The sequence below is a fragment of the bacterium genome (genome assembly GCA_029210545.1).
Lineage (GTDB): Bacteria > BMS3Abin14 > BMS3Abin14 > BMS3Abin14 > BMS3Abin14 > JARGFV01.
Map to the genome: position 1 here is coordinate 1 of JARGFV010000007.1, position 45,467 is coordinate 45,467.

Annotated in this window: 41 protein-coding genes, 1 tRNA gene and 2 pseudogenes; 10 read left to right on the forward strand and 34 right to left on the reverse strand. The window is 58.1% G+C overall.

What is annotated here, in order from left to right:
* Positions 1 to 133: 133 nt before the first annotated feature.
* The 5 genes from P1S46_01475 to rsxA form a co-directional block, all read right to left on the reverse strand.
* Positions 134 to 277, reverse strand: a complete 144-nt coding sequence (locus P1S46_01475) for a hypothetical protein (protein ID MDF1535157.1) — start codon at positions 275 to 277, stop codon at positions 134 to 136.
* Between the two features lie 20 nt (positions 278 to 297).
* Positions 298 to 1,569 (reverse strand): glutamyl-tRNA reductase, encoded by a 1,272-nt coding sequence (gene hemA / locus P1S46_01480; protein MDF1535158.1) that lies wholly within the window; start codon positions 1,567 to 1,569, stop codon positions 298 to 300.
* A 10-nt stretch (positions 1,570 to 1,579) separates the two neighbouring features.
* Positions 1,580 to 2,398 carry a c-type cytochrome biogenesis protein CcsB gene (gene ccsB, locus P1S46_01485; GenBank protein ID MDF1535159.1) on the reverse strand — a complete coding sequence of 273 codons (819 nt, stop codon included), beginning with the start codon at positions 2,396 to 2,398 and terminating at the stop codon, positions 1,580 to 1,582.
* A gap of 185 nt (positions 2,399 to 2,583) precedes the next feature.
* A complete protein-coding gene (locus tag P1S46_01490) occupies positions 2,584 to 3,594 on the reverse strand; it encodes an RnfABCDGE type electron transport complex subunit B (GenBank protein MDF1535160.1) in 1,011 nt (336 codons plus the stop codon).
* Positions 3,595 to 3,598: 4 nt separating this feature from the next.
* The gene (gene rsxA, locus P1S46_01495; GenBank protein ID MDF1535161.1) at positions 3,599 to 4,177 is read right to left on the reverse strand and encodes an electron transport complex subunit RsxA; all 579 of its coding nucleotides are present in this window, start codon (positions 4,175 to 4,177) and stop codon (positions 3,599 to 3,601) included.
* A gap of 235 nt (positions 4,178 to 4,412) precedes the next feature.
* On the opposite strand from rsxA, the gene ffh reads away from it, so the two are divergent.
* From ffh to P1S46_01530, 7 genes and pseudogenes are all read left to right on the forward strand, one after another.
* Entirely contained in the window at positions 4,413 to 5,732 is a 1,320-nt protein-coding gene (gene ffh / locus P1S46_01500) for a signal recognition particle protein (protein MDF1535162.1), read from the forward strand.
* 318 nt (positions 5,733 to 6,050) lie between these two features.
* Positions 6,051 to 6,299: pseudogene (gene rpsP / locus P1S46_01505) on the forward strand (30S ribosomal protein S16).
* 150 nt (positions 6,300 to 6,449) lie between these two features.
* Positions 6,450 to 6,959 carry a ribosome maturation factor RimM gene (rimM, locus tag P1S46_01510; GenBank protein ID MDF1535163.1) on the forward strand — a complete coding sequence of 170 codons (510 nt, stop codon included), beginning with the start codon at positions 6,450 to 6,452 and terminating at the stop codon, positions 6,957 to 6,959.
* 375 nt (positions 6,960 to 7,334) lie between these two features.
* Complete coding sequence (gene trmD, locus P1S46_01515) at positions 7,335 to 8,087, forward strand: tRNA (guanosine(37)-N1)-methyltransferase TrmD (protein ID MDF1535164.1); 753 nt, start codon at positions 7,335 to 7,337, stop codon at positions 8,085 to 8,087.
* Between the two features lie 160 nt (positions 8,088 to 8,247).
* Positions 8,248 to 8,595 (forward strand): 50S ribosomal protein L19, encoded by a 348-nt coding sequence (gene rplS / locus P1S46_01520; protein ID MDF1535165.1) that lies wholly within the window; start codon positions 8,248 to 8,250, stop codon positions 8,593 to 8,595.
* A 174-nt stretch (positions 8,596 to 8,769) separates the two neighbouring features.
* Entirely contained in the window at positions 8,770 to 9,387 is a 618-nt protein-coding gene (locus P1S46_01525; GenBank protein MDF1535166.1) for a ribonuclease HII, read from the forward strand.
* 140 nt (positions 9,388 to 9,527) lie between these two features.
* Complete coding sequence (locus P1S46_01530) at positions 9,528 to 9,989, forward strand: YraN family protein (GenBank protein ID MDF1535167.1); 462 nt, start codon at positions 9,528 to 9,530, stop codon at positions 9,987 to 9,989.
* Positions 9,990 to 10,024: 35 nt separating this feature from the next.
* On the opposite strand, the gene P1S46_01535 is transcribed toward P1S46_01530, so the two are convergent.
* Positions 10,025 to 10,210 (reverse strand): hypothetical protein, encoded by a 186-nt coding sequence (locus P1S46_01535; GenBank protein ID MDF1535168.1) that lies wholly within the window; start codon positions 10,208 to 10,210, stop codon positions 10,025 to 10,027.
* 226 nt (positions 10,211 to 10,436) lie between these two features.
* Here P1S46_01535 and P1S46_01540 point away from each other — a divergent pair, with 226 nt between their 5' ends.
* Positions 10,437 to 11,855, forward strand: a complete 1,419-nt coding sequence (locus tag P1S46_01540) for a sigma-54 dependent transcriptional regulator (GenBank protein ID MDF1535169.1) — start codon at positions 10,437 to 10,439, stop codon at positions 11,853 to 11,855.
* A gap of 104 nt (positions 11,856 to 11,959) precedes the next feature.
* Here the strand turns inward: P1S46_01540 and P1S46_01545 are convergent, their stop codons facing one another.
* The 10 genes from P1S46_01545 to P1S46_01590 all read right to left on the reverse strand — a co-directional run bounded on the left by P1S46_01545 (position 11,960) and on the right by P1S46_01590 (position 19,462).
* Positions 11,960 to 13,510 carry an ATP-binding protein gene (locus tag P1S46_01545; GenBank protein MDF1535170.1) on the reverse strand — a complete coding sequence of 517 codons (1,551 nt, stop codon included), beginning with the start codon at positions 13,508 to 13,510 and terminating at the stop codon, positions 11,960 to 11,962.
* Positions 13,511 to 13,607: 97 nt separating this feature from the next.
* Positions 13,608 to 14,138 (reverse strand): hypothetical protein, encoded by a 531-nt coding sequence (locus P1S46_01550; protein MDF1535171.1) that lies wholly within the window; start codon positions 14,136 to 14,138, stop codon positions 13,608 to 13,610.
* Positions 14,139 to 14,187: 49 nt separating this feature from the next.
* Positions 14,188 to 15,045 carry a HAMP domain-containing protein gene (locus P1S46_01555; protein MDF1535172.1) on the reverse strand — a complete coding sequence of 286 codons (858 nt, stop codon included), beginning with the start codon at positions 15,043 to 15,045 and terminating at the stop codon, positions 14,188 to 14,190.
* Between the two features lie 82 nt (positions 15,046 to 15,127).
* On the reverse strand, positions 15,128 to 16,465 hold the full coding sequence (locus P1S46_01560; protein ID MDF1535173.1) for a polysulfide reductase: 1,338 nt from the start codon (positions 16,463 to 16,465) through the stop codon (positions 15,128 to 15,130).
* A gap of 2 nt (positions 16,466 to 16,467) precedes the next feature.
* A complete protein-coding gene (locus P1S46_01565; protein ID MDF1535174.1) occupies positions 16,468 to 17,409 on the reverse strand; it encodes a 4Fe-4S dicluster domain-containing protein in 942 nt (313 codons plus the stop codon).
* 69 nt (positions 17,410 to 17,478) lie between these two features.
* Positions 17,479 to 18,084 (reverse strand): cytochrome c3 family protein, encoded by a 606-nt coding sequence (locus P1S46_01570; GenBank protein MDF1535175.1) that lies wholly within the window; start codon positions 18,082 to 18,084, stop codon positions 17,479 to 17,481.
* A complete protein-coding gene (locus P1S46_01575; GenBank protein ID MDF1535176.1) occupies positions 18,077 to 18,280 on the reverse strand; it encodes a hypothetical protein in 204 nt (67 codons plus the stop codon). Before P1S46_01575 ends, P1S46_01570 begins: the two co-directional genes overlap by 8 nt.
* 130 nt (positions 18,281 to 18,410) lie before the next feature.
* A complete protein-coding gene (locus P1S46_01580) occupies positions 18,411 to 18,671 on the reverse strand; it encodes a hypothetical protein (protein ID MDF1535177.1) in 261 nt (86 codons plus the stop codon).
* Positions 18,672 to 18,698: 27 nt separating this feature from the next.
* On the reverse strand, positions 18,699 to 19,115 hold the full coding sequence (locus P1S46_01585; GenBank protein MDF1535178.1) for a response regulator: 417 nt from the start codon (positions 19,113 to 19,115) through the stop codon (positions 18,699 to 18,701).
* 71 nt (positions 19,116 to 19,186) lie between these two features.
* Entirely contained in the window at positions 19,187 to 19,462 is a 276-nt protein-coding gene (locus P1S46_01590; protein ID MDF1535179.1) for a hypothetical protein, read from the reverse strand.
* 491 nt (positions 19,463 to 19,953) lie between these two features.
* Between P1S46_01590 and P1S46_01595 the strand changes: the two genes are divergently transcribed.
* Positions 19,954 to 21,477 (forward strand): YifB family Mg chelatase-like AAA ATPase, encoded by a 1,524-nt coding sequence (locus tag P1S46_01595; GenBank protein MDF1535180.1) that lies wholly within the window; start codon positions 19,954 to 19,956, stop codon positions 21,475 to 21,477.
* A 296-nt stretch (positions 21,478 to 21,773) separates the two neighbouring features.
* Here the strand turns inward: P1S46_01595 and P1S46_01600 are convergent, their stop codons facing one another.
* The 17 genes and pseudogenes from P1S46_01600 to P1S46_01680 form a co-directional block, all read right to left on the reverse strand.
* Positions 21,774 to 22,997 (reverse strand): ABC transporter substrate-binding protein, encoded by a 1,224-nt coding sequence (locus P1S46_01600; protein ID MDF1535181.1) that lies wholly within the window; start codon positions 22,995 to 22,997, stop codon positions 21,774 to 21,776.
* Complete coding sequence (locus tag P1S46_01605; GenBank protein ID MDF1535182.1) at positions 22,994 to 25,165, reverse strand: methyl-accepting chemotaxis protein; 2,172 nt, start codon at positions 25,163 to 25,165, stop codon at positions 22,994 to 22,996. Before P1S46_01605 ends, P1S46_01600 begins: the two co-directional genes overlap by 4 nt.
* 128 nt (positions 25,166 to 25,293) lie before the next feature.
* Entirely contained in the window at positions 25,294 to 26,421 is a 1,128-nt protein-coding gene (dnaJ, locus tag P1S46_01610) for a molecular chaperone DnaJ (protein ID MDF1535183.1), read from the reverse strand.
* 4 nt (positions 26,422 to 26,425) lie between these two features.
* Positions 26,426 to 27,037 carry a nucleotide exchange factor GrpE gene (grpE, locus tag P1S46_01615; GenBank protein ID MDF1535184.1) on the reverse strand — a complete coding sequence of 204 codons (612 nt, stop codon included), beginning with the start codon at positions 27,035 to 27,037 and terminating at the stop codon, positions 26,426 to 26,428.
* Positions 27,034 to 28,200: a hypothetical protein gene (locus P1S46_01620; protein ID MDF1535185.1), complete on the reverse strand. Its 1,167-nt coding sequence runs from the start codon at positions 28,198 to 28,200 to the stop codon at positions 27,034 to 27,036. The genes grpE and P1S46_01620 overlap by 4 nt, the downstream gene beginning before the upstream one ends.
* Before the next feature lie 265 nt (positions 28,201 to 28,465).
* Positions 28,466 to 29,623 (reverse strand): coproporphyrinogen-III oxidase family protein, encoded by a 1,158-nt coding sequence (locus P1S46_01625; protein ID MDF1535186.1) that lies wholly within the window; start codon positions 29,621 to 29,623, stop codon positions 28,466 to 28,468.
* Between the two features lie 97 nt (positions 29,624 to 29,720).
* Entirely contained in the window at positions 29,721 to 30,692 is a 972-nt protein-coding gene (locus P1S46_01630) for an ATP-binding cassette domain-containing protein (protein ID MDF1535187.1), read from the reverse strand.
* Positions 30,693 to 30,771: 79 nt separating this feature from the next.
* Entirely contained in the window at positions 30,772 to 31,752 is a 981-nt protein-coding gene (locus tag P1S46_01635; GenBank protein MDF1535188.1) for an ABC transporter ATP-binding protein, read from the reverse strand.
* A gap of 500 nt (positions 31,753 to 32,252) precedes the next feature.
* Positions 32,253 to 32,672, reverse strand: coding sequence for a response regulator (locus tag P1S46_01640; GenBank protein MDF1535189.1), 420 nt, complete (start codon positions 32,670 to 32,672; stop codon positions 32,253 to 32,255).
* A gap of 275 nt (positions 32,673 to 32,947) precedes the next feature.
* Positions 32,948 to 33,580 (reverse strand): annotated as a pseudogene (rplC, locus tag P1S46_01645) (50S ribosomal protein L3).
* A gap of 297 nt (positions 33,581 to 33,877) precedes the next feature.
* Positions 33,878 to 36,403 carry a VWA domain-containing protein gene (locus tag P1S46_01650; protein ID MDF1535190.1) on the reverse strand — a complete coding sequence of 842 codons (2,526 nt, stop codon included), beginning with the start codon at positions 36,401 to 36,403 and terminating at the stop codon, positions 33,878 to 33,880.
* Complete coding sequence (locus P1S46_01655) at positions 36,400 to 38,097, reverse strand: hypothetical protein (protein MDF1535191.1); 1,698 nt, start codon at positions 38,095 to 38,097, stop codon at positions 36,400 to 36,402. Before P1S46_01655 ends, P1S46_01650 begins: the two co-directional genes overlap by 4 nt.
* Positions 38,094 to 38,981, reverse strand: a complete 888-nt coding sequence (locus P1S46_01660) for a DUF58 domain-containing protein (protein ID MDF1535192.1) — start codon at positions 38,979 to 38,981, stop codon at positions 38,094 to 38,096. Before P1S46_01660 ends, P1S46_01655 begins: the two co-directional genes overlap by 4 nt.
* 3 nt (positions 38,982 to 38,984) lie before the next feature.
* The gene (locus P1S46_01665) at positions 38,985 to 39,995 is read right to left on the reverse strand and encodes an AAA family ATPase (protein ID MDF1535193.1); all 1,011 of its coding nucleotides are present in this window, start codon (positions 39,993 to 39,995) and stop codon (positions 38,985 to 38,987) included.
* Complete coding sequence (locus tag P1S46_01670) at positions 39,977 to 41,062, reverse strand: hypothetical protein (protein MDF1535194.1); 1,086 nt, start codon at positions 41,060 to 41,062, stop codon at positions 39,977 to 39,979. Before P1S46_01670 ends, P1S46_01665 begins: the two co-directional genes overlap by 19 nt.
* A gap of 11 nt (positions 41,063 to 41,073) precedes the next feature.
* A complete protein-coding gene (locus P1S46_01675; protein MDF1535195.1) occupies positions 41,074 to 41,535 on the reverse strand; it encodes a hypothetical protein in 462 nt (153 codons plus the stop codon).
* Between the two features lie 192 nt (positions 41,536 to 41,727).
* Positions 41,728 to 41,825: transfer RNA gene (locus P1S46_01680), tRNA-Sec, on the reverse strand.
* 365 nt (positions 41,826 to 42,190) lie between these two features.
* Between P1S46_01680 and P1S46_01685 the strand changes: the two genes are divergently transcribed.
* A complete protein-coding gene (locus P1S46_01685; protein MDF1535196.1) occupies positions 42,191 to 42,313 on the forward strand; it encodes a hypothetical protein in 123 nt (40 codons plus the stop codon).
* 147 nt (positions 42,314 to 42,460) lie between these two features.
* On the opposite strand, the gene uvrA is transcribed toward P1S46_01685, so the two are convergent.
* Positions 42,461 to 45,361: an excinuclease ABC subunit UvrA gene (gene uvrA / locus P1S46_01690; GenBank protein ID MDF1535197.1), complete on the reverse strand. Its 2,901-nt coding sequence runs from the start codon at positions 45,359 to 45,361 to the stop codon at positions 42,461 to 42,463.
* Between the last annotated feature and the right edge of the window lie 106 nt (positions 45,362 to 45,467).

Sequence of the window (45,467 nt, forward strand, 5' to 3'; positions counted from 1 at the left end):
AATAACTCCGGTGAATTACCAAATGTGCCATATATTTGTTTTTTTCGGTCTAAATGCTACTTCCGAAAAACTATATCCAGGAGCCTGCATGGGGTTCTCCGACAGGCTCCTAGTAGGCCACACGTACCGCCAGTCATGCAAAATAAATCTTAAATACCTTTGAAAACATGTCACGTACCCCCGGCAACGCCGGGGTGTTTACCAAAGTTCTAATTACGACTCCAACTTCGCGAAACTTTGCGTCCTTTGCGGTTAATTGGCTCTTGATCTTCTTCATTATTCCCTATTCCACATTCCTTATTCCTCTAAATCAAAAATTTTTCTTACGATACTCACGATCTCCCCTTCGTCCCCGTCGTGGGCGGCCCGCTTCATACTGCTGACGGGCTTGTGCAGGATTTTGTTTAAGATGGCCTCGGTCATGGCCTCGATCTTCTTGGTGTCGGCCTCGCTTAAGCCCTCGATCCTTTTCAGGGTCTTTTCAAGCTCTCCCCTGCGCACCTCCTCGGCCCACTCCCTCAAGGCCACGATGGTGGGAAACGACTCCCTCGACCTCATCCAATCGTTGAACTGCCGGACTTCCCCATTAACAATTTCTTCAGCCTTGGCCGCTTCCTTGGAACGGGTCTTGATGTTGGTTTCCACCACGCCCTGGAGGTCGTCGATGTCGTAGGCGTAGACGTTCTCCACCTGGTTGACGGCGGGGTCGATGTCCCTGGGGACAGCGATGTCGATAAAGAACATGGGCCGGTTGCGGCGCCGCTTGATGAGGCGCTGGACCATCTTTTTGTCGATGATGATGTTGGGCGCCCCGGTGGAGCTGATGACGATGTCGGCCAGTTCCATCTGCTGTGCCAGTTCGTCGAAGGGCACTGCCGAGCCGCCGAACTCCTCGGCCAGGGTCACGGCTCTCTCGTAGGTCCGGTTGGCCACGATAATGTGCTCGAGGCCGTTACCCAGGAGGTGCCGGGCAGCCAGTTCGGCCATCTCCCCGGCGCCGACGAGCATGACCGTCTTGCCGTCCAGCTCGCCGAAGATCTTCTTCGCCAGCTCAACGGCGGCAAAGGAGATGGAAACGGCGGAGGTGGCGATCCTGGTCTCGGACCGAACCCGCTTGGCTACCGAGAACGCCTTGTGGAGCAGGCGGTTGAGGATGTTCCCCGTGGCCTGGACGTTGGCGGCGCACCCGAACGCCTCTTTCACCTGCCCAAGGATCTGGGGCTCGCCCACCACCATGGAGTCCAGGCTGGACGCCACCCGGAAGATGTGCTGGACGCACTCTTCCCCCGAGAGGACGTAAAGGTGGGGGTCCAGCTTTTCCCTGGGCACCTGGTGGTGTTCGGACAGGAACTGGGCGATCTCTTCCCGCGCCTTGTCCAGGCTGCGCTTCGGGACGGCCGTGTAAAGTTCCACCCTGTTGCAGGTGGAGACGATGAGCCCTTCGGAAACGTTGGGGCAGGCGATCAGCGCCTTGATCCCTACGGACAGGTCAGCCTCGGCGAAGGAGACCTTTTCCCGGATCTCCAGAGGCGCTGTTTTATGACTCAGTCCGACAATGAGGATTTCCATGGTACCTGTGTCAGTTGTATGAGTGCAGGCCGCTCAAAAAGAGATTGACGCCCAGAAAAGTGAAAAGAACGGCCACAAAACCCACGATGGAAAACCAGGCCGCCTTCCGGCCCCGCCAGCCAACCGTGAACCTGGCGTGGAGGACGGCCGCGTAGATGAGCCACGTGATGAGGGACCAGGTCTCCTTGGGGTCCCACTGCCAGTAGGAACCCCAGGCGTACTGCGCCCAGATCGACCCGGTGATGATCCCCAGGGTCAGCAGGGGAAAACCGATGGTCAGCGCCCTGTAGTTGATGGAGTCGAGGACCTCCAGGCTGGGCAGGCTGTAGTAGAACGATCCCGGCCGCTTGCGCTTGAGCTGCTTTTCCTGGATGAGGTACATGATCCCCGAACCGAAGGCCAGACCGAACAGGGCGTCACCCATGAAGCTCAGGGGCACGTGGATGAAAAGCCAGATGCTGCTCAAGGCCGGCGGGATGGAAGTGACGCCCTTGTCGGGCATCAGAGCCGCCGCGGCCATGAGGATGAAGGTGACGGGCATGACGAAAGCCCCCACCACCGGCACCTTGAACCTGATGGTGACCAAAAGATAGGCCCCCACGAGGCAGGCCGAGAAGAACACCAGCGACTCGTACATGTTGGTCCCGAAAGGCACCCCGCCCATCATGAACCTGCTGATGAAAAAGCCCAGCTGCGCCGCGAAGGTCAGATAGAGGCTGTACCGGGCCACCCTTGGCACCACGGGGTTCCTGAACACGAGGAACAGGAGGTAGTGCAGGGTCCCGATAAACAGGAAGAAAAGCGCGGCTGAGAAAAAGACGATATCCATAGGTGTTAGTCCTGAAAGGTGGAAAGTGAAGGAAGGGAGGAGGGAGGATCCGCCGTCGCCAAGGCTATGGCGGACAGGGGGAGGAGGACGGAGGAAAAACCCTTCCGGTGATCATTACCGCTCAAGCTTGAGTTCCCCTTCCTCATTACTTATCCCTTATCTCTGAAATTTCCACTTGTTACTTTCTACCTGGCCACAGCGGCCGGGAACCTGGTACCCGCGACACTGATGGCCTCCGGTTTGCACCTTTCCACACACAGCAGGCACCCGACGCACGTATCCGGGTCCACCACGTGCAGCAGCCTGGCCTCGCCCACGATGGCGTCCACCGGGCACACCTTCGCGCAGATGGTGCAGCCGTTGCAGGCGTCGGAGATCATCACGGGCCGCCGGGGGGCCATCCGGTCGCCGATGGAGTCGGTGGGACAATTGGCGGCGCAAAGCCCGCACTCGATACACTTGACCGGATCGATGGACGCGAGGAAGTTATCCACGGTGATGGCGTCCACGGGGCACACCTTGCCGCAGATGCCGCAGCCGTTACACCCCACCGAGCACACCTTCCTGACCCGGCCGCCCTTGTCTTTCGAACTGCACCAGACCCGGACCTGGTGGTCCACCGGCTCGAGCGCCAGGACATCCCTGGGGCAGGCCACCACGCACTTGTTGCACGCTGTGCATTTGTCGTTGTCAACTATTGGAAGCCCTTCCTGGGGGGACCCTGGCGGGGCCATGACGATGGCGTCAAAGGGGCACACCACCTCGCATGTCCCGTACCCCACGCACGAGTAACGGCACGCCTTGCCGCCGCCTCCCACGAGGATAGCCGCGCGGCAGTCCCGGACACCCAGGTACTCGGCCTCCATGACCGCCTTGCCGTGTCCGCCACCGCAGCGCAACACGGCAACCTGGCGGACCATGTCGCCCACCTCCAGGCCAAGGAACTGGGCGAGGCCTTTGGCGACGGTCTCACCACCCGGGGCGCAGCCTGTGACTTCGGCCTCCCCCGCGAGGAGTCCTTCGGCAAAACCGGTGCACCCGGCGTATCCGCACGCCCCGCAGTTGAGGCTGGGGAGGATTCCCTCCACCACCTCCTGGCGGGGGTCCACCTCCACGTGGAACTTTCTGGAGGCGACACCCAGACCGAGAGCTGCGATAAAACCAAGCCCTGTAAGGCTGATGACAGCTGCAACCATGCTTTTATTTCACCATTCCTGAAAAGCCCATGAAGGCCAGGGACATGATGCCTGCCGTGATGAACGCAACGGCGGTTCCCCTGAACGGCTTGGGGATGTCGGACATCTCCAGGCGCTCCCGGATACCGGCCATGAGGACAAGGGCCAGTGTGAAACCGATGGAGGACCCGAAGGCAAAGGTTATGGTGGCGATGAAGCTCAAGCCGGTCTGGACCGTCAGGATGGCCACCCCGAGGACGGCGCAGTTGGTCGTGATGAGAGGCAGGAAAATACCCAGGGACTGGTACAGCGCGGGGCTCGCCTTTCGCACGAACATCTCCACGAACTGGACAAGGGAGGCGATGACCAGGATGAACATGATCGTCTGGAGGTACTCCAGCCTGAACGGGACAAGGAGGAAAGACTGGATGTTCCAGGTCACCGCGGAGGCCACCGTCATGACGAATATCACAGCCATCCCCATGCCGGTGGCGGTCTCGATCTTCCTGGACACCCCCATGAAGGGGCACAGGCCGAGGAACCGCGCCAGCACGAAATTGTTGACGAATACCGTACTGATGATTATGAGGATAAGCGCCTTCATCGGTTCATCCCCTCAAAAAATTCAAGAGAAATCGGTTCTCTCTCCCGCACCCGTTTCCTTTTATTGGTTCCCCTTACGGGGAACTTATCGGTGAACTCCGAAGGAGGTTATCGTCCTTGACAAACGCGTCAGCATTCCATAGTTTTTATTTTTTCTCAAGAGACGGATAGCCCCTGAAACGTCACAGGCGAACGGTTTGGATGCAAGAATCTGATGAAGCACGGAGACGACAGATATGTTTCAGAACCTTGCTGACAAGTTCGACGCAGTATTCAGGAAGCTGAAGGGCCGTGGGAAGCTGTCCGAAGCGGACATCGACGCGACCCTGCGAGAGGTCAAGCTAGCCCTTCTGGAAGCCGATGTCAACTTCAAGGTCGTCAGGGATTTCACGGCCCATATCCGCGAAAAAACCATGGGCAAGGAAGTCCTTGAGAGCCTTACACCGGCCCAACAGGTGATCAAGATCGTCCATGGTGAGCTGGCCGCCATCCTGGGGGGTTCCAGGGCCACCCTGAACAGGGCCTCCATACCCCCCACGCGCATCCTCATGGTGGGCCTCCAGGGTTCGGGCAAGACCACCACCTGCGCCAAGCTGGCGCTTCACCTCAAGGAACAGGGCTACAGGCCCTACCTCGTGCCCGCGGACCTCAGCCGCCCGGCCGCCGTTGACCAGCTCATCAGCGTGGCCGGCAAGGTGGGAGTCCCGGTGTATCGTTCGGATACCTCCATGACCCCTGTACAGGTGTTCAAAGCGGCCGCGGTGGAGGCCGGCAGGGCCGGATGCGACACCGTCATCGTTGACACGGCGGGGCGCCTCCACGTGGACGAGAAGCTCATGGAGGAGGTAACGGCCCTCGCCGGGACCGTGGGACCCCACGAAACACTCCTGGTCGCCGACGCCATGACCGGCCAGGACGCGGTGCGGATAGCCGAATCGTTCCACGGGAAGCTGACCCTCACCGGTATCATCCTCAGCAAGCTCGACGGCGACGCCCGGGGAGGCGCGGCCCTTTCCATGCGCAGAGTCACCGGGGTACCGGTGAAGTTCGCAGGCGTGGGCGAGGGTATGGACGGGCTCGAACCGTTCCACCCCGACCGCGTTGCCAGCCGGATCCTCGGCATGGGGGACATGCTCACCCTCATCGACAAGGCCGAGAAGGCGTTTAACGAGAAGGAAGCGGCCAAACTCGTCAAGAAGACCCGCAAGGGGGAGTTCGACCTGACCGATTTCCGGGACCAGCTCAGGAAGATGGGGGAGATGGGCTCTATGCAGGAGATCCTTTCCATGCTGCCCCTGCCCGGGAAGATGAAAAAAGCCCTGCCCTCCGGGATGGACGACCGTGAAATCGTAAGGATCACCGCCATCATCGACTCCATGACCGCCAGGGAGCGCCGCAACCCGAAGATCCTTAACGGCAGCCGCAGAAAGCGCATCTCAGCCGGCTCCGGAACCACAGTGACCGACGTGAACCGGCTATTGAAGCAGTTCGACCAGGCGAAGAAGATGATGAAAAAGATCGGAAAGGGTGGAAAAGGGATGGGGTTGCCCTTCTAGAAATCAGTAATCAGTAATCGGTAATCAGATTAAAGGCAAAAGGCTTCAAACACTAAGGAGCAGCCTTCACCAAGGCTATGGCTGACAAGCCCGGCTTGTCCACCATTTTATCCGCCATAGCTTGGAAAAAGCGACGGTGGAAGCTTAAGCGACGGTGGAAGGAACGTGGAGAAGATCCTAACCTTGGATTTTGGATTTTGGACCTTGGATTCAAAAACGTTTGACGAACCCTCTAAATAAGGTTAAAAGGTAAGGCTTTCAATGAGCTAATTGTGCACTGGTGCACCTGTGCACTGTACTTATTCAGGAGGAAGAAAATTGGCAGTTCGTATCAGACTCAAGAGAATGGGAAAGAAAAAGAGCCCCTTTTACAGGGTGGTTGTTGCCGAGAACAGGTCGCCCCGTGACGGCCGGTTCATCGAGAACCTCGGGACCTACGATCCCAGGGAGAAACCCGCCCGGATCCTCATCGAGGAGGAGAAGGCCCTGTACTGGCTGAGCCAGGGAGCCACTCCCACCGACACGGTACGCAGCCTGCTCTCGAAGATCGGCGTCATGAAGAGGTTCGATGCCGCCACTGCGGGAACGGCGGCACAAGCCGGACCGACCCCGGAAGCCCTGGCAGCTGTATCAGACGCGGTTTCGCCCGAGGCGGCTGCAGAGGCGCCCTCGGACAACTGATCCAAGGGGCCGCCCGACCGGGCGGCCTTTTTTCCCATGCCCGATCTCTACATTATAGCCCGGATCCTCCATCCCCACGGTCGGCGCGGCGATGTCGTGGTCCGTTCCCTCACCGATCACATCGAGACCCTCATGGGCGCTGCCAGCGTTTACCTGGGCCTGGATTCGGACACGCCGGTCACCGTCCAGAAGATCCGCTTGCACAAGGGCAGCCCCCTCCTTAAACTGGAAGGCATCGAAGATATCAACGGCGCCCTCGAACTTAAGGGGGTCGATATCTGTCTCCCCAGGGAGGAACTCGCCCCCCTCGAGGAAGGAGAGTATTTCCTCCACGACCTTGTGGGCTTTACAGTGCTCGACAGCAGCGGGGCCGAGGTTGGTCCGGTTGACGGGTTCGTGGAGACGGGTGGTCCGCCCCTCCTCGGAGGAAAAAGGGGATCGGGCAAACAGTTCCTCATCCCCTTCGCTCCCGGTACCATCGACGACGTGGACCTGGAGGCAGGAACGATCCGCCTGGCGGATTTATCTGGGCTGATCGATGAATAGTATTGAGAGGTCGATGTCGAAAACCGCTCGACACGGAGACACGGAGACACGGAGAAAGGTCTTTTCTCCCCGCGTCCCCGCGTCTCCGCGTCTCCGCGTCACCGCGTCCTGGATATATTTGGCCAATCACCATTCACCTTTTGATAGAGTCGCAAAAAGTCCAATCCGGGACTTTTCGCTCCACGGAAAGGGAAAAGCGTGGTTTTCCCTTCCCTCACGGATCGCTGACATATTTACCGGTCATCGATCCGGGCGCCCTTCCCAGGCGCGGCTAGTCATTTGTGAGTCATTGATTTTGTCGCCCCACGCGGGGCGCGTTGATGGACTTTTTGCGAGTCCATCACCTTTCATCGTTCACGATTCACGGAATTTCACATGAAATTCAACGTACTCACCATCTTCCCCGAGATCATCACCTCGGCCGTCTCCGCCAGCATCCTGGGCAAGGCGCTGGAGAGGGGCCATATCGCCATCAGCACCACGGACATCCGCGATCACGCCACCGACAAGCACAGCATGGTGGACGACTACCCTTACGGCGGGGGACCAGGCATGGTCATGAAGCCGGAGCCGATCTACGGGGCGGTCCAGTCCTTGTCCATGCCCGCCGGCGCGCCTCTTATCCTCCTGACTCCCCAGGGGGAACGGTTCACCCACGCCATGGCGAAGGAGTTCGCCTCCTTCGGGGAGATCGCCCTTCTTTGCGGTCGTTACGAGGGGTTCGACGAAAGAGTGCGCGAGCTTTTTCCGGTAAAGGAAGTCAGCCTGGGCGATTTCGTTCTTACCGGTGGCGAATTCGCGGCCCTGGCCATCATCGACGCTGTATCCCGTTTCATCCCGGGAGTCCTCGGCGACGAGGATTCGCCCACCGAGGAGAGCTTCGCCGCCAGCCTCCTGGAGTACCCCCAGTACACCCGCCCCGCCGAGTTCATGGGGAGCAAAGTGCCGGAGATCCTCCTGTCCGGGGACCACGGCAAGGTTGACCGGTGGCGCCGGGAACAGTCCCTTCTGCGCACCCTCGAGAGGCGCCCAGACCTCCTGGAGACTGCCGAGCTCACCGAGGAGGACCGGAAATTCCTTGAAAAAGCCAAAATCTGTCAATTTTCGGACAATGAAAGCGAAAAATAGCATATTTCCAGCTTGCCTTATTCGAAATTTGCCCTACAATTCATTTTTCCATGGGATTTCGGAACGGAGAACGAAGGACGCCGCACGAAGAAACAAGGATCAAATACTGTTTACTGAATACTGATTACTGACTACTGACTACTGCTCGAAGGAGCCCCCCATGAACACAATCGAAATGTACGAAAAGGAACACATGAAGCGGGACGTTCCCGACACCCCCATCGGATCCAACGTCAAGGTCCACTACAAGATCATCGAGGGCGAGAAGGAGAGGATCCAGATCTTCGAGGGCGTGGTCATCGCACGTAAACGCTCGGGCCTGAGGTCCACCATCACGGTCCGGAAGGTCACCGCCGGCATCGGCGTGGAGAGGGTGTTCCCCATCCACTCCCCCAAGATGGACAAGATCGAGGTCACCCGCCTCGGCCGCGTGCGCCGCAGCAAGCTGTACTACCTGAGGGCGCTGCGGGGCAAGAAGGCCAGGATCAGGGAGAAGGGACAGTACTGAGATTCCGACAGCTTGTCGGAATCTCAATCTCAAATCTCATATCTAAAATCTCAAGGATGGACATTGACAGGGTCGCGAAAAGTCCAATCCGGGACTTTTCGCGAAGTCATCAACATTTCGTGGTCATCTTTCGAGAAAACCAAGCAGTGGTCCTTCTGAGATCTGAGATCGGCTATGGATCTTTCCAGAGACAAATTCCATTTGGACAACGAACTCCGCGAAGCGGGCTACACCCTCATCGCCGGTGTGGACGAGGCAGGTCGCGGGCCCCTTGCGGGGCCGGTTTTTGCTGCCGCTGTCATCCTGTCCCCGGGAAACGGCCTCCCTCAGGCTCTTGACAGCAAGAAGATCTCCCCCACCCGGCGGGAGAAGCTGTGCCGGCAGATCCAGGAGGAGGCCCTGGCGTGGCAAGTGGCCCGGATCGAGCACAGCGTCATCGACGAGATCAACATCCTCCGGGCGACCTTGAAGGCCATGGTCGAGGCGGTGAAGAACCTTTCCCGTACCCCCGAAATGATCCTGGTGGACGGCGCGCAGACGCCCTTCGTGAATTCCCACTCGAAGGCCATTCGAAAGGGCGATTCGATCTCCCAATCCATCGGCGCCGCCTCCATCCTGGCCAAGGTCCATCGCGACCGGGTCATGGCCGCCTACCACGAGGAGTATCCCCTCTACGGATTCGACCGCCACAAGGGATACGGCACACAGGAACACATGGAGGCCATCGCCCTCCTCGGCCCGAGCCCCATACATCGCAGATCATTTGCTGGTGTCAAAGAACACTGCAAATAACCTGCGTATGTGCGTGGATGAGTACGTGCGTGTATGCGTTTGAGGCTTTTCTGATCCATCGCGATCACGCTCCACCCACACACGCTCCACGCAACTACGCTATACGAACATCATGGCCCCCACTTTGCAATTCATCCCTCATGTCCAGACAAGAACCAGAACACCTACGTACCGGAGACCGCGGCGAATCGCTGGCTGCCTGGTTCCTTCGGCTGAAGGGGTACCGCATCCTGGAACGGAACTTCGAATGCCGCTGCGGGGAGATCGACATCGTCGCCTGGAAAAAGGGAACTCTTGTCTTCGTGGAAGTGAGGACAAGGAAAGACGGGTCGCTGGTCGCCCCCTTAAACTCGGTAACCCCCGTAAAAGCGGCGAAGATCATCGACACCGCACGCTGGTACCTGGCCGGGGTGGCCCGCCCCCTTCCTCCCTGCCGGTTCGACCTGGTCGCAGTAACACCTCTGGGGCCTCGTCACCAGGTAAACCACATCGCCGGCGCCTTCGACACGACCACGGGAGAGTATGTCCTCGGCAGGCGGATCTCCGCCGCACGCAGTCGCCGCCGGTTTCCTCCCCGCAGGAAACGTAATACCGGCAAATGATCGCTCTTCGTGAGATAGATATCAAATCTCACGTCTCAGATCTCAAAACAGGGGCTTTCGCTCCCTTCACTTGCCCCCTGGCACCCCGCACTCTTCTTTTTCGTGCTCTTCCCCGCGACCCCGCCTGCCCCGAGCTTACCGGCCATGAGCTTGTCGAATGGTCGAGGGGCGTCCCCGCGCCCCGGGCCCGGATCCTTTCTCCGGGCCCGGGGCGAAAACACGGTTTCTCCGGTACCCCGACAGGGGGCCGGACAAAACCATTCGCGGATTTCGAGTTTCTTCTGGTTTTACTTCCCCAAAAAACATGGTAGATTACGCGCGGAAGTTGGAAAATTCCGCCCGGGGGGGCAATTTGTCAATACCGGCACGTAAATACCTTCCCAACCCTTCCGGTATCTACCCGCACTGCCTCCAGGGAGCAGGATTGTCACGGGATGGAGATGGTAGATGACAGGGGTTAACGTTCTCATCGTCGACGACGAAAAGGCCATCAGGGATGGCCTGTCCCGGGTACTGGAGAGCGAGGGGTTCAACACCGAACTCAGCGACAGTGGTTACTCCGCGCTGGAAGAGCTTCAATCCAGCGATTTTCAACTCGTCATCACTGATCTGAAGATGCCCGGAATGAGCGGCATGGAGGTTTTAAACGCAATCACCATCCTCCAGCCCAATGTCCCCGTTATTCTCATCACCGGCTACTCCACCGTGGAAAACGCCGTTGAGGTTATGAAAAAAGGCGCCTTTGACTACCTGGCCAAGCCGTTCACTCCCGACCAACTCCTTGATAAAGTCCGCAAGGCCCTCGATCATCGGGCGTTCCTGTTAGAGGAGCACTCCCCCGCCCGGCACTTGAGGGAGCAGATCGGGTTCGACACCATGGTGGGCCACAGCGCAGCCCTCGAGAAGGTGTTCTGGAGGATCAACCAGGTCGCCCCCACTGACAGCACCGTGCTTATCACCGGCGAGAGCGGCACCGGCAAGGAACTGGCGGCAAGGGGCATCCACCATGTCAGCCCGCGCCGGCAAAAACCGTTCATGGCCATCGACTGCACGACCCTCGTTGAGAGCCTCCTGGAAAGCGAGCTGTTCGGTCACATCAAGGGGTCTTTCACAGGGGCGGTCCAGACCAAGAAAGGCCTGTTCCAGGTAGCAGACGGCGGGACCTTGTTCCTCGACGAGGTTTCCAATATCAGTCCGGCCATCCAGGCCAAGCTCCTGCGCGTCATCCAGGAGATGGTGATCACTCCCATCGGAGGGACGAAAACGATCCCCATCGATATCCGCCTTATCGCCGCCACCAACATGGATCTCAAGGAGATGGTGGCCGAGGGCACCTTCCGTGAGGACCTTTACTACAGGCTCAACATCGTGCCGATCCAGATCCCGCCATTACGCGAACGTGAGGGCGACCTTACTCTCCTTGCAAGTCATTTCATGAAAAAGTACTCCGAGGAGATCGGCAAGGACATACGGGGTATGGCGCCGGGAGCCATGAACGTGCTCAAGCGCTACCCCTTCCCGGGCAACGTCAGGGAGCTCGAAAACGTCATTGAGAGGGCGATCGTGCTTGCGAAAGGCAACCTCATCCAGGCCGGAGACCTGGAGATCCAGGCTCCCCTTTGTGAAAACGGCATCCTCGACACCGAACGCGTTCCGAAAAGCACCGAGGAGCTCAAGTACATGAAGAAAAAGCTCCGTGAAGACGCTGTCCGGCCCCTGGAACACGCCTTTCTCCTGGACGCCCTGGAACGCAACGGATGGAACGTCACCCGCGCAGCCGAGGACGTTGGGATGCTGAGGCCTAATTTCCAGGCCCTGCTGAAAAAACAGGGGATTTCGTTGAAGGACCGTGAGGCCGGCTCCTGATGAAACCTGGTGGCCTGCGTAAGCGCGTGCGTGCGTAAAGCGAAAAAGCAGATATCGCATCGCAGTTACGCATGCACGCTCCACGCACATACTTACCTTTACAATCACACCGGCAGTGTGATCGAAAATGTCGTTCCCTCATCCACCTTGCTGTACACTTCCACCGTACCGCCGTGCCCTTCCACGATTCCGTAGGATACCGATAGCCCGAGACCTGTCCCCCGGGCTCCCTTCGTGCTGAAAAACGGATCGAAAACCTTTACGAGATTTTCTTCCGGGATCCCGAATCCGGTGTCCTGTATTCTGACCACGACAGCGTCTCCGGTGAGATCCATCCCGGTCCAGAGGGTCAGCGTTCCCCCCTCCTCCATGGCCTGGCTGGCGTTTAAAAACATGTTGATGAACACCTGTTCCATCTGTCCCGAATCGATGAGAAGGTCCGGCAGATTATTTGCGTACTCCCGAACGATGGAGATATCGTAGAAAGAGGAGAGGTGTTCCACCAGGCCAAGGGCTCGGTCCAGGGTGTCGTTGATGCTGTTCATGCTCTTCCTGGGCTCTGTCTTTCGGGAAAAATCCAGAAGGTTCTTGACGATCCTGGCGCAGCGGTCGGCTTCTTCGGTGATTGTGTCCAGGTCCTGTTTGAACTCCGGTACGAGCTTGACGTTCTTGTCGATGATGGAAGCGTGGATCAGGATCCCGGTTAAAGGGTTGTTGAGTTCGTGGGCGATCCCCGCGGCGAGTTCGCCCAGGGAGGCCAGCTTTTCTGAGCGGATGAGCACCGACTGCATCTCCTGGATCTGTTTTGTCCTCTCCTCTACCCGGCTTTCCAGGGTCGCCGCCCACTGGTCCCTGTCCTCCCTGGCCTTTTTCAGGCTGCCGGTCATCTCGTTGAACGCTTCCGCAAGCTCTCCAAGTTCGTCGTTGGGAGCGTCTTTAATGATGCGCCAGTCCCCCCTGGACAGGGCACGTGTATGGTCCAGGAGGGTATTCACCGGCTGCGTGATGAGTTTGCGGGTCAGAAGGTTCAGGCACAGGGACAGGGCCACGACCAGGAACACGATCTCTATGAGGATGTTGTTCCGGTAGGCCGCCATCTGGGTCACGATGCCGGAGGTGGAGACCGTGATATCCAGGACACCCAGGAGGTTGACGTCAGACGGATGGTAGTGGCATTGAGCCTCATAGCATCCCGGTTCGTTCCGGATGGCCCTCGTAACCGCCAGGACCTCTTCCCTGTCCCGGTCGACGAACAAACGGCTTCGATCCATGGCAGGGACATCCACCTTCGTGGAGTTTCCCATGTGGCACATCCGGCAACTGGGATCCTCCTGCTTGTCGATCCGGGTGCTCACTTCCTTTTTGTCCAGGGAAAACTGGACGACCCCGTTTTTGTCGATAAGCCGGACGTTCTTGATGTTCTCCTGTTTCCCCGCCCGATTCATGAGATGGTATGCCTCTTCGACATGGCCCCCCAGCATGGCGCTATGGGTTGTTTGAAGGATGGTCTCGGACAGGTTATCTATATCCCGGGTGTACAGCTCCATGAACGCCCCTTTCAGGGCGGCAATGTTAAAGAGGGTGAACACGGTCATGGTGAACATCAGAACAATCGCGCTGATGATTGAGAACTTGATCATCAGACCAAAGCGCATAAGAATCCCCTCCTGAAGCGCAGCTGTCTGCAAAGCGTGTCGAAAACTCTTGACACGCTTCTGGCCAGATCGGGAAACCAGAACCGGACACAGGAAATCAGGAAGGCGAAACTCCCCTGAGTTTCGCCTTCTTCACCTTCCTCTCTTCCTTCCTGATCTGGTCTGCGCACCAGATGCGCATCTGGTAGTTCTCCAGCCCCATGATGACGAGACCCGAAACGAAAACCGCCCAGTAGGTCTCGCTGCCTGCCGCGGCATAGGAGAAAAAGATGTAAAAAGAGGCGATGTAGAAAAGGTGGGACCAGCCGTGGTAGCCACCCTGCCCCTTGGCCAGGCGCGCCAGGGTGAGGGTCAGTGCTGAAAAAACGTAAACGATGAGGGCTACACCGATGAGTTCCAGGGGAGGAGAGGCGCCCAGAACCTCCCGGACCCTGGCCGAAAGAGGGGGAAGCAGCCGGCTGTTGGGGATGGCGAGGACAGTGATGAGGATGAAGGCCGCAAGCCCGTACGACCCGGTCCGGGATTGGGCTCTGAGATTCCGAATCCTTCCCTCAGCCTCGAACCGCTTATCCAGGCCGGAAGGCGCCTCCTCCGACGGGGGGGAGGCGCTACCTTGTTTTTCGTCCATGAGGCCCTCTGTGTTTCATGAAACCGGATACCGCGAAACCGGTGTTGGATCACGAAGGGGTCCCGCCCGACTCAGGATTCCCGTTGTCGGTGGTGCCGTCCTCGTCTCCGGGCAATTGAGCTCCCCGCCGCTCGAGGGCCATGACCTGTACCAGTTCACCCAGACGCTCGATCTCGGCGGATCCCCTGGGGATATCCACACCGATACGACCCTCACAACACTCGGAGGCGTAGTCGACCAGTCCCCTTAACGGCTGCATCACATTGCGCCACAGGAGAGCCGTCACGCCGCCCACCGTCAGGAATAGAATCATGACGCAAAAAATGACCAGACGCAACCTCAGCATTGCCAGGGATTTCATCAGCTTTTCCTGGGACAACCCCATATCCAGGGTTCCGAGGAGTTGCTTTTCTTCGGGATGAAAATGACACGCGGCCGAGGAACAATCAGGATCGTTGAAGATGGGCGTCATCAGATAGAGGATCTTCTCCTTGTTTTCATTGGTATGGACAATGGCCCGGTCCATCAGGCCCAGCCTGGTAACCGGCTTCGAGCCTGTGTGGCACCGGGCGCAAAGAGGTGATCCGCGATCGGGCACGGTGCCGATCTCTTCGATGTTGCTGGAATGGAGGATCACACCTGTGCACTTGAAGATCCGGGCATACTTCACCGGCTCCTGGGCCCCGATGTTCAGCATCATCTGGTCAATGCTGTCGTGGTCCGACTGGAGCATGGCGTACCTCATGGACCTTAGGATCGTGTCCGAGAGGGCGGCTTCGTACCGCACCGAATCTTTCATCATATCTGCCTTGACGAAGGAGTACAGCAGGATGCAGCAGACGATGGTAAACCCGGTCACCACCATGGCCACATTAATGATCTCTTTTGTGGCAAACTGCCTGAACATCACCTGCTCCCTTCTGCAAGGCCCGCGACCTGCCCGGATGACACCGGGCGGGCCGCGGGCTTTTCACGCAAGGTCGTCTTATCTATCTCATCTCCCTGGAAACCGTTGAGGGCTGGGCCACGGCTCCATGGCTGTGAACCTTTTCGGTCGCTTTCGCATAGGCCTCCACCGGCACCTTTTTCCAGGAATACACGATGGGGAGGCGGTAAAGGATGAACCGGTAGGTCGCGATGTAAAGCCCGAACAGGGTGAAGGCGATGATCCACTCAAAAATATGGGGGATCTCCTGGTAGAGGTTCCAGTTAAAGGCGATGATGGCGGTGTTGAGTCGGTTCAGGGCGATTCCGAGCACTGCGATAAGAGCCCCGAACCGGACGATCCCGACCCGCTGGTTGCGGATGCCGTAGGCGAAGAGGACCATGGGCGCGATCACTCCAAAAAGAAGCTCGAAGGAAAACCATTGTCCCCAACCTGTGGCCAGGTATGCCCACTCGTTGTCGTGGGCGATACCGAGGAGTTTGATGGTCAGATAAGTGATGAGGGCCATGCTCGACCCCCTGGCCAACCCGATGGTGAGCCGGTCAAGGTTCTCCCTGAACGCCTCGTCGGCTCGCCAGAACATGGTCTTTTTCACGATTGAGCTCACCACGATGACCATGCACAGCCCGCCGAAGATGGATGACACGAAGAAGAAGATCCACAGGAACTCCTGAGAGTACCACAGGGGATGGACCTTGGAGGGCGCATAGGTGAACAGTGCTCCCAGGGCCCCCTGATGGAGAGTAGACAGGATGATACCGGCGATGGTGAGCCCGATGGTCATCTTCTTGATGAACTGCTTGGCCATTGGCCATTGAGCCCACTCGAAGAACGCCTCGGACACCTCCAGGATCTGGACGGTCAGGTAGGTGGCCACATGCCAGCCCACCAGGAACAGGACCGCCGCGGTCCCCCAGGCCACCACCATCGGGTATGGCAGGCGCCATGGCTGACCCAGGTCACAGAGGAGGTAAACCACCGCGAAAAAGTAACCCAGCAGCCCGTTTAAAAGGGCGATGCGCAGGATGGGCTTGAAATCCTTGCGGCCGAAGAGCTCAACCGTGGTCCCCATTAGGAACCCGGATGCCGAGAGGGGCACCATGACGAAAAGCCCGAAACCGAGGAACAGCCCCCAGGGGTAATCATTGGAGGAGTGGGTGACGACTCCCAGGCCGAAGATGAACCTGTAAATGATGAGGGGGAACCCGACGGCAAAGAGCGCCCCCAGGATCCAGTTTAACGGGTTTCGGACCGCCTGGCGCAGGTACTCGCGAAGAGTCAGGCCGAGGAGCAGCTTTTCCAGGAAGCTCCAGCGGCGTCCGGAACCTTCGTCGGCCACGGAATCCACGGGACGATAACCTGTTTTCACAAGGGATTTCATGGCTATATATCCTCCCTCTTCTCGGTTGCGGGTTTCTCTTCGGCCCCCTCACCACCCCGGGTTGCCAGGCGGTGGAACCCGAGGAACAGGGCGGGCCAGATGGACAATACCATGGGAACATTGGAGAGAAAAGCCTGTGCGTTGGCCAGGATCGGTTCTTTCTGGAGGGTGGTGTCGAACCCCACCTCCTCGAAGGGAACGCCGGAAAGGTACATCCAGGACGTCCCTCCTACCTCATTTTCCCCGTAAAGGTGGCCCACGTAGCGGCCCGGGTTGACCCGGATACGCTCATAGGCAACCTTTATCAGGTTCTTCCTGTGCCCGAAGGTCAGGACCTCCTGGGGACACGCTTCCACGCAGGCAGGCGGCCTTCCGAACTTGAGCCGGGTGTCGTAGCAGAAAATGCACTTGCGGATCACCGGGTTGAAGGCGCTGGAATAGGAGTAAGCCGGAATCCGGAAGGGGCACGCGACCATGCAGTTCCGGCACCCCACGCAGACCTTGGAGTTGTAGATCACCGCCCCCTCCTTCGTCTTCGTGTAGGCGTTGACGAAGCAGCTGGTCAGGCAGGCCGGCTCGTTACAATGGTTGCACTGGATCTTCCGGTACGCCGGCTGCCCTTCCTTGCCGGCCTCGTACCGGTTCACCACGGTAAAAGCGTTCTCGTCGGTCCTTCTCTTCTGTGTGCCCCCGTGGTGCAGCTCATCGAATACCGAGTGGTCGTCGAAGGGCACCGCGGGAGCGGGCAGTTTCTGTTCTTCGTTGCACGCGGCCTCACAGGTCCGACAGCCGATGCAGCGGGTCAGGTCCACCAGGACTCCCATTCCATCGGGGTAGCCGGTGAAGCCGGCAGCACCGATAGCTTTCCCGGACAAGGTGAACGTCCCTGCTGCCGCTCCCGCCAGGCTCACCGAAAGAAACTTTCTTCGGGTCATCTTACTCATGTCTTCCTCCCTCATATATCTGGCGTTTCACTGACAAGGTTCCGCTCCCCCTGAATCATCCTCAAGGACTCAGTGAGCGGAGCTGGTACCTTCACCAGATGGCGCATATTTTCCCGAGTGGTAAAAAGCGTCTCCGGCCTCGGTCCTCTCGTGGCAATCCTCACATCCGACAGGACCGCCCATTTCGTTGTGACAGTTGAGACAGTTGAGGTGGTAAGCGGCTTTCAATCCCGGCTTGTCGATGTGGTAGACGCTGGGGTCCGTCTCCTTGGCAGTAACGGCCTCGGCGGAGAAGGGGTCGACAGCGTGGCATGTCTGGCACGTCTGGGCCTCCAGGGTGTCCTCGGGGCCGTGACACCGCGCGCACTTCTCGTTGGTTGTGGGAACACCCGCGGCATGGTGGTGGCATTCGGTACAGTCGGCCGCGATATCAAGGTGCATATCGTGGTCGAACTCGGCTCCCCCATAAAGGTGAGCCAGGTTATCAAGGGTCACTGTCTCCGGCAGCTTGAGAGTATCTCCCTGGCCGCTTAAGGGGAGACAGATCACCATCAGCACCATCACCGAGCCGGCAATCCAATTGAACGGTTTCATGATCTTCCTCCTGTTCACAGGTCCGCCCCGGCGTCCGGCGCCGGGAAGGTTCTGGCCGATCCCCGGCCCATGCTCACTCACTTACTCTCGTGAACGAATCGGCCTCCCGCTCTGAAGGCGTCTTGATGACGTACTTGTAAAAGAGCGGAAAGATGGCGAAGAATGCGACGCAGATCAGGTACTCCACGGCCTTGATGTAGTTGTAGAAGTCCACCAGAGTGTAGACCTTGACCACATCGCCGACGGAGCCGAACAGCTGTCGTATCAGGTCCAGCATGAATCTCACTCCCTCCCGGCGCACCAGGCGCCTGTTATAGCCCGCTTTAAAGCGGGGTGGCGAGGAGGGCCCGCCTCACAGCGCGCCCCTCAGCTCGCCCCACAGCTCATACCAGAGACCTTCGTCCCGTTTACTCGATGATCTCCCGGCCCGTATCGGTAACCGCGACCTTTTTTCTGGCGGTGACCTTTTTCGCGAAAGCCGAGATCGTGCCCATCATCAGGATCAGGGCCGGAACCATTTGGGCCACGATGATGAGGGCGACGACACCCAGGAACAGCAGGACCATGATCCCGCTCTGGTAGGTCTGGGTCGTGTCCACGGCCCATGCGTACCCCGCTGTGGACAGAACGACCGCCGTCATGTTCAGCAAAGCTCTCAGCGTTTTCATGACATCCTCCTTCTCTGCGCCAAAGCTTCAGGAATGTCCCTTGGCCGCGGCACCAACCGGCCCTGATAGCCCGGTGATGTTGGCGAAAGCACACCTGACAGCCTGGAGCAGTTCGTCCCTGTCCTCCTCCCGTGCCGGCTTGAGGGCATGGTAAAAGATCCCCTCGCGCCTGAGCTTTCGAAGGAGGGGCAGGGATTCCTCGTTGGACACGAGGATTATAGTGAGGTTTTTGTTGCACTTTTTCAGGATCGGAATGAGGTCGCCCGCCGGCATGTTGTCGAACACGTTTCCCAGCAGTACGACCGGGGCTTCCTTCCTGAGGACATCCTTCAAGACCAGGTCCACCGAATCGGGAGCAACGATCTGGTAATCCTTGTCTCCGAAAACCTTCATGACATGATCCCTGGTCCTGGGATCCTCGTCAGCGATTATCAGCAGTCTCATGGCCTCTTCTCCCTGTAAGCAGCCTGTGTCTATTTCCGGCACCCATTCGGACCGGAAGGCCAGCCGCTCCATTAGACCTGCTCACTGCCGGCAGCATCGACCTTATGGCTGCTCCGCTTGAATACCGAAACAAGAAGGGAGCTGAACAGAACCAGCGCTGGTACCAGCTGGAGCAGAACGACAACCCCCAGGAAGGCCAGGAAAAGCAGGAGCATGGGGCTCATCCCGCCCGAACCAGGCGCGCCGGCGCTATCGGCATTGGCCAGCGTCGCGGTAAGGAGAACCGGGCAGATCATCGCCGAAACCCGCCTCCTCAGGACCATCAGCCTTTCCACATTCCTTTTCATGACCTTTACCTCCTCCTTCTCTTGGGGCCCCCTGCTCCATCATTGGAGCCTGTCCCTCTACGCTTATGCTTAGGGCATCAAACGTGCCAAAAGGGATCAGTCACGTATATTTTTTCAAGTTCTTGTTTTTAAAAGGCTTTTATAAAACAATTCCAACGGTCCGGCAGCAGCTTAATAGGGAAACGTATATAAAAAATATGGGAATACAAAGACAAATCACTGGGCCAGGATAGTGGTAAGCGCATAACTATATGTAATTGTAAGCTTTTATTTATATTGAGGGGTGTATGGTGGAGATATACAGGCACGCGCCCCTGGAGATCAGGCTACAGGGGCCCGTACAGTGAGTGCATTAAGTGCAGTTTAGTGCAGCAATGCGCTTTTGCACTCATGCACCGGACTCTTGAGACCAATTTGACACATTTTTTGGCTTCAGGTTTGCACGGATCATCCCAATATCAGCTAACTTCAGCCAAAAAGGAGGAGACAAATTGGTCTCAAGAGTCCTGTCGTGCACCATCAGCGGTCTCGAGGCGGTTCCCGTCCACGTGGAACTGGACCTCACCAACGGTCTCCCGGGGCTGACCATCGTGGGGATGGGGGACACAGCGGTCCGGGAGAGCAGGGAACGGGTTATCGCGGCCCTGAGAAACTCCGGGTACGAGCTGCCCCCCTCACGGGTCACGGTGAACCTGGCCCCCGCTGACCTGAAGAAGGAGGGAAGCCGCTTCGACCTTCCTATCGCCCTGGGGATACTCTCCGCCTTGAGGGCGTTTCCGTCCGACGCCCTGGACGGCTACCTGGTCATGGGAGAGCTCTCCCTGACCGGAGAGATCGTGGGCCGGGAGGCGGCTTTTCCCGCGGCCCTCCTGGCACGAAGGGCGGGGTTGACCGGGATGATCCTGCCGGACGAGATGGCAGCGGAAGCCTCCCTCGCCGACGGGTGCATGTCGCTGCCTGTCCGCAGCCTGATGGAGGTCACCGAGTTTCTCAGGGGACAAAGGGAACTGAACGCCGTAGCCCCTGTCTCTGTCCGGATACCGGACAAAAGCCCCGACCTTTCAGAGGTGGCAGGGCAGGAGATGGCGGTGAGAGCCCTTACGATCGCCGCTTCGGGAGGACATAATATCCTTTTTTCCGGACCACCGGGCTCAGGCAAGACCATGTTGTGTAAAAGGCTTCCCGGCATCCTGCCATCGTTATCCAACGACCAGGCCATGGAGGTCACCGCCATCCACAGCGTAGCGGGACTCCTGTCCTACGGGGACGGGATCATCAGAACGCCCCCCTTTCGCGCTCCGCACCACACTATCTCCCACGCAGGCCTCGCAGGCGGCGGCTCCAACCCGAGGCCGGGAGAGGTCACCCTCGCCCACCGCGGAGTGTTGTTTTTAGACGAGATGTCGGAGTTCTCCCGCTCGGCGCTGGAAACATTGAGGCAGCCGCTGGAGGACAAAAGGATCGTGGTATCGAGGGCTGCCAGGTCGGTGAGTTATCCGGCAGACTTTCTCCTCGCCGGGACCGCCAACCCCTGCCCTTGCGGCTACCTTGGCCACGACACGAGACCTTGCACCTGTCCCCCTTCGGCGGTGGCCCGCTACCGGCGCCGCATCTCCGGGCCCCTCATGGACAGGATCGACCTCGTCGTCCCGGTTCGGGCCCTCGAACCCGGGATCATCGCCGAGGGAGGACACGGGACCCGGTCTCAGTCGGTAAGGGAAAAGGTCCTGGCCTCCCGCGCCGTGCAGGCCGAGAGGGCGGCGGGAGGGATGCCGGTCACCAACGCGGCCCTGTCCCCCGAACAGCTGCGAGACGTGTGCCCCCTGGAGCCGGCCCACAGGAAGATCATGGACGGTGCGGTACGCAACCTGGGGCTGACGGCCCGGGGCTACCACAGGATCATGCGGGTGGCCCGCACCATCGCGGACATGGAGGGGGTGGAACACGTCACACCTGAGCACCTGGGAGAAGCGCTGCAATACAGGCCTGTTATGGAGGGACCGATAAGGTTCTAGCAACGTGTCGGACTGGTTTCTTTGGATCTCAAATCTCAAATCTCATATCTCAGATCTCACATCTCAGAAAACATCAACCGATGGATATTCCCGACATCTGTTTTCGGCATCAGGCCCGGGGCTGAAAAACCGTTCTTGACAATCGAGATTGAAACCACTTTTGAGATCTGAGATATGAGCTTGAGTTCCCCAAAGGCTCATCATATTTCCGAACGAGGCTAACAAGTTGGAAAGCAGGAGGGCGCCCATCGGGCGCCCTCCGCAGAAAATCTGGGTCCTGAGATCCGGAATTCGTTCTACTCGACGAGCACCCACCTCCCGCCCCGGGCCTGTGTGATGTAAACCTCGTCCAGCCCCTGGTGGTCACCGATCCCGAAAACCACTTCGCTTCCAATGCCGATGTCCACCCCGTCCATGGACTCGATACTTCCCATCAATGAAACGGGTGTCAGGTCCTCACCAGCCATTTCGACAGCTTTGGCAAAAACGACGGCGTTGACGTAACCTTCCAGGCTGGCAAAGGAGTACTCGGAAGGGATGTAATCTGGATCCCTGAGGTCAGCGGGAAGGCTGGCAGCGTAATTTTTCATATCCTCACGGTACTGAACCACCAGCGGGATCGAGCTGTCGTCGAATGGCGGAACAACCTGGGAATTGAACAGTTCCCCGGAATAGTCCTGGCCGTCTCTTCTCTGTTGATCGAGGAGCAGGTTGAGGAGTGCTTCGCTTCCAACGAAGGAGATGTTGGCGATGGGACCTGCGAACCCTGCTTTTCTGGCATCCCGGATGAAAGCGGCGCAAGCCTGGTATGCCCCGACAGAGATCACCGCGTCGGCGCCGCCGGCCATGAACGACCTGACCTGACTGGACATGTCCGTATTGTAAGTGTCGCCCCGTGTATAAGTTGTCTCACCCGCGATGGCCATGCCGTGGGCTTCCAGTCCCCTGACCACTCCATTCTGTCCGCTGCGGCCGTAAGCGTCATTCTGGTAGAATACGGCGATCTTGCGCTTGCCCTTTTCAACGAAAAAGTCCACCAGGGCCGCCGTTTCCTGCCGATAGGAGGCTCTCACGTTAATGCAGAAGGCCGCATAGGGCTCTTCACGCTGGGGCTGTGCCCCTGTAAAGGGGCCGAACATGTAGACCGGAATGTTCTGGTACTTCAGCAGCAGGGGGAGGACCTTGACCGTGGTGGGTGTTCCCACGTTCCCGAACAGAAGGAATGCCTTTTCCTGGCTCACCAGCTTTACCGTGTTCCTGACCGCCTCGGGAGGGTCGTAGGAATCGTCCAACGCCTTCACCGTGATGGTTCGGCCACCGATCCCCCCCTGAGCGTTGATCTTGTTGAAAAAGGCCATGTAACCTCTGTAAAGCTCGGAACCCAGGGAGGCGGCGTGGCCTTTGAAGGCGCTGGTAACTCCCAGGGTGATCGAATCGGAGGTAACACCCTGGGCGTCAACGGTTGCCGGTCCATACAAGGCCATGACGGTTGTCACAAAAAGGGCTAATGCAACTCTCACGAGATATCCTCCTCCGTAACAAAGATCTCCAACTCAGCATGCAGGGCCTGCATCCGCTCGTTCAGGTCATCAATGATCCCCTTCAGGCCGTGCACCGCCGTCTTGTTCTTCTGGATGACACCACCAAGATCTTCGGTCATCTTCAGCACCTTGCTGCCGTTGACCACCTGGATCTCGGTGGATTCCGAGATGGTCCGCACGGTGTCGGAGATCCGGGTCAGATCCTTGTTGATCTGCTGGCTGGTGAACGTCTGCTCCTCGGTGCTGTCCTTGACCTTCTGGGCTGCCTGCTGGATCTGCTTTGACATCTGGAGGAGTTTCTCGCCGGCCTGGGTCTGCTGCTCGCTGATCCCCTTTATGTTCCCGACCGAATCTGTGAGGTGCTGGGTGGCCTCCAGGACCCGGTTACTCGTGCTAGCCTGCTCAGATGTGGTCTGGGCGATCTCCTCAACCCTGTGGGACACGAGCATGGTGCTTTCCATGATCCCTTCGAGGGCGGTGGTGACTTTCCCACTCAGGGCGACCCCCTCGTCAACCTTCAGGTTGGATTCGATCACCGCCTCACTGGTGCGTGAAACCTCCTCGCGCAGCCCCTCGATGACCTGGGCGATCCGGTTGGTCTGCGCCTTGGTGTTCTGCGCAAGTTCGTTGATCTCATCAGCAACGACCCCGAACCCTTTGCCCTGGGCCCCGGCCTGGGCGGCGATAATGGCGGCGTTCAGGGCGAGGAGGTTGGTTTTTCCTGTGATCTCGGTGATGAACCTGAGGATCTCGTCGATCTCCTCGATGCGGTCGGACACCAGCGAGATCATCTGGGTCACCTGACCCGAGCTTTTCTTGATGGCCTCCATACCCCCCATGGCGTTTCTGGAGATCGTCGCGCCCTCCTCGGCCACCTTTGTCATCTGCACGGCGTCCTGGGAAGTACTCTCGGCATTTCCACGGACCTGGACGATACTGGCGCTCATCTCGTTCATGGCGCTGGAGGTCTCGTCGGCGCCCTTGGAAAGGGTCAGAAGGTTGCGGTTGATCTCGTCGATGGAAGCTGAAAGGTTCTCGATGGCAGTGTTGGACTCGTTGACCGATTTGAAGAGGGCGTCAGCCATGGAGGAAACCTCCTCGATGGAAGCACCCATCTCCATAACGCTGGAAAAGCTGTCGTTGGAAGAGTTTTCAAGGATATGGATCCCCTCGGTGACATCGTCGATCATTTTCTTGTTGCTGACCACCGACTCCATGGTCTCGCTGGCGAGGCCGGCCTGCTGCTCGATCCCCTCCTGAACGTCGTTGTAGACCTGCGATATCCGAACGTTGGCCCGGGAGATCCCCTCGTAGGAATGGTCGACCCTATCGATCATGCCTGCGAGCTTGGCCAGTGTTGAGTTGAGGTTCTGAGCCAGATCCAGGAACTCGTCCCTGGTTGGGACCTCGACACGGGCTGTGAGATCCCCTTCCCCGACTCTTTTCAGGGTCGCAAGAACTGTCCTGATGTGACGCAGAAGGTAGATGACCATGAGATGCAGAAGAACGATACCCAGGATCTGGGCCACCGCGAACTGAACGATGAGCCTCCAGGTGATGCTGTCGAGCTCACTGGTGATGAGGCCGTGGTCCATGCCGACCCGGGCAGTCCCCGCCACCCCGAACAGGATGGGCACGGCGACCTCAAGGATGTCACCGACCTCGTCCCTCTGGAATTTGAGGATCCTGTGGGATTCCTCTCCGGTAACGGGGTTGAGGCCAAGGATACTTTTGGGGAAGATGCCGTCGAAAGTGTGGGCGACCACGACGCCCGTGGAATCCTGGACATACACGTACCGGATCCCGTGGATATCCCGGAAGTTGTCCACCAGGGACTGGATGACCTCGACGTTGCCGCTGAGCAGCTTGTCCTCGCTGGAACTTGCGATAGAAAAAGCGATGGCCTGGGCCTTGCTCTCGAACTCCCGGTTCATGGTGGTGTTGTAACGGCTCTGGATGAAGATGATATTGACCACGGCCAGAACGGTCATGACCACGACGACGAGACTTGTGATCTTCCATCCGATCGTGAAACGGATGCCGCCTGGCTGCCTCCCGCCTGTACCCTGCGCCGGTTTGCCGGCGGTTCCGGCCGGGGTACTCTCGGGCTGATCCTGGGTCGTGCTGTTTTCAGCCGGGTCGCTCATGACCGCTCTCCTGTAATCACATCAGATAATGACAATTTTGTAATATCGCACCTTAACAAAAATAAGGGCCGCCTTCAACTGTCAAGGCTGCCCTGATCCATGTTTGAAGCAGTCGGGAGAAAACGGGATCAGCCAGCCTGTTCGTCCTTGTATTTCGCGAAATCCCTGGCGAACCGGGTCACGGCCTTGTAGGCCGCCGCACTTGTTTCGCCGGTGAACTCTTCGAGAAGTCTCTTCTGTTTTTTCGTTAGCTTGGCAGGTATTTCCACTGTGATCCTCGTGTACTGGTCACCCCGACCGGACCCGTGAAGCCTGGGGACTCCCTTGCCTTTGAGGTGAAACACCTGCCCGGGCTGGGTACCGGCGGGGATCTTCAGTTCGGCGGGGCCGTCCAGAGTTGGGATCTCCACTACTCCCCCCACGACAGCGACCTCCATCCGGATGGGTATCTCACAGATAATGTCGTTATTTTCGCGGTGGAAAAACTGGTGGTCCCGAACCTCGATCTGAACGAACAGGTCACCGGGACCTCCACCCGAAAGGCCGCCGTCGCCCTCACCCCGGATCCTGAGCCGCATCCCGTCATCCATTCCCTGCGGGATCTTGACCGTGAGGTTCCGGTCCTTTCTGACCCTGCCCTCCCCCCGGCATCCCGTACAAGGGTCTTTCACGATCTTTCCCATGCCCCTGCAGTTGGGACAGGTCCGCGACATGGTGAAAAAGGCCTGCTGGAACCGAACCTCGCCCATTCCCTCGCAGGCGCTGCACGTCACAGGATCGTGCCCGGGCTCGATACCGTCACCCAGGCACCGGTCACATTCCTCGAGCTTGGGATAGGTGATCTCCTTCCGGGTGCCGAAAACGGCCTCCTCGAAGGTGATCATCATCCGGTAACGCAGATCGTCCCCGCGCATGCCGCGCTGCCTGCGCCCCGTGCGGCCCCCGCCGAAAAAGTCCTGAAAAATGTCCGAAAAAACATCGGCAAAAGAACCGGAATAATCGAACCCGCCCGGGAACCCGCCGTTTCCGGACAGCCCCGCGTGGCCGAACTGGTTATATATCTTTCTCTTGTCCTCGTCTGAAAGGATCGAGTACGCTTCACTCAGTTCCTTGAACTTCTTCTCCGCATCTATATTGTCCGGGTTCCGGTCAGGATGGAACTGGATGGCCAGGCGGCGGTAAGCTCTCTTTATCTCTTCCGGGGACGACTCGCGGCCGACCTGGAGGGTCTCGTAATAATCGGCTTTGGCGGCCATTGGCTCAGCTGTCCTCCTTTTCGCCGGTTCCGGCCGGCTTGCCGGCCACATGGACCATGGAGTGTCGCAGGACCTTGCCCTTGAGGCTGTATCCCTTCTGCATCTCGGCAACCACCGTTCCCTCTTCGTATTCGCCGGAGGGAAGGACTCCCAGAGCTTCGTGACGGTTGGGGTCAAAGGCTGTGCCCACCGCTTCCACAGGTTCCAGGCCGCAGCTGCCCAGCAGTGAATGAAGCTGTTCGCTGACCATCCTCACACCGTCCACCACGCTGTCCATTCCCGCCTTGTCCAGTCCCGCCGAAAGTGCCCTGTCCAGGTTGTCAAGGACAGGCAGCAGGTCTCTTATCAACCGTTCGTTGGCGAAACGGACAATATCTTCTTTTTCTTTGGCGACACGTTTCCGGAAGTTGTCAAAATCCGCTGCGGCCCGGAGGTACCGATCCTTCAGTTCGGCCGCCTCGGCCCTGAGGGCCTCATACTCTTCGAGGGGCAGTGTCACCAATTCCTGTTCTCCGGCATTCTCAGGGGCTCTGTCCCCGCCTTCCTGTCCGCCATCGGCGACCGGGATCTGAACCGCCTCACCGTCGCCGTTTCCCTTTCGCTGCGACCTCTTCAATTCGTTCCCTCCTGAACGTCTCCCCCTTGAAAGCTTTCCCCTTCAACTTTTTCCGACGAGAAGTTCTCGCTGACCATCACACCCGCCGACCTGACGAGGGGAATGATATGTTTGTAGTCCATCCTCGAAGGCCCGATGACTCCCACCGCCCCGAGGGCTCCTCCGCCCCGGCCATAGGTCGAGACCACCATGCTCATCCCTCTGAGATCCTCCATACCGGTCTCGGAACCGATGAATACGGTGAGATCGCTGGCTTTAATGGTCTCTTCAAGGAGGGCGGCGAGGCTTCTTTTGTCCTCAAAAGCCCGGAAAATGGCGCGCATCCCCTCAAAATCGGTCATGAATTCGGGCATATCCAGGATCCTCGAACCGCCCTCAAAATATACTTCGGGCCCTTCGGGTTCTTCCAGGAGCCCGGTGCTCAGTCTCAGGGCTGCTGTCATCCAGTTATCGAAGTTCTCCAGGTCCCGGGCCAGGTCCTTTTCCACTCTCCAGCACATCTCACCAAGACTCATTCCGGCAAACCTGCGGTTCAGGTAATCCGACATCCTGTCCAGGGCGTCCTGGGGGAACTCCTCCCCGGTCTGGACGAGTTTGTGGGTGGTGACGCCGGAAAGGGAGACCAGGATGGCCAGGACCGAGTCCCTGTTCATGCGGGTAAAACTGATCCTTTTGAAAAGGCGGCGAACCCTGCGTGGAGGAAGGACGACTCCCGCGCACCGGGAAAGGTCGGAAAGAACCCTGGAAGTCTTTCGCAACAGATCGTCCAGCCCCCCTGTAAAACCTAAAAGGGCCCTGCGGAAGGTGTCGTCCTGGTCTACCAAATGACCCGGCGAATGACCCGGCGAATGACCGCTCGAATGGCCAGGTGAATGTTCGGGACCGCGCCCGAGCAAGCTGTTGACATAATATCGATAGGCCTTGTCGGTGGGAACACGTCCCGCGGAGGTGTGGGGCTGTCTCAGGTACCCTTCCTTCTCCAACTGGGCCATGAGGTTTCGCACAGTTGCGGCACTCACATCGAGTCCGGACCTTTCCAGCAGGTATCTGGACCCCACCGGCTCCGCTGTCCCGATGTGGGAGCGGATGAGGGTCATGAGTACGTCGTGACGACGGTCTGTTTTACGGTTCGGCGACACCTGCCACTCCTCGATGCTGCGCATCACAACCGCCGTCTCCGGCAAAACCGGGACGTTGGGACGGTTTTATTCTCAGTCTCAGCCACAGTTCAGGTCTGGTTCCCTTTTCCTTTGTCTGCGTCTGAGTCCGTGTTACGAGGTTATCCAGTTGGGATGTAAGATAACCAGATAAACACCACAAAACAAGGGGCTGACGTTCCTCTGGTAAGAACGTGGAAGAAGATCAAGAGCTAATTTACACTAACTCTTTTTCTCTGCACCCTGCACTTTGCACTCTGCACTGTCTTTGTCAGAGTATTCTGACAAAGACTTCGTTACTCAGCAGCATCCCCCTCATCGTCAGCCTCACCCGATTTGCGCTGAACCTCACCAGCCCAAATTCCATCAGTTCGGCAAGGTGCGGTTTCAAAAGTTCCAGGGGGTCAGAACCGTACCGTAGCCGGAAGGCGTCCCGGTTCACTCCCTCCGTCATCCGCAGCGCCATGATAAGCGCCTCCCTTGCCCTGTCGAGTCCGCCCTCCCGGGACAGTTCCTCCCGGCAAGATACCGGGTCCTTCAGGTAAGCATTGATATCGGGCAGGTTGCGCCACCGTGTCCTGACCCCGTTCCTGGTCACGCAGCTGTGGGCCGAAGGTCCGAGACCGATAAAATCGCCGTCCCGCCAGTAGACCATGTTGTGCAAGCTGCGATGCCCGGGCCGGGAGAAGTTGGTGATCTCGTACTGTCTGAAACCGGCAGCACGAAGCATCCGCGCGGACTCCCTGAACATGGCCGCGGCGAGGTCCGGTTCACACCCCTCCAGTTTCCCGCCCTGCGCCCGGCGCCCTGGGCCCTGTTCCTCACCTCCCTGTTCCAGGGCGTACAGGCTGATGTGATCCGGATCAAGGGAAACGGTCCGGTCCAGGTCATCTAGGAGATCTTCCAGGGACTGGCCTTCAATCCCATATATGAGGTCAACACCCACAGAAGCAAAACCGGCCGAGCGGGCTGCTGCCACCGGATCCCGGATGAGGCGTTCCCCCGCTCCAAGGATCTTTTGGATCCGGGGGTCGAAGGACTTGACGCCTACGCTCACCCTGTCGAACCCCGCCCGGGCGTATCCGGACAGGAACTCCGGGGTGCCGTCCCCGTCAGTCTCGATGGAGAGTTCCATGAGGCCTGAGAGATCGAAGCGGTCCCGGACGAAACCGACGACCCCGGCATAGAACTCAGGCGGCAGAAGTGTCGGTGTTCCGCCGCCTGCGTAAAGGGTGTGGACCGCGCCGAGGTCATCCGCGTCGAGCGCCTCGATCTCCTTTCGCACCGCCTCGAGATAGCTCTCCCACGGGGGGATCTCCGGTACACGGTAGAAATGGCAGTAGGGGCACAGCCTCCGGCAGAAGGGGATGTGGATATATAAAGAAAAAATCTGCTTATTCCAGATTCCAGATTCCAGATTCCAGATCACTTCAAAAAACTCCTGTCTTGGATCTTTTCTTTGTCATGTTTTCCTTTGGAATTTGAAATGTGGAATTTGGAATTAGCTCACAGCTGCTGGCTGTGAGCTACCTGACGTGGCACGCCGCTTCGTGCCCGTCCCCTCTTGGGGTCAACTCCGGAACCTCGGTCATGCAGATATCACGGACCAGGGGACAACGGGTATGAAAGGCGCACCCTGGAGGCGGGTCCATCGGGCTGGGCACCTCCCCGGGCAGTCCCTCACCCTTGCGGCTGAGCTCCGGGTCCGGCTCCGGGATAGCCCGGATGAGTTCCTCGGTATAGGGGTGGACCGGGCGCTCATAAAGTTCGTCCACACCCCCTGTTTCCACCACCCGGCCCAGGTACATGACAGCCACACGGTCGCAGATACTCCGGACGATCCTCAGATCGTGGGAGATGAAAAAGATCGTCAGGGAAAGGCGTTTCTTGATGTCCATGAGGAGGTTGAGGATCTGGGCCTGAATGGAGACGTCCAGGGCCGAAACCGGCTCGTCGGCAACGAGGAACTCCGGACGGAGGATGAGGGCCCGGGCGATCCCGATGCGCTGCCTCTGGCCTCCGGAGAACTCATGGGGATAGCGCATGGGGCTGTCGGGCGCCAGGCCCACCATCCCGATCATCTCTCTGACCTTCTCCGTGACTTCGCCGGAAGGTTCTCCTGCGACGCGCAAAGGCTCGCCTATGATCGATCCCACCGTCTTGCGCGGGTTCAGGGACCCGAAGGGGTCCTGGAAAATGATCTGCATCCGATGCCGGTAGACCCTGAGGCTCTTGCCGTCCAGACGGGTGATGTCGTCGCCGTCGAAAATGATCTTTCCCCCGGACGGCTCCATGAGCTTGAGGATCGTACGACCCAGCGTGGTCTTGCCGCAGCCCGATTCACCCACCAGGCCGAACACCTCGCCTCGTCGGACCTGAAGGGACACGCCGTCCACAGCACGCACCCCGCCGGTCACCTTTCCGAGGAACCCTCCCTTGACGGGGAAGATCTTTGTCAGGTTTTCAATTTGAAGAAGATAGTTGCTGTTCTCAGTCAATATCTGATCCCGCCTTCATTCAACAAGTGAAGCGTGAACCGTGAAAAGTGAATCGCATAACCGTTCACCATTCACCTCTTCACCTCTTCTCCTCTTCCTCAGTTCCTTTCCCCGGAAAATAACACCTCACCGCCCGCTTTCCAGTGAAAACCAGTTCCGGTTCCTCCCTCACACAAACCTCCCGGGCCCTTTGGCAGCGGGGATGGAACCGGCATCCTCCCGGCAGGTCCGCGAGGTCGGGCACCATGCCCGTGATGGGGGTGAACTTCCTCCTTTCCGGAGACGGAAGGGACGCCATGAGCCCAAGCGTATAGGGGTGCTGCGGATAGGCGAACAGCTCCTTTACCGGGCTGGACTCCACGACGGCCCCGGCGTACATGACACAGACACGGTCCGCGACTTCAGCCACGATCCCCAGGTCATGGGTGATCAGGAGCAGGGACCGGTCCTTCCCCCTGATGAGCCGCTCCATGAGCCTCAGGATCTGAGCCTGAACGGTAACGTCCAGGGCCGTTGTGGGTTCGTCGGCGATGAGAAGTTCAGGCTCACAGGCCATGGCCATGGCGATGAGGGCCCGCTGCTGCATACCTCCCGACATCTGGTGAGGGTATTCACCGGACCTTCGATCCGGGTCGGGGATCCCTACCTCGCCGAGGAGTTCGACCACCCTCTCCATGGCCTGTTCCCTTGTCACAGACCGGTGGACCCTCAGAACCTCAGCCACCTGCTCACCCACCGTGAACACGGGGTTAAGGGCCGACATCGGTTCCTGGAACACCATGGAGATCCTGTCTCCCCGGATGAGCCTCAGCTCCTCGGCCCCCATGGTTCGCAGGTCCCTTCCGCGGAAGAGGACCTGCCCGCCGGTGACCATCCCCGGTGGTGGAACCAGGCCGAGGATACTCAGGGCAGTCATGCTCTTGCCGCACCCCGACTCGCCCACGAGGCAGAACACCTCTCCCTTCGTGAGGGAGAACGACACGTCGTCCACGGCCTTGAGAACGCGGCCTCCGGCGGGGAAGACGGTCGTGAGGTGCTTTATTTCTAAAAGATATTCCAAATTTCCTTGAATCTCCGTGATTGGTGATTCGTGATTGGCCAACGCTTCCCAATTCTCAACTCAGGACTTTACCACTTTCTCCTTCTTCCTGTCTTCTCTACCGATCACTGTTGATAGGGTCGCAAAAAGTCCAATCCGGGACTTTTCCTGGCTCATTAATGTCCTGGGGAAAGGGAAAAGCGTCGTTTTCCCCTTCCTTACAAATCAATGACTGCTGATAGATCACCAAAGTCTGTGCGAGACTTTGGCTCTACGGAAAGGAAAAAGCGGGGTTTTTCCTTTCCTCACGGAGACAGCTGATAATCACCAAAGTCTGTGCGAGACTTTGGCTCTACGGAAAGGAAAAAGCGGGGTTTTTCCTTTCCTCACGGATCAGTGACCTGCATTTCAGTCACTGATCCGGGCGCCCTTCCCGGACGCAACCGGTCATTGATCCGGGCGCCCCACCCGGGGCGCGTTGATGACTTTTTGGGAGGTCATCAAGATGAAAATTTAAACTATCATACCTCTTTGGCCCCGCCCGTGACAAGTTCCCTTATCTTCGGTGCCAGCTCCAGTGGGGCCATGGATTTTGGGGCCTCCAGGATGCGGGTGAATCCACTGCCCGGGAGAGTCGGGTCCGACTCATCGAAACTTTCTTTTTTAAGGGTCGAGCTGTAGATGACGAGAAACGCTTCCCGGCGGTTGGGGTTTTCCCGAACCGACATGAGAAACCTGGTCCCCCCCGAGAGGGGCATGATCCGGTCGAGGACCACCACGTCGGGCAGGATCCGCTGATACAGGGAGTACCCCTTTTCGCCGTTTTCCGCGGTATAGCACCTGAACCCTTCGTCCCTGAGCGCCTCCTGCATCGTCACGCGATAAAACTCTTCGTCGTCGATGACGAGGGCGATCAGTTTGCGTACCGGGTTGTCAGACATGGATAGTCTCCGGGACAGAAAGAGGAAGATCAGTCCTCCTTCTTCTCCTCGTTCCGCTCTTCCACGGCGGTATCGGCAGGTGCTTCTTCAGAGGCTTCAGGGACAGCTTCTTCTGCAGGATTGTCCTCCACGGCTTCCGCCTCCGTTGAAGCTCCCGCCTTCGCCTCTTCGGCTTCGGCGGACACGTCGGCGGACTGGTCGGCAGACACGTCAGCAGTGGGAAGTTCTTCAGGGGCCTCTACCGGCGCAGTCACGATCTCCCTGAGGGGCGGAGCCTCTTTCTTGATGGCGTGGCTGATGACCAGCAGACCGTTCTTGGCGCCGGGGACAGGTCCCTTGATCATGAGGAGGTTCTGGTCTTCCCTGATGTCTACGATCACGAGGTTCTGGATGGTGACGGTTCCGTCTCCCATCTGCCCGGGCATCTTCATATTCTTGAATACCTTGGCCGGGTCAGCCGATTGACCGATGGAACCGCCGCCCCTCTTGCTCTCGTGGGTGCCGTGGGTTGCGGTGAACCCCTTAAAGCCGTGGCGCTTCATGACACCGGCAAAGCCCTTGCCCTTGGACGAGCCGGTGATGTCGATGATATCACCCCTGGCGAAAAGGCCTACGGTGATGGCCTGCCCGGGTACGAAAAGAGACGGATCGTCGACCCTGCTTTCACGGACATGGCGCAGGGGGGCTGATCCCGCCTTCTTGAAGTGGCCGAGCATCGGCTTCGTTGTGCGCTTTTCCTTCTTTTCACCGAAGCCGATCTGTATGGCGTTGTAGCCATCGGTCTTGGCGGTTTTGACCTGAAGGATGGTGCAGGGTCCTGCCTGGACGATAGTGACGGGAACTGCGTTACCGGTGCGGTCGAAGATCTGGGTCATCCCCAGCTTCTTCCCGAGAATGGTCTGTCTCATGATAGGTGCCTCCTTTGCCTATCTTATCCGCCATGCGACTCCAGGTGTTGGAGGCCGGCAGGCGAATGGTTTAGTTGGAGAAGGACGGTAATTACCCGATTTGGTGTTGTTCGTCAAGGAGTAAGCATGACCCGAAATCCGCGATTGGTTTTGTTCAACCTCCGGTCGGGGTGTCGGAGGGGCCGTTTTTTCGGTCCCGGTCCGGAGAAAGGATCCGGGCAGCGTCAGGAACTGTTGATCGACGCCCTAACCCCGACCGGAGGGGTCCAATCGACGGATTTCGGGTATGGTCACCCGTCAGTTTTCAGGGGAGGGGGGCCGGAAGAACTCGTCCAGGGAAATCAGGAAGATCGCCAGGAGGATGAGCAGACGGAGCAGGCTGGGGTCCGACCTGTCGGGGCCGCCGGTCTCGATCTCGGCACGGGCTGGTTCAAATTCGGTTGTTGTGAAGGTCGGAGTCGGTGCGGCTGCCTGGAACGAGGGGATAACCTGGTAGGCCAGCCTGTCGCCTTTTACTGATGTTTTGAGTTCAATGGCGTTAGGTGTCCGGCCCGGGACCCTGAAGTAAGCCTCGTACCGACCCGGCCCCACCTTTTCCATGGGAAGGGTGCGGCTGTAACCGTCCGGGTAGCTTGTCACGACCTCTAATCCACCGGCAGAGTCAGGGAAAGCGGTTCTGGTGAGGACAGTCCCTGTCCCATCACCACCTGAGTAGAAAAAGTCTGTCGCCGGGAGTTCATCGGAGAGGAACTTTGCCAGAATAGCGAGCCAGTGCCCTTGGTCAGGACTTCCCTTGCCCCATTCCCTGGCCAGGGATTGTCCTCCATCTGCCGTAAAAACTCCAACCTTGCCGGTTCCAAAGGGCCAGGTCGCAAAGAGGGGAAGGTCCCTGTCGCTCCAAGCGTACAGGGAAGCACCAGGTTTGAGTGTGGTGATAACCTGTCCGTTCAGGTCCGGGAAGCTGTCGATCCCGGGAAAATCCGACGAAAAGAAGTCCACTTTCCTTGCCTGAAAGTTCAGCAGGGAGTCGGCCACCTGTTCGAGATCCATGAGTCCGAAACCTGGGATCTCCTCGATATCGCTTGTCAGGTAGAAGTAGCCTCCCGATTCTTCGGCAAACCGGTTGAGCTGGGGTATATGAGGATCTCCGGCCTTTCCAAAGCCGATGAGACTCACCGTGATCCCCTGCTCTTTCATCTCTTCAAGGAGTTCCCACACAGTGCCCCTGTCGGCTACCTGGTATTCATCCACATCCGCTGTATCAAGAAAGACGAGGATGTGTTTAAGGTCCGAATTCAGGGCGGCAAGTTCCTGATAGGCCGCAAAAAGGCCCGAGTAGAGGTTGATGCCGGGGCCAAAAGCGCTGATGCGTCTGATCTGTTCCGCTTCCTCTTCCACATTTCTGGGTTGAGACGGCTTGATGATCCAGGAAGGCCTGTCCGTGACCGTGAGGACTCCCATCCGGTCCGACTCCTTGATAGCTCCCGCCAGGTTCATGATCGCTTTTTTAGCCATGTCGATCTTGGTAGTCAATCCTCCTTCGGAACCCCGGCTGCGGGCAAAAGTGCTGACTCCCTTTATGTTGAAGAACATGCTCAGTGAGGTGTCGACGACTGCCACGAAGGCAAGATCGGTGCCGGGATCGTCATTTTCCTCGAGTCCGAACTTGACCGGGAGTATGTTTTCAATGGCGGCGCCCCGGTCTCTCGGTGAGATGTCGGATCCCGGGAGAATGAGCAGTTTGTAGCCCTTTCGAAGTACAACGTCCGATAAAGAGGACACCAGCCGGCGGTTGAAATAGGATGCCGGCGCGGAATCCAGAATGAGCAGGCTGTCCCTCCCGGAAACGCCTGGTTCTGGCAGGGCTCCTGAGATCAGATCCCGGATCGAAAGGGAGTGGATCACCATCCCGCTTCTATCAAGGTATCCTGCCAGAGGGGCGTTATTACCCATGGGACTGTAGTAAAAGATATCGGGTTCCTGCAGAGCCCGAATGGGTAGCCTGTGCTGCCCGATGATCGACTCGTCCCGGTCCAGCACCGTCAATTCCACGCTATGAATACCGGGGGTTTTTAGAGCCAGGTCAAAAATGACGATATCGCCGGGTGATACCGATCCGGAAAGCGGCCGGCTCTCGATCCGGCTGTTGTTAACAGAGAGGACGAGCTCTTGTTGTCGCGGGCCAGGAGCGATCCTGACCTGTATCCTGAACACCTGGTTAGCGAAAATGACCCCGGGATAAATGACATCCTTTATAGGATGATTTCGGGATGCCCCCTTAGCCTGGTTCCACGACAGGTTGATACCGGCGAACTCAGGACCATGAAGTTCTTCAGGGAGCACATCCGATATCACTGCAATCGAAATGTCAGGGTTAACTTTCATAAGCCACCGGACAATTGGGAGTGCGGCTTCGAACGAATTGTAAGAGCCAAGGGCTCGGCCTGTTCCGTCCGGCCCGGCTCCGGCAAGTCCATTGCCTCCCGGTTTGTTGCCGACAACTCTGTTATATGTCGCCGAAAGCGTTCTGCCGTTGCGGGCGTTGACAACGGTTCTTAACTTACGAGCGATCCTCTCCGACTCGGCGGAATTCCCTGAAGCCTCATCGACCAGGATGAGGGCGCTGACCGGGCGGGTGTCTCTCAAGGGCCGCTCCCAGGACCACCAGAGAGACAGGACTGCGATGATGATGATGGCTGCTCCCCGAAAAGCAGACAGGAGGGTTGCTGCAGCAGGAGAATGGTATGTGTTGGCAAGTGCTGCCCTTACGGTCAGAAGGATAACCAGGGGGAATATGATCAGGAAGGGTATGATCGGATTCACAGGGCTTCCTCCCTGTACAGTGCCCGGTCGGCGGCCATGACAAGCAGGAAAGCAAGAGCAAGGATCAGGAACATATTCCCCAGTTCTTTTCGAGTCTCCGAACGGATGAGGCGAGGATCATCCGCGATGCCTGTCAGAAGCGGTAGTGAGATCGCTCCGGCCTCTCTGACGAGGGATGCGCATTCTTCCGGTCGGGCCGTATCCGAAACAGTTCCTGCAATGCAGCTTTCAGATTTGACCTGCGTCTCCCCGCTGCGTGCCAGCCAAACCAGGCTGTTCCTGAGAAGAACTGGAAAGGCGGGATCGAGGTATATCCCGTTGTCCCCCGGGTCGAAGGTCCAGACAACTACCTTTTGGCCCTCCATTGTGCCCGCCATAATAAGGGGAATCCCTTGCGCACTGGCCAGGGTCTTAAAACCGGCGGGGGGGGGGATGTCCAGGATTCTGGCGGTCCTGAATTGTCTGAACGAGGCGCCGCGGGTGACAGGATGCCCGGGATGAAAAGAGATGTCCATGGGTGCTGCCCAGATGCGCCGGATTTGGAACGGTCCGAACGATCTTGGTGGAAAGATTATCAGGGCGGGCGATGCTGTTTTGTTGTTCTTCGGCACGGATTTTTCGTGGATGGATACATGGTATCGAGCGGTGGCAGGGTTGTCCGAGACCGGGTGGAGTTCCCGGAAGGCGCTCAGAGCTAATTTAAGGAAATCACTTTCGTTCCCTTGTAGCTGAACGTTAATTGATGACAGATTTTCAGGGGGGATGATGGTTAATCGGTTGTCGCTGGCCAGGTTGTCGTGGACCTCGAGCTGCAGGGATACCTCGGGTTTGGTGATCGGGACTTCGAGAAGATGAAACTCCCCTTCCCCGTCCCGGTCCAGATCTACTGTAAAAAAGACAGATGGACTATTGACGTGATTGTAGGACATCTCGAGGGGACCGGTTCCCAGTCCTTCACTCGCGATCCTTCCATAGATATCATACAGGTTTCCTGCAACTGACGTGACGTCTATCGTGATGAGACCCGCATTCCCTCTCTCCAGCAGCTGGTCAGAGGGGATCCACAGGCCTGGATCCGATCTTTCATCTGAAAGGAAGCGCCGCCATTGTTTTGACCGGGGGGAAACCAGGATCGCTCCTTTGTATTCCACACCCTCCTGCATGGCGCTGGTCGTCGTGGATAATTCCCCGATACTGGAAGAGGTGGAGGCTGACCTGATCCTGGAAAGGTGTGCTGTAAAAGCTTTCCGGTCCAGTTGATCGAAGATGACGGGAGTGGGAGAGGTTACCACAAGAGTGAACAGGTCCTTTTCATGCGCTCGTCTTGAGAACACTTTTAGACTGGACACCATTTCGGAAAGAACGGTGCCATTTTCGAATTGGGCCGAAGATCCCGAGGTGTTATCCAGGACGATCAGCCATCTCCCGGGTTGCCGGTCTTTCCTGACGATGTGTACCCCGTTGAAACTGAGGGCAAGACTAAACAGGGCTATTGTCAGAAAAAGGAGCCTCTGGTTGTTGGTGAAGCGCAGAAGTCTCCTGGACGGTGCGGGGTCCTCAACTTTTTGCCTCGTCAACACAGGGAATAACGATATGGGGACTTCCTGCTGAGCCGAGGCATGCCTCTGCTGCCAGTAAAGGAGCGGAACGATCAGCAGGAAGGTAAACCCCACCCAGCTGTCCAGGGCGATCATCTGCCTCCCCTCCATCCCGGGAGGGTCATGAATCGGATGACCGAATCCTCGAAACCCGTCAGGCTGGAGGCCCTCAGGAACGGGATGTCCATTCTGGAAAAGGCCTCTTCGGTCTCCCTGTGAAAGTCGGCCACGGCTTTCCGGTACGTACGCAGGGTCCGGTAGCCGACCACACGGGTTTTTCGATTCCCGGTTTCAGGATCCACGAGAGCGAGGTGGCCCCTCAATCGTGGTGAGATCTCAAGGGGGTTGAGTGTCTGGATAATACCGACTCGCGCACCCTGAGCCTGCAGGAACTCCAGCTGCTGGAAGTATCCGTTGATCTCGAGGAGATCGGAAATGATGATCGTTCTGAAGATGTGACCCCGGGAAATTCTTCGCAGGTTGGCAAGAGTTGCACCAAGGTCCGTTTCCCCGCCCACAGGCAGGGTTGATAGCTGGTGCAAGAGGTCATGGGTCTCCGATTCACCCCGATTGTACTGGCGTGTGAGTAGAAGCCTGTCGGCCCAGGAGTGGACTGCCAGCTGGTTCCCTGCGCTGAGGATGAGGTATGCGATACCGGCGGCGATCTCCAGGGATCGAGGCTGTTTCTCAGGGTGGGGATTCCTCATGGACGTGCTTGTGTCCACGAGGAGGTGCAGGAGACCCTCCTCTTCGGCAACCACTGTCTTGATGAAGAACCTGTCAAGGCGGGCGTAAAGGTTCCAGTCGATGTAGCGGAGATCCTCCCCCTGGGCATAGGGACGGTGGGAGTCGATCTCGGGTGTGGTGAGCCTGCCCCTTGGAGCAGCGCTGAAAAACTCCAGACGTCCCATGAGAGGGGCAAGCTTCTCCCGGAGGAGCTGCAGGCGCCTGACGAACTCTGGTGAGGTGAGATGGTCCAAGTTTCAGAACTGCTTCCTGACGGAGCGGAAGATCTCCTCAAGAACCCGGTCGGAACTGATCCCTTCGATCTCTCCTTCGAACCTCATGACGAGGCGATGCCGCAGTGCCGGGATATAGTTCTCCTCGATGTCGTCGATGGAGATGTTGACCCTGCCGTCCATAACCGCTGAGATCCGGGCAGCCCATATGATAGCGTTCAGACCCCGTGGCGAAGCTCCATAGCGGATGAAGCGGGAAACGCTCTCTGGAGCCCCGACTTTTCCGGGATGAGTTTTGTGGATCAGCTGTACCACGAAATCGTAAATGCGGTCTGTGATGGGGATGTCGATGACCGCTTTCCTCATGTCGATGATCCGCTGACGCGAAAGGACCGTTTTAACCTTCTTGCCAGGTCCCGGCCCGTTCACATTGAGCCTGCCTATCCGTTTCAGGTTCTCTTCGGTCGGGAAAGGGACCACCAGCTTGAACATGAAACGGTCGAGCTGGGCCTCCGGAAGAGGGTAGGTGCCGGCCATCTCGATGGGGTTCTGGGTGGCGAGGGTGAAAAACAGTTCATCGAGGGCGTGGTTTTTTCCAAAGACTGTAGCCTCGTGCTCTTCCATGGCCTGAAGCATTGCGGATTGGGTTTTGGGGCTGGCCCTGTTGATCTCGTCAGCAAGGAGTATGTTTGTGAAGACAGGCCCTTCCTCGAACCTGAAGTGCCGGCCTCCCTCCCCGTCCTCGACAATGATGTTGGTGCCGATGATGTCGGCCGGCATGAGGTCGGGGGTAAACTGGACTCTTCTGAACTTGAGATCCAGGATATCCGATAAAGTCCTGATCATGAGCGTCTTGCCCAGTCCGGGAGCGCCTTCGAGGAGGACATGTCCGTTGGAGAGAAGCGCCTTGATGATGAAGCCAAGGATCTCTTCGTTCCCGACGATCCTCCTGCCAAACTCGATCTTCACGCGGGCAAGGTCGTCCCTGATATCCTGGATAACAGACGGGATATCCTTTAAGGTTTTTGGCTCCATTTTTTAAGCTCCCAGTAGTAGGTTTGAAGTGGTTCCCTGTATCGGTCAGGGAAGCTTTCGATCCCCTCCTCGAAATTGGATATGATGCCTGGATCCAGTCGAGCGAGGGACTTGCTACCCTGCCCCGGCACCAGGCTCAGGAACCGGGTGGCGTCAGGAAGGTCCCGGAAAGAGTATGCGGCATTCGCGGCAAGGTTGGGGGGGATGGGTTCAGATGCTGTTGGGCTTTCAAAAATGGATTCCAGAGATTCTGGTATCGTCGTGAGACCGCCAACGGCACTACCTCCTGAACCGTTTGGTCCGGCGCCAGGCTCGGAGGTGTCTCCCAGGTCAGAAATTCCCTCTGAATCCGCTGCTTTTTCCGTTGTTTCCCGCTGCGCCTTATCAAGGGCGGACAGCCGTTCTTTTTCAAGGGAAGTTTTATTCCCTGGACCGTCCAACCGATCTGGATCCATTCCTGGTTCCGGAGCAGCCTTTTGTGTCCCCTCCGTGTCAGCCTGAAGGGTGGTCGAAACTGCGGGATGAGGGTCCGGAGCGATCCTGCCGATGATCATCCTTGTTGCTATGTCAGGTGGCCTGTATTCAGCGTTCCAGGTCATATACATCAGGAAACCGAAAATGGGCAGAGTAAGCAGCAATGCCACCGGGGCACGCACTTTCATGGATCTTCTCAGTCTTTCAAAATCCACCGCCTCCAGTGTTTCGAGGGCCTGCGCCTGCCTGATCCGGTTTTGGACCCTGTTTCCCCCCGAGAACCACACATAACTGTAAAGACGATCCTTGAGATCGAATCGGTCATCTACCAGGGTGGCAAACATCTCTGAAGATCCTCTGGTCCGTTCCCTGATCATAAGGACGAGAAAAAGGGTTTCGAAAAGGAAGGGTACCCCCAGTTTGACGTTCCACACGTTGAAAGCGATTGCAGCCACAAGATTGAAGAGCAGGTCCACGATCAGGGCGATGGAGAAGATCGCGAGAGTCCTGTTGATCATATGCCGCCGCCGCAAGGCCCGGATATGTCCGGATACCAGGGTGACAGGGTCTGAACCCTGCAGGGTCTTTGACATGTGCAATTCAGTCAAGGTCTGAATATGTCGGTGATCCGGGCCTTCATCTGTGCCCGGACGTGATCAGCATACTCTTTTTGCAGAGATTTGCTGGTCAGGGAGATGTCGGCACTCCCGCGTCCAGTTCGCAGGCTTACTGCCAGGTCGTCCGACGCCCACAATTCCTGAATCGACTCCTGGAAGGCGGTAGTCACGTAGGTTCCCGGGTGCTGGTCTAAAAGCGGGATGGGGGTCGAGAAACTCAAACGGTAGAGCCTGTTGCGGTGGTCGAATTCGGGGACCAGGTTGATGAGGGCCGATCCCTCGATGTAATAATCGCCGGTTTCCAGCTGCTGCCAGGCAGCGTTGACCGCCTCCTGGACCATCCCCATCTTGACGCCAAAAAGGCTGAACCCTTCCGCCGAAGCATCGGGCGTGATCGTCATGCCGGTGGCGATGATCAGTGCAAGGAGAAAAAACGGTACCCTTTTCATTGGCCCCCCTTCCCATGATAAAAACCTGAAACGGAAGTTAAGTGCAATCGTTACAGGTTGGAATTTAACCACAACCACCAACTCCTGTCCACCCGGGAGCCTGTCGGAGGTTTCACACAGGCTCCCAGGCCAGAAACAAAAAACCTGACAACGTGCCGATGTTTTTCGATACGTTGTCAGGGCTTTTTTGTTTGGCGGAAGTGCATGGGAATCGAACCCACCGTACCGGGTTTTAACCGGCACCACTGGATTTGAAGTCCAGGAGGGCCACCAGTGCCCTACGCACTCCCGGAAGAAGAGTATCGGCCATCGAAGTCTCTGTCAAGAACAAGGACTGTGATTGCCGGTGGAGGAGGAAGGAGGGGAAGACCTGTGTCCCGGCCTCTGCGCATTACCTTGATTGTGTCCAAAATCCAAGGTCCAAAATGCAAACATGGTGAACGGTATTCTCAATTATGTTGAAAGGACGGTTCCTTTTTTAAAGGACGTTTTTTTATGGAGTCCTGGCTTTTGGATCTTAGATCTTGAATTGACTGGCCAAATTACCAACGCGACCGACATAAAGAACAAACTTGACAGTTTAACCGTCAAGTGCTAATCATAACTTAATGCTTGGTGGATTTGCTGGCAGATTTATCGGTAGGTGGGGTGAAATATGTCTCCTGAAGAACTGCTTCACGTGGTTTACAGCATGATCGATCGGTGCTTCGCCCGGGGAATGGAACTCGGCGAGGTTCTCACTGAAATTGAGAACTACATCGCCTCACTCGAAACCTGACGGTCTCTCGAGTTCCGTTTTCCGAGTTCCGAGTACCAAGTTCCGGGTTGAAAACCCAGGTCCGGCTTTGTTTCCCCTGCCGTAAAATCCGGATCCAAAATCCAGGAATGGTTCAGCTGCCGCTCACAGCTACATGATGTCAGTTCCCTATTCACTGCCGGCTTTGCCGGGCGACCCGGGTTTTTCTCCGCCCTTCGCCCTGCGCCCTGGATTTTTCCCTCCGGCAGATTTCTTCAGAATGTCCTTCAGAAATCTGCCGGTGTGGCTCCCTTTCACCTTGGCGACCTCCTCCGGCGTCCCCGTCGCCACCAGGTAGCCGCCCTTGTCCCCGCCTTCCGGCCCCAGGTCGATGAGGTGGTCGGCTGACTTGATCACCTCCAGGTTGTGCTCAATGACGATGACGGTGTTGCCCCTTTGTACGAGGTTATTCAGAACGACCAGGAGCTTGACCACATCGTCGAAATGAAGACCCGTGGTGGGCTCGTCGAGGATGTACAGGGTCCTGCCGGTGTCCCTCTTGGAAAGCTCCCGTGACAGCTTGATCCTCTGGGCCTCGCCTCCCGAGAGGGTGGTCGCCGCCTGCCCGAGCTGGATATATCCCATACCCACCTCCTGGAGGGTGTGAAGGCGCCTCGCGATGACAGGGATCCCGGCGAAAAGTTCAGCGGCCTGGTTCACCGTTCGGGAGAGGACTTCGGCGATGTTGACCCCTTTGTAGGTGATCTCGAGGGTCTCCCTGTTGAACCTCCTGCCGTCACAGATTTCGCAGGTGACGTGGATGTCGGGGAGGAAGTGCATCTCGATCTTCTTGACACCGTCTCCCTGGCAGGCCTCGCACCGGCCTCCCTTGACGTTGAAGCTGAAACGGCCAGGCTTATAGCCCCTGATCCGCGATTCGGGAACCTGGGCAAAAAGTTCCCTGATCGGCGTGAAAGCCCCCGTGTAGGTCGCGGGGTTGGAGCGGGGAGTCCGGCCGATGGGGGACTGATCGATGTCGATGACCCTGTCGATGGCCTCGGTTCCCTTGATCCCTTTGTGGATCCCCGGCCGCTGGGCGTTGATGGATCGGCTTCGGGCGAGGGCACGGTAGAGCGTCTCAATGACCAGGGAAGATTTGCCGGAACCAGACACACCCGTGACGCAGGTAAAAACCCCGAGGGGGAACGAGACGTCGATCTCCTTGAGGTTGTTCCGGGCGGCTCCGGTGACCACGAGGGATCCCAGAAAACCGGCTCGACGCCTCGTTTTTGGGGTCTCGATGGAGAGCCGCCCGGAAAGGTACTTCCCCGTCAGGGACTTTTCGGAGTTCATGATGAACGCGGGAACCCCCTGGGCCACCACCTCGCCGCCGCGCACCCCCGCTCCGGGGCCCATATCCACGACGTAATCCGCCGTGGTGATGGTGTCGGCGTCATGCTCCACGACGATGACGGTATTCCCCATGTCCCTGAGGGCCAGGAGGGTCTGCAGAAGGCGCGCGTTGTCCCTCGGGTGAAGGCCTATGCTCGGTTCGTCCAGGATGTACAGAACACCCATGAGGCTTGAGCCGATCTGGGTGGCGAGGCGTATGCGCTGGCCCTCTCCCCCGGAAAGGGTTCCCGAGGCCCGGTCCAGTGTCAGGTAATCAAGCCCTACATTCCGGAGGAAGCTGAGTCTCTCGGTGATCTCCTTGAGGATCCTGGAGGCGATCTCACTTTCCTTCTCGTTGAGGGTGAGGTCGGAAAAGAACCGGAAAGCTTCGCCAATGGAAAAGTTGGTCACCTGGGAGATATTCAGGTCCCCGACCGTGACGTGCAGGCTTTCCGGGCGCAGTCGGGCACCGCGGCATGCCTCGCACGTCTGGTTGCCCATGAACGACTCGATCTCCTCCCGGCTGTGCTCAGAGCTGGTCTCCAGGTATCTGCGCCTGAGGTTGGGGATAATCCCCTCGAACGGTTTCCGTGTTTTCCACACCTGGCTCGAGTCCTGGTAGCGAAAATTGATGACCTCGGATCCCGAACCGTACAGGACCACGTGACGGGCGATCTCAGGCAGCTTCTCGAAGGGAACCGTCAGGTCGAAGCCGAAGTGTGTGGCAAGGGCCTGGAGAAGCTGGTGATAGAACATGCTGTTTCGTTTGCGCCATGGAGCAAGAGCCCCCCCCCTGATGGAGAGGCCGGGATCCGGGATCACCAGGTCCGGGTCGATCTCGGTGGTGAAACCGAGGCCGCTGCATGCCGAACAGGCGCCGGTGGGGTTGTTGAATGAGAAGAACCTGGGTGAGATCTCCGGGTAGCTGATCCCGCAGGAGGCGCACGCCAGTTTCTCCGAAAAGATGGTCTCCTCGTCCTTGCCGATCAGGGCGATCAGGAGGCCGTCTCCCACCTTGAGGGCCAGCTCCACAGAATCGGCCAGCCGGTTGCGGACCTCCGGCTTGACCAGGATGCGGTCGATGACGATCTCGATGTCGTGCTTTTTCTTCCGGTCCATTAAGATCTCTTCGTCCAGACCGAGGATCTGACCGTCGACCCGGGCCCTCAAGAACCCCTGCCGGGCGAACTTTTCGAGTTCCTTGCGGTGCTCTCCCTTGCGGCTGCGGACAATGGGAGCGAGGAGTGTCAGACGGGTACCCGGTTCGATCTGGATGAGGGCGTCGGTGACCTGCTGGGAGGAACTCGCCTCGATGAGACGGCCGCACTGGTAGCAGTAGGGGATGCCGATCCTGGCGAAGAGAAGCCGGAGGTAATCGTAGATCTCCGTGACGGTCCCCACGGTGGAGCGGGGGTTCCTGCTCACAGTCTTCTGTTCGATGGAGATGGCGGGCGAGAGCCCCTCGATGGAATCCACGTCCGGCTTGTCCATCTGCTCTAAAAACTGTCTGGCGTAGGCGGAGAGGGACTCGACGTACCTCCGTTGTCCCTCAGCGTAAAGTGTGTCGAAGGCAAGGGATGATTTTCCTGAACCGGAAACCCCCGTGATGACAGTCAGGGTGTCCCTCGGGATCGTTACGTTAACGTTTTTCAGGTTGTGTTCCCGGGCGCCCTTTATGGTGATTTTGTCGGTGGACAAGGGGCTAACTCCTAATCAGCTGTTGATAGGGTCGCAAAAAGTCCAGTCGGGACTTTTCCTGGCTCATTAATGTCCTGGGGAAAGGGAAAAGCGTCGTTTTCCCTTT

Bases quoted from the DNA above. Each gene is read 5' to 3' on its own strand.
- P1S46_01475 (MDF1535157.1), bottom strand. From the start codon at position 277: ATGAAGAAGATCAAGAGCCAATTAACCGCAAAGGACGCAAAGTTTCGC.
- hemA (MDF1535158.1), bottom strand. From the start codon at position 1,569: ATGGAAATCCTCATTGTCGGACTGAGTCATAAAACAGCGCCTCTGGAG.
- ccsB (MDF1535159.1), bottom strand. From the start codon at position 2,398: ATGGATATCGTCTTTTTCTCAGCCGCGCTTTTCTTCCTGTTTATCGGG.
- P1S46_01490 (MDF1535160.1), bottom strand. From the start codon at position 3,594: ATGGTTGCAGCTGTCATCAGCCTTACAGGGCTTGGTTTTATCGCAGCT.
- rsxA (MDF1535161.1), bottom strand. From the start codon at position 4,177: ATGAAGGCGCTTATCCTCATAATCATCAGTACGGTATTCGTCAACAAT.
- ffh (MDF1535162.1), top strand. From the start codon at position 4,413: ATGTTTCAGAACCTTGCTGACAAGTTCGACGCAGTATTCAGGAAGCTG.
- rimM (MDF1535163.1), top strand. From the start codon at position 6,450: ATGCCCGATCTCTACATTATAGCCCGGATCCTCCATCCCCACGGTCGG.
- trmD (MDF1535164.1), top strand. From the start codon at position 7,335: ATGAAATTCAACGTACTCACCATCTTCCCCGAGATCATCACCTCGGCC.
- rplS (MDF1535165.1), top strand. From the start codon at position 8,248: ATGAACACAATCGAAATGTACGAAAAGGAACACATGAAGCGGGACGTT.
- P1S46_01525 (MDF1535166.1), top strand. From the start codon at position 8,770: ATGGATCTTTCCAGAGACAAATTCCATTTGGACAACGAACTCCGCGAA.
- P1S46_01530 (MDF1535167.1), top strand. From the start codon at position 9,528: ATGTCCAGACAAGAACCAGAACACCTACGTACCGGAGACCGCGGCGAA.
- P1S46_01540 (MDF1535169.1), top strand. From the start codon at position 10,437: ATGACAGGGGTTAACGTTCTCATCGTCGACGACGAAAAGGCCATCAGG.
- P1S46_01545 (MDF1535170.1), bottom strand. From the start codon at position 13,510: ATGCGCTTTGGTCTGATGATCAAGTTCTCAATCATCAGCGCGATTGTT.
- P1S46_01550 (MDF1535171.1), bottom strand. From the start codon at position 14,138: ATGGACGAAAAACAAGGTAGCGCCTCCCCCCCGTCGGAGGAGGCGCCT.
- P1S46_01555 (MDF1535172.1), bottom strand. From the start codon at position 15,045: ATGTTCAGGCAGTTTGCCACAAAAGAGATCATTAATGTGGCCATGGTG.
- P1S46_01560 (MDF1535173.1), bottom strand. From the start codon at position 16,465: ATGAAATCCCTTGTGAAAACAGGTTATCGTCCCGTGGATTCCGTGGCC.
- P1S46_01565 (MDF1535174.1), bottom strand. From the start codon at position 17,409: ATGAGTAAGATGACCCGAAGAAAGTTTCTTTCGGTGAGCCTGGCGGGA.
- P1S46_01575 (MDF1535176.1), bottom strand. From the start codon at position 18,280: ATGCTGGACCTGATACGACAGCTGTTCGGCTCCGTCGGCGATGTGGTC.
- P1S46_01580 (MDF1535177.1), bottom strand. From the start codon at position 18,671: ATGAAAACGCTGAGAGCTTTGCTGAACATGACGGCGGTCGTTCTGTCC.
- P1S46_01585 (MDF1535178.1), bottom strand. From the start codon at position 19,115: ATGAGACTGCTGATAATCGCTGACGAGGATCCCAGGACCAGGGATCAT.
- P1S46_01590 (MDF1535179.1), bottom strand. From the start codon at position 19,462: ATGAAAAGGAATGTGGAAAGGCTGATGGTCCTGAGGAGGCGGGTTTCG.
- P1S46_01605 (MDF1535182.1), bottom strand. From the start codon at position 25,165: ATGAGCGACCCGGCTGAAAACAGCACGACCCAGGATCAGCCCGAGAGT.
- dnaJ (MDF1535183.1), bottom strand. From the start codon at position 26,421: ATGGCCGCCAAAGCCGATTATTACGAGACCCTCCAGGTCGGCCGCGAG.
- P1S46_01620 (MDF1535185.1), bottom strand. From the start codon at position 28,200: ATGCGCAGCATCGAGGAGTGGCAGGTGTCGCCGAACCGTAAAACAGAC.
- P1S46_01640 (MDF1535189.1), bottom strand. From the start codon at position 32,672: ATGTCTGACAACCCGGTACGCAAACTGATCGCCCTCGTCATCGACGAC.
- P1S46_01655 (MDF1535191.1), bottom strand. From the start codon at position 38,097: ATGATCGCCCTGGACAGCTGGGTGGGGTTTACCTTCCTGCTGATCGTT.
- P1S46_01665 (MDF1535193.1), bottom strand. From the start codon at position 39,995: ATGGAGCCAAAAACCTTAAAGGATATCCCGTCTGTTATCCAGGATATC.
- P1S46_01670 (MDF1535194.1), bottom strand. From the start codon at position 41,062: ATGTCAAAGACCCTGCAGGGTTCAGACCCTGTCACCCTGGTATCCGGA.
- P1S46_01675 (MDF1535195.1), bottom strand. From the start codon at position 41,535: ATGAAAAGGGTACCGTTTTTTCTCCTTGCACTGATCATCGCCACCGGC.
- P1S46_01685 (MDF1535196.1), top strand. From the start codon at position 42,191: ATGTCTCCTGAAGAACTGCTTCACGTGGTTTACAGCATGATCGATCGG.